A 56,361-nucleotide genomic window follows, 5' to 3' on the forward strand; every position below is an offset into this window, starting at 1 on the left:
CGAGCTGCACGACCACTTCGGCCGCGGCGGCAGCGACGCCCTGCACCGACTGCGGGCGTTGCGCGACACCGCCCGCCACCACACCGACGCCCGGCCTGACGAGAACAGCCTGGAGGACCACGCGTGAGCGACATCGACAGGATCAGGGCGGAGGTCTGCGCCCTGCACGCGGAGCTGCTGCGCTGGGGACTGGTCACCTGGACCAGCGGCAACGTCAGCGCGCGGGTACCGGGTGAGGAGCTGCTGGTGATCAAGCCCAGCGGTGTCTCCTACGACGACCTGACGCCCGAGACGATGATCGTCACGGACCTGGACGGCAAGGTCGTCGCGGGGGACCGCTCCCCCTCCTCCGACACCGCCGCGCACGCCTACGTCTACCGCGCGATGCCCGAGGTGGGCGGGGTGGTGCACACGCACTCCCCCTACGCGACGGCGTGGGCGGCGCGCGGCGAGGCGATCCCGTGCGCGATCACGGCCATGGGCGACGAGTTCGGCGACGACATCCCGGTCGGACCGTTCGCGTTGATCGGCGACGACTCGATCGGGCAGGGCATCGTGGCGACCCTGCGCGGCCACCGCTCCCCCGCGGTGCTGATGCGGCAGCACGGCGTCTTCACCATCGGCGGCAGCGCGAGGGCGGCTGTGAAGGCGGCGGTGATGTGCGAGGACGTGGCGCGCACGATGCACCTGGCCCGACAGCTCGGGCCGGTCGAGCGCCTGCCGCAGCCGGACATCGACCGGCTCCACGACCGCTACCAGAACGTGTACGGCCAGCCGGCCGTCGACGAGAACCCCCAAGGAGTCGAGGCATGACCGCAGCCACCACCCGCGAGGTCTGGTTCCTCACCGGCAGCCAGGACCTGTACGGCGAGGAGACGCTGCGTCAGGTCGCGGACCAGTCCCGGGCCGTCGCGGCCGAGCTGGGCGCGCGGCTCGGCGCGCCGGTCCGGTTGGTGTGGAAGCCGCTGCTGAAGGACGCCACCGCGATCCGCCGGGCGATGCTGGACGCGAACGGCGACGACGCGTGCGTCGGGGTGATCGCCTGGATGCACACCTTCTCCCCGGCCAAGATGTGGATCGCGGGCCTGGACGCGCTGCGCAAGCCGCTGCTGCACCTGCACACCCAGAGCAACGTCCACCTGCCCTGGGACACCATCGACATGGACTTCATGAACCTGAACCAGGCCGCCCACGGCGACCGCGAGTTCGGCTTCGTGCAGACCCGGCTGGGGGTGCCGCGCAAGACCGTGGCCGGACATGTGAGCGCACCCGCGGTGGCGGCCCGCGTCGACAGCTGGGTACGCGCCGCGCTCGGCAGGGCCGAACTGGCCACGCTGAAGGTGGTCCGCTTCGGCGACAACATGCGCGACGTGGCGGTGACCGAGGGCGACAAGGTCGAGGCACAGCTGCGCTTCGGCGTCTCGGTCAACACCCACGGCGTGAACGACCTGGTCGCCGCCGTCGACGCCGCCTCGGACGCCGAGGTCGACGCGCTGGTCAAGGAGTACCAGGAACGCTACGAGGTCGCCGTCGAACTGCGCGAGGGCGGCGAGCGCCACGACTCCTTGCGCTACGGCGCCCGAATCGAGCTGGGCCTGCGCCACTTCCTGCAGGACGGCGACCACGGCGCGTTCACCACCAACTTCGAGGACCTGGGCGGGCTTCGGCAGCTGCCCGGCCTGGCCGTGCAGCGGCTGATGGACGAGGGCTACGGCTTCGCCGGCGAGGGCGACTGGAAGACCGCCGTCCTGGTCCGCACGCTCAAGACGATGGCGGCGGGCCTGCCCGGGGGCACCTCGTTCATGGAGGACTACACCTACGACCTCACGCCCGGAAGCGAGTTGATCCTGGGCGCGCACATGCTGGAGGTCTGCCCCTCCATCGCGGCCGGCACGCCCCGGGTGGAGATCCACCCGCTCGGGATCGGCGGCCGCGAGGACCCGGTGCGTCTGGTCTTCGACGCCGCGCCGGGCGAGGCCGTCGTGCTCGGCATGGTCGATCTGGGCGACCGGTTCCGGCTGGTCGCCAACGAGATCGACACCGTCGTACCGCCGCAGCCGCTGCCCATGCTGCCCGTGGCCCGCGCCGTCTGGCGCCCGCGCCCCGACCTGGCGTCCGCCGCCGAGGCATGGATCACCGCGGGCGGCCCGCACCACACCGTCTACTCCAGCGCGCTCGGCGCGGAGCAGTTGGACGACCTGGCCGAGATGACCCGCACCGAGCTGGTCCTCATCGGCGCCGACACCACACCGCGTCGCCTCGCCCACGAGCTGCGCTGGAACCAGGCCTACCACCGGCTGGCCCAGGGGTTCTGACCGCCATCTCGGCTGTGCGGGGGCGGCGCCCGTCCCGAGGACGGGCTTCTCGTTCTCCCCCGCACAGCCGACGGCGGTCCCGCGGCCGCGCGACCTCGCCGCCCTGACCGGGGAGTTCGACCCCATGAGCAGGTTTCGTCATGACCTGCTCGCCATCTGGCGGTCCGATGCCGTTTCTTGACCGTTCGTCGGCGCTCGATGGCGCGAAGCGGCGTAGGCTGGACGGCGGGGATGCACCACCACCGCCCCCGGCGGTGGTCACGGGGACGGGGGACTCCGACATGCCACGACGACAGGCCACCTGGCCGGCCGACGACGCGAACGCCGCGCCGTCGGCCGCGCTCGATCTCGACCGAGCGCATCCGGCGCGGATCTACAACTACCTCATCGGCGGCAAGGACCACTTCGCCGCCGACCGCGAGGCCGCGCACGCGCTGCAGCGCATCGTCCCGGAGAGCCGGGACGCGATGCGCCTCAACCGGGCCTTCCTGGCGCGCGCCGTCCGCCGCGCCGCCGAGGCGGGAATCTCCCGCTTCCTCGACGTCGGCACGGGCATTCCGGCTCCCGGCCACACCCACGAGGTCGCCGTGCAGATCCGGCCGGACACCCGCGTGGTGTACGTGGACCGCGACCCGCTGGTGGTCACCCATGCCCGCGCGCTCGTCGCGCACCCGGGCGTGCCCGCCACCGCCGTGGTCAAGGCCGACGTGCGCGACCCGGATTCGGTCCTCGACGCGCCCGCGGTCGCCGAACTCCTCGGCGACGGCGCGCCGGTGGCGCTGGTCCTGGGCGCGGTGCTGCACTTCGTCGACGACGCGGACGAGCCGCACGCCGCCGTGCGCCGGCTGCTCGAACCACTGCCGTCCGGCAGCATGCTGATCGTCAGTCATGTCTGCCACGGCTCGCAGTGGGTCGACGCCGCCGACCGGGCCCGCGCGGACCAGGTCGCCGCCCTCTACCGGGAGACGGTGGACCGGCTCACGCCGCGCGACAGCGGGCCCATCGAGGCGTTCTTCGACGGCCTGGAGCTGCTGCCGCCCGGCCTGGTGCCGTGCGCGGCGTGGGACGCCGAGGCCACGGTCAGCGAACTGCGGGCCACTCGGGGCTTCCTGGGCGGGGTCGGCGTCAAGCACTGAGCCACCGACGCAGTCGGGCCGCTCGGAGGGTCCGCTCGGACGGTCGGCTCCGAGGGGCCGCTCGGACGGTCCACTCGGTGGGGCCGTTCGGTGCGGTCGCCGCTCAGGCGCCCGTCGCGGCCATCACCAGCAGCACCACGACCAGCAGCGTCACGTAGGCGATCGAGTGGACCCGGTCCGGGACGCGCCCGGTGACCCGGCGGACCAGCGCGATCGTGGGCAGCGAACCGAGCAGCAGGGCGCACCCGGCCGTCAGGTCGACGTAGCCCAGCTGCCCGGCCTGCCCGAGGTGCGCGGGCGCGCCGGGGGCGAAGGCGTAGACGAGGCTGCCCGCGACGGCGACGGGAACGCTCAGCGGGTTGGCCATGGCGGTCGCCTCCACCATCGGCAGGCCGCGTCGGCGCAGCAGCGGCACGGTCATGACGCTGCCGCCCACGCCCAGTCCGGCCGCCACCAGGCCGATGCCGGTGCCGCCGAAAGTCGTCGTGGCGCGTCCGAGCGGCCGCGGCCGCTGCTCGGCGCCGACGGTCAGGAAGCCCTTGCGCAGCACGCTGTCCGCGATCGTCACCAAGAGGTACACGGCGAACAGCAGCCGCAGCTCCGTCCCGCCGAGCAGCGTGGTCCCGAAGGAGCCGGCCGCGGCGCCGAGCGCGATCCAGCCCGCGAGCGGCCACAGGTAGTCGCGGTGCAGGCGCCCCTGACGCCACTGCCCGACCGCGGCGACCAGCGCGTTCACCGCCATGACCGCCGCCGAGGTGGCCACCGCGACGTGCATCGCGTCCGCGCCGGAGGGCGCGGTGAGGGTCAGATAGGCGTAGAGGACCGGCACCGTCACGAAGCCGCCGCCGAAGCCGAACAGCACGGTCAGCACGCCCGTCAGGCAGCCGAAGAGCAGGAGGGTGAGGGAGGAGGTGAGCACGCCCACGACGCTACGGAGGGCAGGGACTGGCGGGCAATCGAAGCTCGGTCACGCTCCTACGCGCAGACGACAGGCCGAGGGGTCAGGCCCTACCCTCGTCCCGTGCACAACATCCCGATCGCGCAGGTGGAGGACCTCGACCGGGCCGTGGTGGCGATCGGCACCGACTACCCCCACGACCACCTGCTCGCCTGGCACGAGCACCGCCGCGCCCAGGTCCTGTACGCGGCCACCGGCCTGATGCACGTCGAGACCGCCGACGGCAGCTGGACCGTCCCGACGGCCCGTGCCGTCCTGATCCCGCCCGCGGTCCGGCACCAGGTGGCGATGAAGGGCGTCAGCACCCGCAGCCTCTATCTGGAGCCGGCCGCGGTGCCCTGGTTCCCCGCCCGCTGCCAGGTCGTCGACGTCTCCACGTTGCTGCGCTCGCTCATCCTGGCCGCCGTCGAGATGGAGCCGCGCTACCCCGAGCGCGGCCGCGACGCGGCCGTCGCCGACCTGCTCCTGCACGAGCTGCGCAGCCTCACCCCGCTTCCGCTGGACGTGCCGCTGCCGCAGCAGCCGCGGCTGCGCGAGCTGTGCGAGGCGTTCCTGCGGCAGCCCGACGTCCACGACCCGCCGTCGCGCTGGTGCGCGGCGCTGAACATCAGCGAGCGCACCCTCGGCCGGCTCCTGCGCCGCGAGACCGGCCTGTCGTTCGCACAGTGGCGGCAAAGGGCCTGCATCCTGCACTCGCTGCCGCTCCTCGACGCGGGCGTGCCGGTCACCCGCATCGCGTCCGGCCTCGGCTACGACAACCCGGCGGCCTACACCGCGGCCTTCGGCCGCCTCCTCGGCCGCCCGCCCACCGCCTATCGGCGACCCGCCGGTCAGCGGGTCAACCGGACAGCGGGTCAACCGGTCGGCGAGCCCGCCGGAGTGAAGGTGTCCGACGCGGTGTCCAGCATCAGCCCGACGCGGGCCGGGTCGGTGGTGGGGCCGGAGGCCCACAGGGTGTAGGTGGTGCCCGCGTCCGTCCACAGCAGCAGCTCCGAGAGGCGCGGCGGACCGCCCGGGGTGCCCTGCCAGGTGAAGGAACAGGAGGCGGCCGGGTGGCCGTCCCGGACGGTGCGGTGCGGGCCGGTCGACCGGAACTCGGCGTAGCCCCTGGGGTCGGGGCACACCTGCGCCGCGAGCGGTGTGCCGGAGACGCCCGGCTGGACCCTGATACCGATCTTGTACAGCGCCTCCGGGGCGCCCGCCTGCGCCGGGGAGACGTAGTACACCCGGGTGCCGTCCCCCGCGTCCACCTGGCGGTCCCAACCGGTCGGCACGGCCAACCGGAAGCCGTGGGAGTCCTGCTGGACGGCGAACCCGGCAGGCAGCGGACCGGCCCCCGCCAGGGGCGTGGAGCCGATCGGGGCGGAGGGCCCGCCGGTGGGCGTGCCCGGCGCCGCGCCGCCGGAAGGTCCGCCGGACCAGGCGTCGACCGCGAACGAGCCGCCGAGCGCCGCCGCGACGACGACCACCGCGGAGCCGACGAGCGCGGCGGCGCGGCGCCCGCGACGACGTCCGCCCGCGCCGGAAGCCGCCGTGGGCGAGGCCGCCTGCTCGGGGCCCCGCTGCCCGGGGGCGTGCTGCCCCGGGCCGTGTTGCCCGGGGGCCGCACGCACGGTCGCACCCAGGGCGCCGTCGCGGACGAACGTCTCCAACTGTGCGCGGATCCATGTGGGTTGCGGTCGCGACGCCGGGTCCCGCTGCAACAGCGGCTCGATCACCGCGGCCAACGGGCGGGCCCGTTCCGGCAGCGTGATCGCGCCGAAGGCCACCGCGTGCAGCACCGCGGTGACGGCGGTGCGGTGGAACAGCGACCTCCCGTCCAGGGCGGCGACCAGCAGCGCGCCGAGCGACCACAGGTCCGCCGCGGGACCGCCCTCCTCGCCGTGCAACCGCTCCGGCGCGGTGAACTCCGGGGAGCCCAGGAACGCCCCGGCCTCCGTCAGCGTCGCCTCGCCGTCGATCCGGGCGATGCCGAAGTCCGTCAGCACCCAGCGGTCCTTGGCCCGCTCCCAGAGCACGTTGGCGGGCTTGACGTCCCGGTGCAGGACGCCGATGGCGTGCGCCGCGCAGAGCGCGTCGAGCACGGCCAGGCCCATCCGGGCGGCCTCACGGGGCGGCAGCGGGCCCTCGCCCGCGATCCGCGCCGCCAGCGAGGCGCCGTCCACGAGCTCCATCACGATCCACGGGCGGCCGTCCTGCTCGACCACGTCGTGGACACCGACCACGCTGGGGTGCGTGACGCGGGCCACCGCCTGCGCCTCGCGCAGCGTCCGGTTCCTCTGCTCGGCCTCCAACAGGCCGCCCCGCGGATGCACCTCCTTGACGGCGACCGGCCGACCCAGCAGCAGATCGTCCGCGCGCCAGACCGTTCCCATCCCGCCCCGGCCCAGCTGTGCGACAAGGCGGTACCGCCCCGCAACCATCCGTTCCCCGTCGGACACCCCGCCCCGCCCTCGCCATCCCCGCACCGACCGTCGGCAGCCACTGTAGTTGCACCGTCCGACGGCCGGACGACCCGAGGCGTCACGTGCGGCCGGGGTCGGCCGGGACGCGGGTCAGGTGAGGCGCAGGCGGGTCTCGAACTCGTGCTCGCCGGAGACCCAGCCGAGGTCCTGGACGGTGAAGACGTCGGCGAGGAGCCGACGGGCCTGCTGGACCGCGTCGGACGGGCCGAGGATGTCCACGTCGACCGAGTGGGCGAGGTGCGGCGGGGTGAGAGCGGCGGCGGACGGGGTGTCCGGGTCCATCAGGAAGGAACGCGCCCGGCACATCGCCGGACCGATCGCCCCGGCGGGGGCGGTGGCTGCCGGCATCGGGGGGGTGTCACCCGTGGCTCGGAACATCTGCGCCAGAACGGCGAGCACCGTGTCGCCGTCGTGCGCGTCGTTCTCGACGACTTCGACTGTGATCTCTGCGGTGGTGGACATCGAGGCCTCCTCGTCCCGACCGCGCGACCGGGAGGCGCGCCGGGCGGTCGGGCTCACCACCAGTGAACCCCCGTTTCCGGCGCGCCGCACCCCGCTGCGAGACCGCGCAGCGAGCAGCCCGTCAGCTCCCCGGCTGCGCCGGAGGCCGCTGCCCCGGCGGGGGCGCGAACTCGGTGGGACGGTAGGACATCGCCTCCTGCGTCGGCGTCGGCTGCTGACCGGCCTGCGGGCCCGGCTGCGGCTGACCCTGCGGCGGCACGGGCGCCTGCGGCTGCTGCCCCGGGTAGGGCTGACCGGGCTGCTGCCCCGGATAGGGCTGCGACTGCGCCGGGTACGGCTGCGCCGCGGGCTGTCCGGGCGGGGGCGCGAACTCGGTGGGACGGTAGGACATCGCCTCCTGCGTCGGCGTCGGCTGCTGACCGGCCTGCGGGCCCGGCTGCGGCTGACCCTGCGGCGGCACGGGCGCCTGCGGCTGCTGCCCCGGGTAGGGCTGACCGGGCTGCTGCGGGTAGCCGTACCCGAGCTGCTGCGGCTGGACCTGCTGCGGGTAGCCCGGCACCGGCGGCTGGGGCTGCGGCGGGTAGGGCTGGCCCGGCTGGCCGGCGGGCATCGGGCCCACGCCCGGCTGCATCATCGGCGCAGCCATCCCCGCCGGCGCCGGACGGCGGGTCCCGCCGTTGCGAGCGGCTGCCAGGAGCACCGCCACGAACGTGCCGAGGGCGACGAGCACCTCGGCGATGATGACCAGGTAGATCCAGAGGTTGTGCCCCTGCCCGAACCCGGCACGCCCGGCAGCCGTACGCAGGGAGTCCAGCAGCATGGTCGTGTCGGGATAGGCGATCATCGCCATCATGGCCAGGATGACCGGGCGGCCCCAGGTGCGGCCTCCGAAGCTGCCGATCACACCGGCCGCCAACGTCCCGCACATGGCGACGTCCCAGCTGCTGAACGGCGCCCACACGTCGGGCAGGTTGTCGGCCAGCCCGAACAGGGAGGCAAGGTAGGTGCCCACGTTGTGGGAGGAGACCAGGCACACCAGCATCAGCAGCAGCTCGAGCACGAGCGCCGCCGCACCACCCATCGCAGCGACCAGGCTCGCCCCGTCGGCGCGCTTCGGAGCGGCCTGCGGCATCCCACCGGGGGCGGGCATGGCACCTGGGGCGGGCATGCCGCCGGGGACCGGCCCCGGAACGGCTCCCGGCACCGGTCCGGGCCCCTGCCCGGGCACGGGCCCGGGCGGGCCGGCCGGGCCGGTTGGGTTGAACGACATCCGTGACCTCCCCTGTCTCCGCGCACGACGACCTGCGCGCGCCACCGGTCGAGGGTATCGGTGCCCGGCGTGGGCGTCTCACCCCGGCGGTGACGCACCGCCACCGGCTGCCCGCCAGGCCTCGGCGAGCACCTCGCGCAGCATCTGCGGGGTCAACCGCCCGGTGAAGGTGTTCTGCTGGCTCACGTGGTAGCAGCCGAAGAGCGCCAACGGGCTTCCTGCGCCCGTCGGTTCGAGCACCGCCCGGGCACCGTGACCGAAGACCGGGCGTGGGCGCGGGACGGCCCAGCCGGCTGCCGCGACGGCCGGGAGCAGCGCCTGCCAGCCGAAGCCGCCGAGCGCCACGACGGCGCGCACCGTCGGCCGGAGCAGCTCCAGTTCGCGCACCAGCCAGGGGCGGCAGGTGTCCCGCTCGGCCGGTGCGGGTCGGTTGCCTGGCGGGGCGCAGTGCACGGGAGCGGTGAAGCGCACGCCGTGCAGGCGCAGGCCGTCGTCGCGCCGCTCCGAGGTGGGCTGCGAGGCCAGGCCGAGTGAGTGCAGGGCCGTGACGAGGACGTCGCCGGAGCGGTCACCGGTGAACATCCGGCCGGTGCGGTTGCCCCCGTGCGCAGCCGGGGCCAGACCCACCAGCAGAAGTGATGCATCGTCAGGACCGAAGCCCGGCACGGGCCGCGCCCAGTAGTTGTCCTCCGCGAAGGAGCGCCGCCGGACCCGGCCGACCTCTTCGCGCCACTCGACCAGCCGCGGGCAGGCGTAGCAGCGGCTGACGGCAGCGTCGAGCCCCGCGAGGTCCGCCGCGTGCGGCGCCACCTCGCGGGGCTCGGTCACCCGCTCCGGCAGGGGCTGCGACAACGTCAGCCCTCGCCGGAGTCCTGGGCCGTCGCCGAGGCGCTGGCCGGGTCACCGGCCGCCACCTCGGGCTTCTTGATCCGGCAGACCAGCGCGTCGCCCTGCACGTCGGCAACGACGGTGTCGCCCGGCGAGACCTCGCCGCCCAGCAGCAGCGAGGCGATGCGGTTGTCGAGCTCGGTCTGGATGGTGCGGCGCAGCGGACGCGCGCCGAACTCGGGCTGGTGGCCGTGGGCGACGAGGAGGTCGCGGGCCGCCTGGGTGACCTCCAGCTCCAGGCCCTGCGCCCGCACCCGCCGCTCGCTGCCCTTGAGCAGCAGGTCCACGATCTTGTTCAGGTCCTCCCTGGTGAGGGCGTGGAAGATGATGGTGGCGTCGATCCGGTTGAGGAACTCGGGCGGGAAGTGGCCCTGCAGGTCCCCCATCAGCTGGTCGCGGATGCTGTCGGTGTCGCCCTGGTTGGCCAGGATCCGGTGCGCACCGATGTTGCTGGTGAGGATGACGACGGTGTGGCGGAAGTCGACTGTGCGGCCCTGCGCGTCGGTCAGCCGACCGTCGTCGAGCACCTGGAGCAGCGCGTTGAAGACGTCCGGATGGGCCTTCTCGACCTCGTCGAAGAGCAGCACGCTGTAGGGCTTGCGGCGGACCTTCTCGGTCAGCTGGCCGGCCTCCTCGTAGCCGACGTAGCCGGGGGGTGCGCCGACCAGCCGGGAGACCGTGTGCTTCTCCTGGAACTCGCTCATGTCGAACCGGATCAGCCGGTCCTCGTCGCCGAAGAGCAGCTCGGCGAGGGCCTTGGCCAACTCGGTCTTGCCGACGCCCGTCGGGCCGAGGAAGAGGAACGAGCCGACGGGCCGGTTCGGGTCGCCCATGCCCGCGCGGTTGCGGCGCACCGCCTCGGAGATCGCCACCACCGCCTCGTCCTGGCCGACGACGCGCGCGTGCAGGTCCTGCTCCAGCTTGAGCAGCTTGGCCTTCTCGTCCTGGGTCAGCTGCGCGACCGGAATGCCGGTGCGGCGCGAGACGACCTCGGCGATGTCGTCGACCGTCACCGCCATCACGCCCTCGCGGCGCTCGGCGATGCCGCCCAACTCGCCCTCGGCCTCCGCGATCTCGTCCTTGAGCCGCTTGGCCGCCTCGAAGTCCTCGGCGGCGACGGCCTGGTCCTTCTCCCGGTGCAGCTTGGCGAGCCGGTCCTCGCGCTCGGTCGCCTCGGAGGACTTGCCCAGCGACCTGAGCCGCACCCGTGCGCCCGCCTGGTCCATCAGGTCGATCGCCTTGTCCGGCAGGAACCGGTCGGCGATGTAGCGGTCGGACAGCTCGGCGGCGGCCCGCAGCGCCTCGTCGCTGAACCGCACCTGGTGGTGGGCCTCGTAGGCGTCCCGCAGGCCCTCCAGGATCTGCACCGTCTCCTCGACGCTGGGCTCCGGGATCAGCACCGGCTGGAAGCGACGCTCCAAGGCGGCGTCCTTCTCGATGTACTTGCGGTACTCGTCGATGGTCGTGGCACCGATCACGTGCAGCTCGCCGCGCGAGAGCGCGGGCTTGAGCATGTTGCCCGCGTCCATCGCACCCTCGCCGCCGGCGCCCGCGCCGACGACGGTGTGCAGCTCGTCGATGAACAGCAGCAGCGACTCGGTCGACTCCTGCACCTCGGTGATGACGTTCTTCAGCCGCTCCTCGAACTCGCCCCGGTACTTGGCCCCGGCCACCATCCCGGCCAGGTCCAGCGAGACCACGCGCTTGCCGCGCAGCGTCTCGGGCACCTCGTCGGCGACGATGCGCTGCGCGAGCCCCTCCACGATCGCGGTCTTGCCGACGCCGGGCTCGCCGATGAGCACCGGGTTGTTCTTCGAACGGCGCGAGAGGATCTCCACGGTCTGCTCGATCTCCTCCGCGCGCCCGACCACCGGGTCGAGCCTGCCCGCCTTGGCGTCGGCGGTGAGGTCGCGGCCGTACTCGTCCAGGGTGGGCGTGCTGCTCGCCTGCCTCGCCGGACCGCTGCCGCCGTGCTCGCCGCCGGGGCCGCCGGCCCGCTCCGAGTCGCCGCGCAGCCGGTCGACGTCGACTCCCCCGGCCCCCAGCAGCCGACCCGCGCCGGAGTCCGGGTCCTCCAGCAGCGCGCCGAGGATGTGCTCCGGCCCGATGTACGAGCCCCCGCCCGCCTGCGAGCGCGCGTGGGCGGCGATCAGCACGCGCTTGGCGGCGGGCGTCAGGCTCGGCTCCGCGGAGGGCGTGCCCGCGAGGCCAGGCAGCACCTTCTCGATGGCCTGCGCGAGCCCGTCCGGATCGACCCCCGCCTGCGCGATCAGGGACCGCGAGGGGTCCACCTGCGCGGCGGCCCAGAGCAGGTGCTCGGTGTCCAGATCCTCACTGCCGTCCTCGGCGGCCTTCTGCTGCGCCCGCGCGATGAGCTCACGCGCGGACTCGGTCAGCAGCTTGCCGATGGGCACGCGCTGGACGGCGGGCGGCGAGGAGGCCGGGGACATCCCGAAGAAGCGGTTGAGCAGGTCGGAGAAGGGGTCTTGGCCACCGAAGGAACCGAAGGTGGACATCGACATGGGAGAACAGCCTCCTCACCCCCGAGTCGGCATGAACGCTCCCCATTCAACCCCGTGTGCCCAGGGGACACACGTGCAGCTCGGCCACCCGGGGACGCGAGACTGCACCGATCTGCGGCTCCGCCGCGAGGGCGCGAGCCGGGTCAGGCACGCTCCCGCCCGTGGTGGCACAACCCAGGGGCGCGAGACCGTGCCGATCTGCGGCTCCGCCGCGTGGGCGCGAGCCGGGTCAGGCACGCTCCCGCGCATGGTGGCTCAACCCAGGGGCGCGAGGAACTGCGCGAGAAGCCCACTGCGGGCAGATGGCCCTGCCCGCTCGGGGTCTGAGCAGCTACCTGTTGAGCAGGGCGTTCAGCGTCGGCCAGTCCATCTCCGTCGCCAGCGACTCCGCGGTCCCGCGCGTCAGCAGCTCCCGCGCGGCGCGGTCCACCAGGCCGTACGCCGCCTCCGCGATCGACGCGCCCGCGCTGACGCGGGACGCGCCCGCCGCGGCGAGCTCGGCGACCGGGAGGGCGCCGGGGCCCACGGCCACGTTGATCGGGACGGTGATCTCCTTGGCCAGAGCGGCCAGCTCGTCCGCGCCGAGGCGGTCCAGGACGAAGACGCCGCTCGCGCCGGCCGCGGCGTACGCCGCCGCGCGAGTGACCGTCTCGTCGTGGCGGCGGTGGCGCTCCGTCGACGGGAGGCGGTGGGTGTCGATGCGGGCGTTGATGTAGAGCGGGACGCCCGCCGCGTCGGCCGCCTCGCGCGCGGCGGCGATGCGGGCCGCGTTCTCGGCGACGGGGCCGAGCGCGTCCTCCAGGTTGACGCCGACCGCGCCGACGGCGATCACGCCACGGATCGTCTCGGCCACCCCGGCCGCGTCCTCGGCGTAGCCGCGCTCGATGTCGGCCGTGACCGGGACGGAGACCGCGTCGACGATGCGGGCGAGCGCCGCGAGACCGGCCTCGCGGGTCAGGCTGCCGCCGTCGACACAGCCGAGCGACCAGGCGAGGCCCGCGCTGGTGGTCGCGACGGCGCGCGCGCCTGCGGCCTCGACGACGCGCGCGGAGGCGACGTCCCAGGCGTTGGGCAGCACCAGCGGCGCGCCGGGCTGGTGCAGGGAGTGGAAGTACCGGGCCTTGTCGGCGAGTTCGGCAGCAACGGTGTTCATGGACCCCATCCCATCACACGCCACCGACAACACCGGTGGGAACGCGGACACCGCACCGGCCCGGCCGCGAGAACGCGGTCGGGCCGGCAGGCAGGTCACGTGGCCCCCGGACCGATCCGGGGCCGCCGCAGGTCAGTTGTGGCCGAAGCGCTTCTCCTTCTTGCGCGGGGAGCGCATCGCCATCTCGCCGGAGGCGTCCATGGAGTCCGCCTCCGGCCTGTGCTGACCGGCCTTCATCTCCGCGAGCATCGCCTTGTCGTGCGTCTGCGCGCGGCTCGGGGTACGGGCCGCCGACTGCTTCTGCTTGCGGGGCTGGTTCTTGACCTTCGTCATGGTGTTCTCTCCCGAAGGGGGTGAGGCGCCGTGCCCGGGGAACCGGACAAAACCTCTCGGCGCACGACCTCACCCTGACAGCGCCGGTGCACGATCGCATCTCGAACGGTCACGGATCGTGACCGACGCCTTTCGGGCTCAGTGCCCGCTGAGGGCCGAGTGCTGCTCCGCGCCGCGGTGCCGGTGGCCAGGAACCAGGTCGTGGGCGGCGGCCATCCGCGAGCCGGACCACTGGCCGCGCCGGTCGCCGGCGGCGTGGTGGGCGAAGGCCGGGGCCATCGGGCCGGTGGCGGCGCGACCGGCCGTGTCCGACATGGGCATCGCCATCCACTCGGCACCACCGCCGGGCGTGTTGGTCATCCCGGTCCGGCGCAGCAGGTCCTCCGCGCTCCGGCGCAGCTTCTTGGACTGGTGAGCGGCCATCGCGGCGCTCCTCTCCGCGCGCTCGTCCACCGCGCGCTCCTTGCTCGTCCTCGGGCCGCCCCGCAGGGCGGGTGTCTGCCCAAGTGTAGTGAGGTATGCCCCGTTTCGTCCCTGTGAGCTTCGGGATCGCACAGGCCGCCCACCATCTCCTCCCGGGCCGCCATACTCGGCACGGACGCGCCGCCGGGTTCGGCGGGCGCGCACCCACGAGGAGGGGGACACGTGCGGGGGCTACGAGTGGCGGTCGTCGGCGGCAGCATCGCGGGCTGCGCGGCAGCCCGGGCGCTGCACCGGGCCGGGGCCGGGGAGGTCGTCGTCCTGGAACGGGCGACCGGACGACTGCAGGACCGCGGGGTGGGCCTCGGGATCCAGAAGGAGCGGTACGCCGAACTGGAGGCTGCCGGCTACCTGGACGCGGAGATGCCGTGGATCGACCTGGCCCGCCGGCCCTGGGTCGTCCGCGACGGCACGCGGCGCGCGGGCCGGGTGATCGCCACGCTGCCGTTCCCCTACCGGTCCTACAGCTGGGGCTCGCTCTGGCAGGAGCTGCGCCGCCGCGTCCCCGACGCCGTCGACCACCGCACCAGTACCGCGGTCACCGCCGTCGCGGACGGCCCCGACGGCGCGGTGCTGACCCTCGGGAACGGGCGCGAGGAGCGGTTCGACCTGGTCGTGGGCGCGGACGGACACCGCTCGCTGGTCCGCGCCGCGATGCTGCCACCCGGTCGCTCGACGGCGTCCTTCAGCGGGTACCTCGCCTGGCGCGGCACCCTCGCGACCGAGCAACTGCCGGACCCGGCCGAGGCGTTCCCCGAGGACAGCGCCACCACGGTGGCCTTCCCCGGCGGCCACATGATCTCCTACCGGATCCCGGGAACGCCGGATGGTGACGGCGGCGCGCGGGTCAACTGGGTCTTCTACGCGACGCCTCCGACACACCTCGCGGACGCCCTCGCCGATCCGGAGTCGACGCCGTCGACCTCAGTGGCAAAGGAGTTGACGGACTACCAGTTGGACGTGGTGGCGCGACACCTGCCCGGCTACTGGCAGGACGTGGTGCACAACACCCCCGAGGAGCGTCGCCTGCTCCAGCCGATCCACGACGTGGCGGCGCCGAGTTACGCGCGCGGCCGGCTCGTGCTGCTCGGCGACGCCGCGGCGATCGCCCGTCCGCACACCGGCAGCGGCGCGCTCAAGGCCCTGCAGGACGCGACCGTCCTCGGCCGGGCCATGGCCGAGGCGCCGTCCGTCCCGGCCGGGCTCGCCGTGTACGACGCGGAGCGCGCACCGGTCGGGCGGACGATCCTGGAGCTCGGCCGCGCGGTGGGCCGGGCCCACGTGCAGCGGACCCCCGACTGGGCGGCGATGGACCAGCCGGCCTTCGAGGCCTGGTGGCAGGCGAACGGCGGCCCGGGCATCGGCGGCCGGCCCCTGGGCCGGGGCTGAACGCCGCCTCGGGTCGGGGCCCCGCACCGAGGCCCCGACCCGCGGGCCCGCACGGCAGGCCCGCGGCGGGCCCGGTGGGCTCTGGACGCGGCCGCGCGGGCGTGCTCCCCTGGAAGGGTGGCCGTCCGGCCACGAGCACGCACCACACGCACCACACCGCTACACAGCCACACACGACACTGTGAGGGAGGCGGCCATGCAGGCGGTCGTCGGAGACCACGTCGTCGTGGAGGGCACCCGTCCGGGCACCATGCGGCGCGACGGCGAGATCGTCGCCCTGCACCACCCCGACGGCACCCCGCCGTACGACGTGCGCTGGGACCAGACGGACCAGGTGACGATCTTCTTCCCCGGTCCGGACACACACCTCGTCCACCCCCAAGCCGGAGCGGGCCCGCGCTGAGAGGCGCGGCCCGGTCGGGCCCCGGCACTCCCCGCTCGTGCCGGGGCCCGACCGTTTCGTGTTGAATCGGGGCATGATCTACCACGTCGTACCGCTCGCCGAGTGGGCCGCCGCGCCCGCGCTCCCCTACGAGCCGGCCTCCCTCGCCGCCGAGGGCTTCATCCACTGCTCCCCCGACGAGGCGACGACGCTCGCCGTCGTCGAGGCGTTCTACCGGGACGCCCCGCGCCCGCTGCTCGCCCTGGTCGTCGACGAGCGGCGGCTGAGCGCCGAGTGCGTCTTCGAGGAGGCCGTCCCGGCCCCGCCGCCGGGCGTCGCCGACGGCGTCCGGTTCCCGCACGTCTTCGGTCCGCTGAACCGTGACGCGGTCACCGCCGTGCGCGAGGTCGTCTGGGACACCGGCGGCCACCCCACAGGCCTCGCCGACCACAACTGAACAGAACGGACGTGCGGCCGGAGCGCAACTGACCGGGCTCGACCGCCCCGGACCGGGTGGTCACGTGTCGCGACCGATTCGCGCGGGTGCCGTCCGGGACGGTCGATCTGACGGAGTATCGTCTCCGCCATGCCCCAGTTGATCCGCATCGTGACGCGCTCCTCCCCCATGGCCCTCGCCCAGGTGGACCGGGTCCGCGCGCTGCTGGCCGCGACGCACCCCCGGCTGGTCACCGAGGTCGTGCCGGTCACCACCTCCGGCGACCGCTGGCTCGGCGCACTGTCCGCGCTCGGCGGCAAGGGCGCGTTCACCAAGGAGGTCGACGCCGCGCTGCTCGCGGGCGAGGCCGATCTGGCCGTGCACTGCCTCAAGGACATGCCGGGCGACCGCCCCCTGCCGGAGGGCACCGCCGTCGCCGCCTACCTGCCGCGCGACGACATCCGCGACGCGGTCGTGCAGCCGGCCGGTCTCACCCTGGCCGAGCTGCCCGCCGGGAGCCGGATCGGCACCAGCTCGGTCCGCCGGATCGCCCAGATCGCGGCCGCCCACCCGGAGCTGGAGTGCCTACCGATCCGCGGCAACGCCAACTCCCGCCTGGCCAAGCTCGACGCGGGCGAGTACGACGCGCTGCTGCTGGCCGTCTCCGGCCTGGAGCGGATCGGCCAGGCCGAGCGGATCACCCAGGTCCTGGACGCCGACGCGATGTGCCCGCCGATCGGCGCGGGCATCCTGGCGCTGCAGTGCCGCGCGGACGACTCCGCGACCGTCGACGCGGTCAGCGCCCTCAACCACGCCTCGACCTGGCGCGAGGCGGCCGCCGAGCGGATGATGCTGCACGCCCTGCAGGGGCACTGCAACTCCCCGATCGCGGGCTACGCGCAGGCCGAGCCAGACGGGCGCCTCTCACTGCGCGCACGCGTGTTCACCCTGGACGGCAAGCGGGTGCTGGACGCCCATGAGTGGGCCGGTGCGCTCTCCCCGGAGGAGTTGGGCATGGCCACGGCGCTGGCCCTGCTGCGCCAGGGCGCGCGCGAGCTGATCGACGGCATCCCGCACTGACCCTCGTCGGACCGGCGGCCTCAGACGCCGGCCGCCTCCTCGACGGACTCGTGCGAGTGGGGGTGCGGATGCGCGTGCGGGTGCGCACCGCGGACGACGAGGGATTCCAGCAGCTCCTGGGTGGCCTCGGCGATCGCCTCGACGGCGGCGTCGAAGGCCTCCCGGTTGTGCGCCGCGGGGGCGCGGAAGCCGGAGACCTTGCGCACGTACTGGAGGGCGGCCGCACGGATGTCGGCCTCCTGCGGGTCAGGGGTGACCGGGGCCCGGAGCGTCTTGATCGATCGGCACATGCGTCCAGCGTAGGGCGGTGCGGCGCGGTGCGGTGGGGGTGCGCCGGGTCTACAGTGCTGGGAAGAGCCAAAACGTTCATGCAGGGCAGGAGGTACCAATGTCCCAGCCCCAGGGCGACGACGAGCGACCCACGCCGGACCGGCTTCTCCACACCGGAGCCGAACACCCGGTCGACCCGGAGGACCTGGTGCGCGCGAGCGGCCGGGAGCCGACTCCGGCACTGATCGAGAAGGCCCGCAAGGCCCTGGAAGAGCAGGGCGCCGCAGCCGTCGAGCGCCTGCTGCCCTGACGCTGCCCGACCTGCCGGACCCTGTCCGGACCTGTCCTGGCCTGCCGAACCTGTCCTGATCCCGGAAGCCCGATCCGACCACCTGCGCAACACCGGCCGGGTCGGGGTTCCGTGCGCCCCGGAGTCCCCGGGGGTCGACGGCGCGCAGCAGGCCGCGTCGTGGCGGGCACGCGGGGGTGTCTCGCCGAGCGCCGGGGCAGCCACCCCGAGAGAATGAGCCATGGTCAGCGACGCGCCCCAGGAGGGCCCGAGCGGAACACCCGCCGAGCGCGGCGAACCGTGGTGGCCGGTGGCGCTGGCGGTACTGATCGCGGGCGGACTGCACGTGGTGCTACCGGCGAGCTACCGCACCGCACCGCGCTGGCTGCTGCCGGCGATCCTGCTGGTGCTGCTCGCGGCGCTGGTCATCGGCGACCCGGGGCGCATCGACCGGCGCCGCCCCTGGCTGCGCGCCGTCACCAGCGTAGTGATCGCGTTCATCACCGTCGCCAACCTCTACGCCGCCGGACGCCTCGTCGCGGACATCCTGACCAACGACAAGCTCTACGCCAACAACGCCACCGCGCTGCTGGCCACGGGCGGCGTGATCTGGGCGACGAACGTGATCGCGTTCGGCCTGTGGTACTGGGACCTGGACCGCGGCGGCGCCGCCGCCCGCGCCCACCGGCCGTTCGACAACCCGGCGTTCGTCTTCCCCGAGATGCAGCACCGGGACTACGCACCCGCCGACTGGGTGCCGGTCTTCGCCGACTACCTGTCCCTGTCGTTCTGGACCGCGACCGCGTTCAGTCCCACGGACGTCTCCGCGATCAAGCACTGGTCCAAGCTGCTGATGATGGTCCAGGCGGCCGTCTCGCTCCTGCTCGGGGCACTGGTGATCGCCCGGGCGATCAACATCCTGTGAGCCGTGCCGCCGCTCCGGCGACGGTCACGCGCGCCCGGCGCAGTCGGCACACAGGCCGCGGTAGGTCACGTCGACGCCGAGCAGGGTGAAGCCGAAGCGCTCGGACGAGGGAAGCCCGGCGATCAGGTCACCCGACGGGTGGACGTCCCGGATGGCCCCGCACGACTCGCAGACCAGGTGCTGGTGGGCGTCGTGGGTGTTCGGGTCGTAGCGCTTGGCCCGGCCGTCGGTGCTGACCTCCAGCACCTCGCCGAGGCTCACCAGCTCGCCCAGGGTGTTGTAGACGGTGGCGCGGCTGATCTCCGGCAGCAGTGCCACGGCCCGGGCATGGATCTCGTCGGCCGTGTAGTGGACGTGCTCGCCGTCCAGGACCTGGGCGACCACGCGGCGCTGCGCGGTGAGCCGCCAGCCGCGCTCTCTCAGTCGTGCCAGCAGGTCACTCATGAAAGGAGACTAGCAAGAGAACCGGACGGTGTTCCAGATTAGTGGGACTGTTGACTTAGACACTGTCTAATGTAGGGTCGAAAACCGAAGTCGGACTCACTCCCCTAGCCCTCAAGGATGGCCATGTCTGAGAACGTCGACGCGAGCACGCAGGGCGCCGGTGGCTGCCCGGTCGCGCACGGGCGCGCGCCGCACCCGACCCAGGGCGGCGGCAACCGCCAGTGGTGGCCGCAGCAGCTGAACCTGAAGATCCTGGCGAAGAACCCGGCCGTGGCGAACCCGCTGGGCGAGGAGTTCGACTACGCCGCTGCCTTCAGCACCCTGGACCTCGCGGCCGTCAAGGCGGACATCGCCGAGGTGCTCACCGCCTCGCAGGACTGGTGGCCGGCCGACTTCGGGCACTACGGCCCGTTCATGATCCGCATGGCCTGGCACAGCGCGGGCACCTACCGCATCAGCGACGGCCGCGGCGGCGCCGGCGCCGGCCAGCAGCGCTTCGCGCCGCTCAACTCCTGGCCGGACAACGGCAACCTGGACAAGGCGCGTCGTCTGCTGTGGCCGGTGAAGAAGACCTACGGCAAGGCGCTGTCCTGGGCCGACCTGATGATCCTCGCGGGCAACGTCGCGCTGGAGAACATGGGCTTCACGACCTTCGGCTTCGCGGGCGGCCGCGCCGACGTGTGGGAGCCGGACGAGGACGTGTACTGGGGCCCGGAGACCACCTGGCTGGGCGACGAGCGCTACACCGGCGACCGCGAGCTCGAGGACCCGCTCGGCGCGGTCCAGATGGGTCTGATCTACGTCAACCCCGAGGGCCCCAACGGCAACCCGGACCCGATCGCCGCGGCCCGCGACATCCGTGAGACGTTCCGCCGGATGGCGATGAACGACGAGGAGACCGTCGCGCTGATCGCCGGTGGCCACACCTTCGGCAAGACCCACGGCGCGGGCCCCGCCGACCACGTCGGCGCGGACCCCGAGGGTGCCCCGATCGAGGAGCAGGGCTTCGGCTGGAAGAACAGCTTCGGCACCGGCGTCGGCAAGGACGCGATCACCTCCGGGCTGGAGGGCATCTGGACCAACACGCCCACCACCTGGGACAACAGCTTCTTCGAGATCCTCTTCGGCTACGAGTGGGAGCTGTTCCAGAGCCCGGCCGGCGCCAACCAGTGGCGTCCCAAGGACGGCGCGGGCGCCGACACCGTCCCCGACGCCCACATCGCCGGCAAGCGCGTCGCCCCGACGATGCTGACCACCGACCTGTCGCTGCGCTTCGACCCGGCCTACGAGCAGATCTCGCGCCGCTTCCTGGCCGACCCGGCCGCGTTCGCGGACGCCTTCGCCCGGGCCTGGTTCAAGCTGACCCACCGCGACATGGGCCCGATCGCCCGCTACCTCGGCTCCGAGGTGCCCGCCGAGCAGCTGCTGTGGCAGGACCCGATCGCCGCCGACACCCGCTCGCAGATCGACGCCTCCGACGTCACCAAGCTCAAGGCGGCCATCGCCGAGGCGGGCCTCACCGTCTCCCAGCTGGTCTCCACCGCCTGGGCCTCGGCCGCCTCCTTCCGCGGCAGCGACAAGCGCGGCGGCGCCAACGGCGCCCGTCTGCGCCTGCAGCCGCAGGCCGGCTGGGAGGTCAACGAGCCCGACCAGCTCGCCCAGGTGCTGCGCACCCTGGAGGGCGTCGCCGACGCGTTCAACGCGGCCGCGACGGGCGGCAAGAAGGTCTCCGTCGCCGACGTGATCGTCCTCGCGGGCGGCGTGGGCGTGGAGCAGGCCGCGCAGGCGGCCGGCCACAGCGTCGAGGTGCCGTTCACCCCGGGCCGCGGCGACGCGACCCAGGAGCAGACCGACGTCGAGTCCTTCGCGCCGCTGGAGCCGACCGCGGACGGCTTCCGCAACTACCTCGGCAAGGGCAACCGCCTCCCCGCCGAGTACCTCCTGCTGGACAAGGCCAACCTGCTGTCGCTCTCCGCACCGGAGCTGACCGTCCTGGTCGGCGGACTGCGCGTGCTGGGCGCCAACCACCAGCAGTCCACGGTGGGCGTGCTCACCGACCGCCCGGGCACCCTGACGAACGACTTCTTCGTCAACCTGCTGGAGCTCGGCACCACCTGGACCCCGACCTCCGCCGACGCGACCACCTTCGAGGGTCGCGACGCCTCCGGCGCGGTCAAGTGGACCGGCAGCCGCGCGGACCTGGTCTTCGGCTCCAACTCCGAGCTGCGCGCCGTCGCCGAGGTCTACGCGAGCGACGACGCCGAGGAGAAGTTCGTCACCGACTTCGTCGCCGCCTGGGCCAAGGTCATGGACCTCGACCGCTACGACGTCGCCTGATCTCCACCCTGAGCACGTGAGCGGGCCGGCCCTGGAGGGCCGGCCCGCTCACGTTTCCGCGACAGCGCCCGGTCAGCCGACGCGAGCGACGGCGGCCAGCGGCGAACCCAGGCCGCCCACCTCGTTCTCGTCCGCACGCCACTTGAAGTACGTCACGAGGCCCGGCTCGACCAGGCTGTAGGGCGCGAGCCAGTCCGCCACCGACGCGGGCGTGTGCATCACCAGCGGCGAGGACGCGTTGGCGTACACGGCCTCGGCCCGGTCGATCTCCTCCTGCACCATGTCGCCGCTGCTGGCGATGGACATCACCAGGTGGCTGCCGGGCGCCAGGCGCTCGGTGTAGGCGCGGATGACCGCGGCCGGGTCCTCCTCGCGGCGCACGAAGTGCATCACCGAGATCAGCAGCAGGCCCACGGGCTGGGAGAAGTCGATGGCGCCGGTCGCCTCGACCCGGTCGAGCACCTCCTTGGGCCGGCGCAGGTCGCCCTCCAGGGCGGTGACACCGGTCTCGGCGCGCAGCGCACGGGTGTGGGCGAGCACGACCGGGTCGTTGTCGACGTACACGATGCGGGCGTCCGGCTGGTGGCCGCGCACGATCTCGTGGACGTTGGGACTGGTCGGGATGCCCGCACCGACGTCGACGAACTGCCGGATCCCGCTCTCGGCCAGCATGCCGACCGCCCGCACCATGAAACGGCGGTTGGCCTGCGCGATGTCCCGCGCCATCGGCTGCACGGCCAACAGCCCCTCGGCCGCGGCCCGGTCGGCGGCGAAGTTGTCCTTGCCGCCGAGCAGGTAGTCGTAGACCCGTGCGGTGCTCGGCACGCTGGGGTCGAAGCCCATGGTGCCGTCGCCGTCTCTGCCCGCTGAGCCCCGGTCCGCCTCGGACATCCTCGCCCGCCCCTCGCCCTGTCGTCATGCACGCCGTGGTCGACATCATCGTCATGGTCGCCATGACACTCGATCAACTGTGCTGCGCAGTCTAGAGGACTCCGGCTGGACACAGCAGCGGCGCCGAGGTCCATGACAGGAGCCTCGGCGCGGCGGTGGGAATGCTCAGCAGCAGGGACGCTTACCGTGGTTCGCCCCGCCCCTGCGCTGCTTCTTCTTACGACGGCGCCTGGACGACATGGCCACTCCTCTCGCTACGGCGGCCCCTCCTCCACGCTGGCACACAACCTGCCCCGCGGCATCCCGGGAGCGAACGGACACGGAATTCGCCGTTCCGTCCCAGCCACTGCTCGGCGCCTCCAGTTCACTTGCACCGGACACGGACCGACTCAGTCGCCTCATGGCCGACGCCCAGGCGCACGCCACACACGACCAATTCCCGCAAACCTGGACATACGGCGTCAACTTGCTTCCCTGGAGCGACTGTTCTGCACATTCGCGCCCGCTCCCCCTGGCGTTCTCGTTCATGTCGCCTGACCACGCCAGAGTCACCACGGGGCCACCGGGGCGGTGGCCGTCGGTGCGCACAAGGAGCCTGGACATGCCCATACGCACGATGAGCCGTCGCGCGATGGTCCTCACCTCCACCGCTACGGCGCTCGCGCTCGGCGCGGGCGTCACGTTCGCCGCGACCGGCCTCGGCGGCACCACACTGGGCTCGAAGCGTGTGGGCCGGCAGGCGGACGGCTCCTACCTGACCGCGACCAACCAGTTCGTCACCCCCGTCGGCGACGTCATCAAGGAGGACAGCCGCCCGTTCGGCCTGGCCCTGCGTCCCGACGGGAGGACGGCCGCCGCGCTCGACTCCGGCGGCACCTCCCCCAACCTGGTCACCGTCTTCGACCTGGTCCACCACAAGGTGCTGCAGCAGATCGGCCACGGGCTGATCTCCGACGGCGGGATCCTCTACTCCCCCGACGGGAAGCACCTGTGGGCCGCGCAGCCGGGCAACCTGGTCCGCTACAACGTCGCCGCGAGCGGGTGGCTGAGCCACGCCGTCATCGTGCCCCTGCCCGGCTCGGGCGGCCGTCAGGCCGTGCCGACCGGTCTGGCCTGGGCGCCGGACGGCAGCCTGCTGGTCACCCTCAGCGGCAACAACACGCTCGCCGTGGTGAACGCCGGCAACGGCAGGGTGCTGCGCCAGGTCCGCGTCGGCAACGCGCCGAACAGCGTCGTGGTCGTCGGCGGCAAGGCCTACGTGAGCAACCAGGGCGGCCGGCCCGCCCGGGCGGGCGACCAGACCGACCTTTCCTACGGCACCGCGATCGTCACCGACAACGCGGCCCCCAGCACCGGCACCGTCTCCGAGGTCGACCTGCGCACCGGCCGCCAGGTGCGGACGTTCGCCGTCGGCCTGGAGCCGAGCGCGCTGCTCGCGATCGGCGGCGACGTCGTCGTCGCCAACACCGACGACGACAGCGTGACCACCATCGACACCCTGAAGCAGCGGGTCGGCCGCACCTTCAGCGCCGACCCGGCCCCGGGTGCGCCGTTCGGCGCGCAGCCCAACGGCCTGGCCATGCTGGACGCGACGCACCTGGCGGTGAGCCTGGGCCGGGACAACGCCGTCGCCGTCTACTCGTACGGCGGCGCCTACACCCAGCCGACGTTCGAGGGGCTCATCCCGACCGGCTCCTTTCCGACCGGCATCGCCCAGGACCGGCAGCTCAAGCGGCTCGTCGTGGCCAGCGAGCAGGGCCTCGGCTCCGTCGGCCCCGACGAGACGGTCGTCCAGGGCCTCGGCACCAAGCCCGCCACCGGTCACTTCGTCTACAACTACGTCGGGACCGTGCAGAGCATCGCCATGCCGACGGCCCGTCAGATGGCCGCCTACACGGCCCAGGTGTTCAAGAACAACCAGTGGAACGGCCTGCAGCAGCGCAACCTGAGCGGTGACGGCAGCGCCGCGCCGGTCGCCCTGCCGCTGCGGGTGGGCGACCCGTCGACGATCAAGCACGTGTTCTTCATCGTCAAGGAGAACCGCACCTACGACCAGGAGCTCGGCGACCTCGGCCGCGGCAACGGCGACCCGGCCCTGGCCCAGTTCGGCCGACAGGTCACCCCGAACGTCCACGCCCTGGCCACCCGGTTCCCGCTGATCGACAACCTCTACTCGGACGGCACCGACTCCGCCGAGGGCCACCACTGGCTGGACCAGGCATTCGTCAACAACTACCTGCAGCAGATGTACGGCAACTACACCCGCTCCTACCAGACCCTCGACCCGCTCAGCGACGTGAAGACCGGCTGGATCTGGGACGACGCACTGGCCCACGGCAAGTCCGTGGTCAACTGGGGTGAGCAGATGGACAGTTACGTCGACGCCTCGGGCAACCTGACGCCGCCCGGCAGTTGGGCCTCCTGGTACCACGACTCCCGGGTGATGGAGGGCAAGGCCGGCGGCCCGCTGAACCACCCGCTGGGCAGTTACACCGTCAAGACGGACATCCCCTCGCTGGCCCGGATCACCAAGCCGGACTTCCCCAACTTCGACCTCGGCATCCCGGACCAGTACCGGGCCGACCTGTTCCAGCAGGACTTCGCGCAGTACGTGCAGAACGGCAACCTGCCCGACCTCAACATGATGTGGCTGATGAGCGACCACACCGAGGGCACCAACCCGGGCGGCATCACGCCACGCGCCCACGTCGCCGACAACGACCTGGCGCTCGGCCGCATCGTCGACACCATCTCGCACAGCCCCTACTGGAAGGACTCCGCGATCTTCGTGATCGAGGACGACTCCCAGTTCGGCGTGGACCACGTGGACGGCCACCGCAACATCGCGATGGTCATCAGCCCCTACGCGAAGCCCGGCGCGATCGTCGACGACTACTACAGCCAGCTGAACTTCATGCGCACCATCGAGCAGATCCTCGGCCTGCCGCCGATGAACCAGGAGGACCTGGCCGCGGAGCCGATGTTCGACGCGTTCACCGACACGCCCGACTTCGCGCCCTACACCTACCTGCCCAACCGCATCCCGCTCACCGAGACCAACCCGCGTCCCGCGGCGGCGGGCAACGGGGCGGCGCAGGCGTGGGCCGCGTGGTCCGCGAAGCAGGACTACGCCCGCGAGGACATGATCAACATGGCCCAGGAGAACCGGGACATCTGGTACTCCACCAACGGGTTCAGCAGCCCCTACCCGGGTGACTCCTCCGTCCTGTTGCCCGACCAGGTCCCGGGCGGCGCCGCCACCCCGACCGGCGACACCGACGGCTGACCGGGGCGGGGCGGCACGGCCAGGGGCGGCACGGCACGGGGCGCCGCCGCGTGGCACGGGGCGCCGCCGCGTGGCACGGCACGGCGCGGCGCCGTGCCACGCGGCCGGTTCAGCCGGCTGACCCCCGGTAGGTCTCCAGCAGGCGCAGCCACACCTCGCTGATCGTCGGATACGCCGGGACCGCGTGCCAGAGCCGCCCGATCGGGACCTCGCCGACGACGGCGACCGTCGCCGAGTGCAGCAGCTCCGCCACGCCGGGGCCGACGAAGGTGACCCCGACCAGGACCTCCCGGTCCAGGTCGACCACCGCCCTGGCCCGACCCCGGTACCGGTCGACGTAGAGCGACGCGCCCGCGACGTTCCCGAGCTCGTAGTCCACGGCCCGCACCCGCAGTCCGCGCTCACCGGCCTCGTCCAGGGTGAGGCCGACCGAGGCGACCTCGGGGTCGGTGAAGACCACCTGCGGCACGGCGAGCCGGTCGGCGGTGGCCGCGCTGCGGCCCCACGGCTCGGTGTCCAGGCTCCGGCCCGCCGCGCGGTCGGCGATGACCGTCCCGAAGACCCTGCCCTGGTACTTGCCCTGATGGGTGAGCAGGGCGCGGTGGTTGACGTCACCGGCCGCGTACAGCCAGCCGCCCGGCACGTCGACGACCTGTCCGGTGACGTCCACCGGCAGCCAACTGCCCGGCGCCAGCCCGACCGTCTCCAGCCCCAGATCCGCCGTGGCGGGCACGCGGCCGGTCGCGAAGAGGACCTCGTCCATCCTGAGGGTCTCCGCACCGCCGAGCTCCAGCACCACCTCACCCCCGGGCACCCGCGACAGGCCGGCGACCGCGACACCGAAGCGGACGTCGACGCCCGCCTCCTTCAGCCCCTCCGCGACGGCCTCACCCGCGAACGGCTCCGTCCTCGGCAGCAGCGCACCGCCACGCACCAGCAGCGTCACCCGACTGCCCAGCGCGGCCCACGCAGTGGCCATCTCCACCGCCACGACCCCGCCGCCGACGACGGCCAGACGACCGGGCACCTCCTGCGCGCTGGTCGCCTCCCGGCTCGTCCACACTGCCGCCTCGGCAAGCCCCGGCAGGTCGGGCAGGGCAGCACGGGTCCCGGTGCAGACGGCGACGGCATGCCGGGCCTGCAACACCCGCCGCTCCCCGTCCGAGGTGTCGACCACGACCCGCCGCTCGCCGTCGAGACGCCCGTGCCCGCGCACGAGCGCGATACCGGTGGAGTCGAGCCAGGCCACCTGGCCGTCGTCCCGCCAGTGCGAGGCGAACTCGTCCCGCCGCCGCAGCACCGCGGCCGCGTCGAGCCGCCCCGTCACCGCCTCCCTCGTCCCCGCCACCCGCCGCGCCTCGTTCAGCGCGACAGCGGGGCGCAGCAGCGCCTTGCTGGGCATGCAGGCCCAGTAGCTGCACTCGCCGCCGACCAGCTCCCGCTCGACGACCGCCACCTCGAGCCCGCCCGCTCGCGCCCGCTCCGCGAGGTTCTCCCCCGTCGGTCCCCCACCCAGCACCACCACGTCGTAGGTGTCCACCCTGCGCACTCCTCGCTCGTCTCCGGCCCTCGCTCCTGACGGCTGCGCCGCTTTGAGGCCGGGCCCACGTGCCCTAGTCTCCAACTGACAGGGCGACACTTGGGGGACTGATCGCGTTGGCCGACGTTGTGTTCCGCTTCGAACCGCTTCAACCCGGTGACCCGGAGCAGGTCGGGAGCTACCGCTTGCGGGCCCGTATCGGCGTCGGCGGCATGGGGCGGGTCTTCCTCGCGTTCACTCCGGGGGGACAGCCGATCGCGGTCAAGGTCGTCAAGCCGGAGCTGACCCAGGACCCGAGGTTCGCCGACCGCTTCGCGCGCGAGGTGCGGATCGCGCAACGGGTCACCGGCAGCAACGTCGCCCAACTGCTCGACGCGGACCCGCAGGCCCCTGAACCGTGGCTGGCCAGTGTCTACGTGGCCGGGCCGTCGCTCCAGGAACTGGTGGTCTCCACCGGGCCGCTGACGCCGGACCACGTGCTGCTCATCGCGGCGGGCATAGGCCGCGCACTGGGGTCCATCCATCACGCCGAGGCGGTCCACCGCGATCTGAAGCCCGCCAACATCATGCTCGACGAAGCGGGGCCGAAGGTCATCGACTTCGGGATCGTCCGGTCGCTCGCCGCCTCGATGGCGGAACACACCACCGCGACACGCATCGGGACGCCGCCCTACATGTCGCCGGAGCAGGCCATGGGACGGCGGGTGACCCCCGCCTCCGACGTCTTCTCGCTCGGTTCCACGCTCTACTTCCTGGCCACCGGCCGTCTGGTCTTCGACGCGGACAACGCCCTGGGCATGGCCTACCGGGTCGTCCACGACGAACCCGTGCTGGACGGTCTTGACGCCAGGCTGGCGCGGTTGATCGGCACCTGTCTGGCCAAGGAACCGGGTGACCGGCCGACGCCCGCCCACGTGGTCGACCAGTGCACGCGCGCGCTCGGAACGATCGGTCCGGGCGCCTACCTCCAGATCGGTCAGGCCACCGACGCCATCCGCGGGCGGACCAGTGCACTGCGCGCCATCACCGCCGATGCCGTCGACACGACGGAGCTGCCCGCACCGGCCCGGCGCCCGGTGAGGACCAAGGTCGAGCCCGTCGAGCCCGTCAAGCCCGTCGTGCCCGTCGTGGCGCCTGGCCCCCGCCCCGGCGGCCCGGACCTCGGCGTCGGCGTCGGCGTCGGCGGCGCGGACCTCGGTGTGGTGGGCGGGCGACCCGTCCAGGGCAATGCCGGCGGTGACCGCCGAAACGCGCGGGCCGTTCCCGGCGTGATCGGCGCGCTGGCGGGCGCGGCGTGCGTGCTCGGACTCGTCGTCTGGCTTCCGGGCCATCTGCAGGGCAGCCTCAGCGCGGGGCAGACGACGGGCTCGACCACCCCGTCGCCGTCCATGACGATCAGCGCCACCCCGACCGACCCGAACCCGGACCCCTCCTACTCGCCGTCCCCGTCCGACTCCCCGTCCCCGTCCGACTCGCCGTCCCCGTCGGACTCGCCGTCCAGCTCCCCGGCCTTCTCCGCGAGCGACATGAACTCCGCGGACACGGACCCGGCTCCGTTCACCTCGGACGCCCTGCTTCCGCAGAGCTTCATCGACAGCAAGGGCGTCCACTACGCGCTCAGGGCGGCCGGGGTGCACGACTGCGTCGAGAGCGACATGAGCAGCAACGTGCAGGGGATCCTGCGCCGACACGGCTGCACCCAGGAGCTGACCGGCTCCTACACCGTGGACAGCAGCACGGTGACCAGCACCAGCGACGTCCTTGTCTCGGTGCAGATCTTCGCCTTCCCCGACGCGTCGACGGCCGAACAGATCTACACGGACCTGCCCGACACACAGTCGTGGGACTTCGGCATCTGGTGCCCGGAGTCCGGCAACGGCGCGAACCCCTGCTCCGGGAGCCCCAACTACGCGAGCGCGGCGAAGTCGGAGTGGGTCAACCACTTCTACCGGTACGTCATCGCGTCCACGGCGCTCTACACGGACCTGAGCTCGAGCACCGCCAACAAGGACTGGACCGACTCCGCCGCCAAGCAGGCCTTCGACTCGACCGGACCGGCCTACTACATCTCCACGCATTCATAGACGAGTTGTCCCGACCACGTCTGCGCGAGCATGACCCGCGCCCAGGAGGGCGCGATCTCATCAGCAAGAAACCAGACCCGGGCGGTGTTCCTGACCTACCAGGCCCGCGGCTACCTCCAGCGCGGAGAGGTCGAACAAGCCGTCGCCGCGACGAAGGCCTCAATGGATTTGGCGCAGCAAATCGGGGCCGACCGGTGTGTGACCCAGGTTCGAGAGCTGGCCCGGCACTGCGCCGCCCTCGGGACGTCGACGGCGTGACTGCCATCCTGGAGCGTCTGCAAGCAACCTAAGCAGTACATGCCCGATGCGGCTCTCGCCTGACGATTCTCCCGACCGCCCCGCCGTACGGACCGTCAACGGACCAGGCCAGACTTGCGGTCGCGGGTTCCACCCGCAGTCTTTGAGTGCTGATCGGCTCGTCACTGGACTTGGGTCGACTCAGGAGCGGACCGTGCGCCAGCCCAATACGAAGCAGACCAACGCGCCGGCGCACAGCAGGCTGGGGATCACCAGCTCTGCCCTGCGGAGGTTGGCGGACGCGATCGCGTCGGAAGGGTCGGACGGGTTGTAGACCACGCTGATCACATCGCCAACCTCTCCGGCGATGCCGGTCCAGGTGTCCGCTGGAGCATGCGGAGCGCGGCTGAAGTGGATCAGGTAGCTGGACTGGCGCCCGTAGTGCTGGGCATGGACGATGGTCGCGGTGGTACGCACGCCTTGTCTATCGAGGGTCCAGTAGAAGTGGTGCTCCCACTGTGCCACCCAGGCCAGCAGACCGAGCCCCACTGCTGCCAAGAAGACCGCAATGGTCCACCGTTGCGCCCGGCTTCGCGTCACCTGGTCGGCCGTCCCTCTTCGCACGCGATGATCTTCGCACAGCGGGGATCGTCGGGCACCGCATTCTGCCTCTGTACCTGGCCGGCCACGACCGCCGCCCTGACACGAGCGACTGGGTCACCTCCTTCGTCCGCGCCGAGCCCCCCGACGACGACCAGGGCGAGGCCACCATCAAGAGCGCCAACGAAACCGGGGCCCCCGACCACCGCATCACCCACCCCGACCGCATCCCTCATCTGCCCCTCAATGCTCACCAGCGAACTCGCCCGCCTCAACCTGCAAGCCTGGGCCCACACCCTCGGCTACCGGGGCCACTGCCTCACCAAGAGCCACACCTACTCCACCACTTACGGCGAACTACGCGCCGAACGCGCCAGGCATCAAGGTGCCCTCTACAGCCTCGACACCGGCGACGAGACGGTCACGGACTCGGCCTGGGCCCACGTGGGGTCCGGCCATTTGGAGGGCGAGGCCTTGGTCGCCGCTGGCATCCGGTCGGAGCAGGAAGAGGCAAGGGGTTGGGTGGGACTGCTCGATGAGTGATCAGCAGTCGCAGGGGGCTGGCGTGCGGGGGCAAGCACCCACGGAGGCTGAGCGCTGGGCCCAGTTCTGGGCGATCCTGGGCCGGGCAGCGGCAGAGAGGTATCTCCGGGAAGTCGGGAACGGGGACGTGGAAATCGGTGAGAGTGACGCACCCGATGCGGCCTAGAGCGTGTCTCTTTGACCGGTTGGCGAGAGGAAGCGAGTGCGAGTCCAGCTGTGGTTTCGGAAGGGCAAGGGGAGCGTCGCTCGTTCGTGCCTCGGCCTGCGCTGCGCCCTGCAATGATCATTCGGCGGCTTGAGTGGCAGCCGCCTCGTGACCCAGCAGTGGAGGAACCTTGTCGAGCGCTGAGAAGCAGACCTCCCGCAGGCCGTCTTGTAGTAGCAAGAAGCCTCCGGGTCGATCGGGTCGCGTCAGTGTCCGGGCCCCGGAGGCCAAACTCTTGTGATCCAGCCCTTGGACGTGCCCGGTTGCGGGAGGATTCCGTAGTTGCTGCCATCAGATCGGGGCCTTTGATGAATCTGACCAGCCAGATACTTCCCCTCGCCGGCGTCGTAATCGGTGCCGCCACCTCGTTCCTGGTGACGGCCCTCACCGAGCGAACGAGATGGAAGCGCCAACTGTCCGTCCGGTGGGACGAACGGCGCCTCGGCGCCTACGCCGACTACGCCCACATCGTCAAAGAACTCGCCCAGCGCTACCAGCGCATCGCCGTGGCTCGCGGCCTCACCACGGACGGTTCACCCTTGGAGCCCACTGGAGAGGTCCTCGAAGATCTCGCAGCAACGGAAATCCGTCGGTCGGCCCTGTCCGAAACCGTAGTCCTACTCGGAGACACTAGAACGATCACTGCGTCAAGGAAGATGAACCAGTGCCTCTGGCACCTCGAAGGACTCGCCCGTGGCAACCCCACAGCAACGCACCAGATCTGGGGACCCGCGTATGACGCGTACCGGGACGCACGACAGAATTTCATCAAGCAGGCACGGTTGGACCTCGGCGTGATCGGTTCAGCCACTGATCAGGCCACCTGGTTCCCAGACTGGCACTCCGCGAACTGACCGTTGATCGCCGCCCTCGAGCACAGGCAGAATCGGAAGGACGCCGGAGGTACGGGTGCGGTCCGGCGTTCATGGGGACGCCCATGAAGGCGCACTTCACGAAGCTCCTGAGCGCCTGGAAGGGCGAGTTGACCGTCAATGTGGACCGGACCGTCGATCAGATGAAGGATGAGGCGTCCGGTGATCCTGTGGGGCTCGAAAAGTCATCGCTGCAGCTCAAGCCGCGTACTGATACTGGCTGATGACTCCGCCGAGGATGCGGGTGCGCAGGAGCCTGCGCGGCACGCCCAGCGGCCGGACCAGCGGCCGTTCCGGGGCTTCGGGTGGCCGTTGGTCTCGTAACCGCGCGGGTGCCGAGGTTGACGGTGAAGTCGCGGGCCTGCTGGGTCGCCCACTGCGCCGTGGGATGGGCGGTGACACCGGTGATGTAGAGCTTGCGGGTGCCATGTTCCAGGAACGCCAGCGCGTACAGCCGGTACCGGTGACCGTGTCGATGTGGAAGAAGTCCGCCGCGAGAATCCCCTCGGCCTGGGCGGTGAGGAACTCCCGCCAGCTCGGGCCGACCCGCCGCGGGGCCGGGTCGATGCCGGCCGCGTGCAGGATCTGCCAGACCGTGGACGGCGCGATCGAATGCCCCAACCTGGCGAGCTCGCCCTGGATCCGCCGGTGACCCCACCGCGGGTTCTCCTGCGCCAGACGCAGCACCAGCTTCTGGAGCGCCGCCGCCGTCGGAGGGCGGCCGGTGCGCCCACGTCGGTGGGAGAAGTCCCACCGCTTCGCGATCAGCCTGCGGTGCCAGGCCAGCAGCGTCCCCGGGGTGACCGGGAAGACACGGCTCCAGTCGCAGCGCGGTATCAGCGAAGACAGCGCGGCCAACCAGAACCGATCCGCAGGTTCATAACGGACCGGACCATCGAGCTGACGGCGCAACACCGCGTTCTCGTGCCGCAGCACCAGCAGTTCGGCGTCCTTGGCCGTGTCGCGGCGCAGCAGAGCTGCGGGCACAGACAGCAGCGCCCGGGTGGCCCGGTAGAGGATCGAAATGATCACCAGCGCAGCATCCCAGGCATCGTCGAGGGCGTTGCCCCCAGCCCCACCTGCGGCGATGACTTTACCAGCCCCACACGGCCTGCCGCGCCGGACGGTCGGCGTCCGCCGGCTGCTGCTGCAGGACTACGAGAGGGCCGCACACATCAAGAGTCGGGCTCGACACCGAAGCATCCCGATCATCTCCTGGCCTCGCGCTCGCTGGACCAGCCCTTCACCGCGCTAAGCGCCCCACTTGACGAGGGAGACGTCCTCGGGCCGAGGCGAGGGCCAGTTGGTTCGGCTCGATCAGAAGCAGATCGAGGACAGGTGCGCCGAGGCGTAGGTCCCGGGGGGGGCGTCCTCGGCGTCCAGCCGAACGACGCGGACCAGGCCGTCAGCCCAACTGATCGCGAGGGTAATCGGGTTGCCCTCGCTGTCGGGACCGGCCGCCACGGCGACCGAGATTGCCAGAACCGGGCAGGCGCGCTCTTCCAGCGGCTCCGGGAGCGGGTCCTCCCCGGGGCTCCACAGGCGGACCGTTCCGTCCGCACCCCCGCTGAAGACCAGCGGCGCCAGCCCCGGGAGCTGCGCGACAGCCAGCGACGAGACCGGGCCGAAGTGCGAGCGGACCCGCTCCGTGCGACCGGTACCGGCATCGTGCCAGGTGACCTGACCGACGGCGTTCCCCGTCCCGCACATTGCACCGGCGCGGAGCAGCGCGACGACCTCACCCTCCGCCCCGGCAGGGGACGGGACTTCGAAGTTGGGCGTCCCCCACACGTCCAGCCAGGCAAGCGCCGGCTGTGCAGCGTCGGGCACCTCCGCCCACCAGCGCTCCAGCAGACTCACCGACGGCGGAGTCGGGGACGAGGGCGCTTCGCCGAGCGCTACGGCGAGTTGGGCCAGACCCGGGCTGGGGTTTCCTGCGAAGCCGGGACGCTGCGAGCAACGCTACCGTCGCCTTCGGGGAACGTGGCGCCGCCGGAGGAGTCCGCAAGGCCGGCCCACAGGCCGCGTGGATCCACGAACAGGAGCAGGTCAGCGGCCTGCAGCGGCCGCCTCCACGGGCCTTACCGCGGCTTCCGGGGGTAAATACCGCCGCCGAAGGAGTCCAGGAAATCCGTCCAGAAACCGTCCGGGTCGGCGAAGGGCGCCGGGTCGACCGCGCTGATCTCCGCCTCGATCTCCGCCGCAGCCCGCGCGTACAGCGGCAGGGCCTCCGCATACGGAAGATCGGGGTCGGGCGCCTTCGACTCGATCAGCAGCAGCAGCTTCGACAACGACGACACGTCCGAGTGGATCCGCTCGTACCCCTCGTCGGAGTTCTCCGAGGTCGCAAAGACCACGCCGTCGCTGCGCCGCACGTACACCAGGACGTACTGGAGTCCCCCCAGGGATCCGAGTTCTCCGAAGGGCGTGTCGATCACCATCGGCAGGCTGCCCCGCTCCGACACAAGCCGGTCAGGCGTCGACGTCGGCGCGAGCGAGGAACCCAGGTGAAACACGCCGCTGCACCAGGGAACGCCCACCTCGCTGAGGAAGGCGACCGCGTCCGGTGCGGCGATCACCTCGGCGGCCGCCGACCAGTCGGTCCGCACCACCTGCTCGGGCGGAAGCACGGAGGTGAGGTCGTCCGACGTCAAGGGGAAGAGCACGGGTTCTCCTGTTGTGCCGCAAGCTTGCTGGTTCCGGTGGGCATCACAGTGCCGGTGGGCATCACGGTGCCGGTGGGGCGGTGTCGAAGTCCCGGGACCCGGCAGTCCCACCGTACTGGGGCGGCGACGCCCCGTGGTCCGCCCGGAGTTGGCTGATGTAGCGTCCGAACGGCTCGTTGCGTACGACCGGGTCCTTGATGCTGCTGTCGTACTGCACGCCGTGGGGCCGGAGGCCACCGGGCGCCGTTCGGGAGCTGCCCGTGGGCGTTCCGTCAGGACATCGTCGCTGAGCCCGGCTGCGTTGCCGGGATCCGCAGGGTGAACACCGAGCCGGTGCCCGGCTCGGAGGTCACCGAGACCGTGCCACCGTGGGCCGCGGTGAGCTGGCGGACGATGGACAGGCCGAGGCCGCTGCCACCGGTGCGTCTGCTGCGTGACTTCTCGGCCCGCCAGAACCGGTCGAAGACGTGCGGAAGGTCGCGAGGGTCGATGCCGCTGCCCGTGTCGGCCACCTCGAACACAACATGATCGCCGTCGACGTCGGCGGAGAGCGTGATCGTGCCGCCGGCCGGGGTGTGGCGGATCGCGTTGGAGACGAGGTTCCCCAGCGCCTGCCGCATGCGGACCGGGTCGGCGTCCAGCCACGGGCACCCGTCCGATGTGGTCACCAGGCGCACGCCGGCGGTGTCGGCGGCAATGCGGTGCGCTGAGGCGACCTGGGCGAGCAGTTCGTCGGCGCGGACAGGCTCGCAGTGCAGTTGCAGGGTGCCCGCGTCGGCGGCTGCGAGGTCCTGGAGGTCGTCGATGACGCGTTGAAGGACGAGGGCCTCTTCGTGCAGCGAGGCCAGCAGCTCGGGGTCGGGGTCGACGAGGCCGTCGCGGGTCACTTCCAGCCAACCGCGGATGTTGGTCAGCGGCGTGCGCAGTTCGTGGGCGATGTCGCTGACCATCTGCTTGCGCTGCGCCTCCAGGCGTTCGCGGCCCTCGGACAGCGCGTTGAACGCCTCGGCCAGGATGCCGGTCTCGTCACGCGTGGTGACAGGCACCCGGGCATGCCGGTCGGGCGGCTGCTGTGCGGCGTGAGTGAGGGCCCGCAGGGGCCGTACGAGCCGAGTCGCGACCACTGCCGTGACGGCCACGGTGAGCGCGAAGACGAGCGCCGTGACTGCGGCGACCTTGGTCTTGTTCGCGGACGACATGTCGAAACTCGTCGACGTGCTGCTGCCGTTGCCGAGGAACAGCTCCGCCGCGGGGGCGACGAACGGCGCGAGCTGCTCGCGGCGCGCCTCGTTCACGCAGTCGATCGCCGCGTGTCTCTCCGCCGTGGCCGGCCCTGGCGGGGTGAACTGCCCGGGCACCTGGATCGGCTGGACGGACGTAGGGACGAAACCCAGCGAGAAGAGCAGCAGTGACGGTGCCAGGTGCCGGCGGGCGAGGCAGGACCGGGCCAGCGTCTCCAGCCCGTCCAGCGCCTTCCTTTCCGTGGCCGTCGGAGTGCCGAGCGCCGTGCCGGGGCATTCGTCCGCCGCCACGAAGGGGTCGGGTGGTGTGCCGCCCGGCTGGACCAGGAAGGGTCGGCCACTCGGGGCCAGGACGACGCTGGTGTGGATGTTGTCGGCCTGGAAGCACCGCTGCCGCGCCACCACGAGCGTGTGGAGGTGGGCCCGCTCCGCGGGGGAAAGCCGGTACGGTCCCACGGCGCGCGGGTCCACGGCGCTGAGCTGCGCCCCCGGCTCGGAGTAGGTGTCGGTGCGCAGGGGATCCACGGTGGCGACTGACTGGGCGGGCAGGGAGGTGCCGCGCCGCGCGGAGTCAACGACCAGCGCGCCGTCGGGGGTCGTCAGCGCGATCCGTCGGCGCAGGCGGACGGAGAGGTCGCGCACGGCGCCCGTGACCCCGGACCAGTTCGGATGGGTGGCCGCGTAGCCGCTCAGGTCCCGCAGGATCTCGGCGTCGTCGGCGAGCGCCTGTCCCTGTTCCGCTTGGAGGGCGTGGGTGGTGGTCTGCACGGCCAGCCATGCCGTCGCCGCCACCGACAGCATCGCGATCAACACGGAAGTGGCCACCAGCCGGACGAGGAGGCGCTTACGCAGGGGTATGCCGCCGCTCACCCACGGGGTCCGCTCAGCTTGTATCCGGCGCCGAACACCGTCAGCAGTCGCACGGGGCGACGCGGGTCGGGTTCGATCTTCTTTCGCAGGTTCATCATGTGCACGTCGATGGCGCGTTCGGTGGCGGCACGGTCGATGCCGCGGGTGCACTCCAGCAGCTGCCGCCTGGAGAAGACCCGTTCGGGCTCGGTGACCATCGCGAGCAGGATCCCGTACTCGCCGGGCGTGCACTTCACGGGCGAGCCTTCGCAGAGGATCTCGCGTCGTACCGGGTCGACGCTGATACCCGCGGCCCGAACGACCCGATGCCCGCCGGAGCTCTGGCGGTCGGTGCGGCGCAGGACCGTGCGGATGCGGGCCATAAGCTCGCGCGGACTGTACGGCTTGGTCATGTAGTCGTCCGCACCGAGCTCCAGGCCGGCCAGCACGTCGTCCTCGGCGGTGCGAGCGGTGAGCATCAGGACGGGCATGTCGTCGTCGCGGCGCAGCATCCGGCATACGGCGAAGCCGTCGATCACCGGCAGCATCAGGTCCAGGACGACCAGGTCGGGCCGCTGCCGCCGGACGGCGTCCAGGGCGGCCCGGCCGTCGTGGACCACGGTGGCGGTGTGGCCCTCGCTCAGCAGTGAGCGGCGGATCAGCTCGGCCTGCTTCTCGTCGTCCTCGGCGACCAACACATGTGCACACACCGGGCCGATGCTAACTGCGCCGGAACGCGGAACATGAACGGGGCGGGGGCCGGGAGACCCTTCCCACATGCTGACACCTTCCTCACGTCGATGTGCAGCCTCACGTCCGGGTGCCGGCTCCCGGCGTGCCGCGCTGCGGTTCACTCGGCCAGGGACGCCGCATCGCCCATCACGACCACCGGGTGCCGGGCCGGATCCAGGCTCACCAGGAGCGTCTTCATGGCGGACTCCGCCAGGCCGACGCAGCCATGGGTGGGGCCGCCGTGATCGACGTGGATCCAGATGCCCCCGCCGCGGCTCGATCCGAGCGGACGTGCACCGTCAAGGGGCGAGGCGCCAGGGACGCGGTTGTAGTCGATGGCGATCACGAAGTCGAAGGAGCCGGCCAGGGGCTCGCCCTCAAAGCCGGTGCCGACGACCGTGAAATCGCCCGAGTGGTCGTACGGCATCCTGGTGCCGGGGTTGTCCAGCAGTCCTCCCGCATCGGTGAGGGTGTACACGCCGATGGGCGAGTGCAGGTCACCGACCATGTGGTGGTCGGTCCAGCCGTCCAGCGCGTTGTGCGCGGGCCAGTGCCCACCGGCCTGCCAGCCCGAGGCGGTGCGTGTGTACAACGTCACCGTGGAGTCCGGCGAGTTCCTGCCCCGTCCGCTGACGAGGACGACCTGCTCTGCCGTCGCCGGGATCTTGGCCCGGGTCCTCGGACCGAGACCGGGCAGCTGCACCGGCTGCCGCCCTGATGCCGTCTCGGAAGCGGTTGCGGACGGCGACGCCGGGGCGGACGAGACACTGCCCGCCTCGGCGACGACGCCCGCGCGCTCGACCGTCGCGTCGGTGCCCCGCGCGCACCCCGTCAGCAGGAGCGAGGCGACGAGTGCGGCCGCCGGAATACATATGGCCTTGTTCATGTGATCGACCCTGATGGACAGATGTGAGGGACTTGTCAGACCGCGGCGTATTCACCGGGGCGCACGCGACGGCTTCAGCAGATCGGGCGGCTACTGCTGATAGATGGAGGACAGGCGCACTGCGCGGCCCTGGGCGTCGGTGGTGATCTCGAACGGCGTGCGCGGGTGCCGCTTGACGGCTGCGATCAGCTGATCGAGCGTCATGGTCGAGCCGTGGGAGTTGTCCGTGAGGGGCGCAGAGGCCTCGATGGCGACCGCGGAGGTGACCGTCATCGGCCGGGCCGTGGAGTCCGCGACGAACCTGCTGCCGCCGTTGCAGGCCCAGTGGCCCGGAGTGACCACAGCCAGCACTCCCCCGTCCTGGCGGTTGAGCTCGTCGAGGGTGTAGGTGTGCGGGTAGCGGGCGTTCCAGGAACAGGTGCCCGCCCCGGACGTGGAGGTCACCCGCGCTGTCGAGGAGCCCTGCGCGGCCCCCGCCGCGGCCGACGCGGGCAAGGCCGCGGACGAGGGTGCGGAGGACAACGGGGCGGAGGCTGCGATCGGGGCCGCGGTCGCGGCCGACCGGTCGGCAGAGGACGCGGCTTGACCGGAACAGGCAGTCAGCGTGAGAGCGCCGAGGAGGAGAACCGGGACCAACGGTCGCCGGAGCACGCGTGACGTAATGCGGATCATGAAACTCACTGCCTTCATATCGGAGCCCTGCGAACGAGGGCATGACGGTTTCTGCGCTCCGGGCGCAGTGGCGGTCGCGGCCGGCACACCGCCCGCAGGCGAGCGGGGGCACGGCCGGGTCAGGCGCTGTGCGAGACGAGTTCCGACGGAACTGGTACGGCCGCGACCACGGTCCGACCCTGACAGGAACTTGTGAGGAACTTGTCAGGCTTGTGAACGGGAACGGGAACGTGAACCTCCGACCCGCCAGGGATCACGGGCGGGCAACCCGTTCGGTGTTCTGTGCCCGGCGGGCATCGGTGATCCGGGCAGGAACGGTGCCCAGCCACCAGGTGGGGTTGGCGGTGCCGTCCGTGGTGCGGCCGTCGCTGTGGACGTAGTGGCGCACGTCGCGTCCGGGCTCACGCAACTCGCCGTTCAGGGCACGCTCGAGCCATTCGGCGCCGAGGCGGAAGACCTCGGCGGCGGTGCCACCCAGCGGGTGGAACTCGTCCTCGTAGACGCGCATCTCCTTGGGGGCGCGGATGCGCTGGTAGTTGGCCAGGGCCTGCTCCAACTCGGTGAGTTCGTCGAACTCACCGATGCCGTAGAGCACCGGGCAGGTGATCTCGCCGACCAGGTCGCCGAGCGGCATGTGAGCGACCAGGTCGCGGTCGAAGGCGTCCTCGTCGGTGTAGCCGGCCATGAACATGTAGTTGTTCTTGAAGGTGGGTTGGGCGCGCTCGAAGATGGTCCGGAAGTCGCCGGTCACGGCCTCGAAGGCGGCGAGCGCGGCAAGCCGCGGGTCGGTGGCAGCGGCGCGGGAACCCCAGTAGCCGCTCATGGAGATGCCGAACATGCCGATCCGGGCGGGATCGACCTCCGGCAGCGAGGCCAGGTGGTCGATGTAGCGGCTGATGGCGCGCTCGTAGTTGGTGAGGTCGACCGTGAGCCCGCCTGCCCGCGTCTCGCCCTGCCCCGGGCCTTCGATGGACAGGGCGACGATGCCGCGTGGGGTGTAGTACCTCTCGGCCGCGTAGATGTAGTCCTCCTTGATCATGTCCATCCCGGGGCCGAGGATGACGGCGGGGGCGCCGACCACCTCACCGGCCGGCAGGTGTAGCAGGGCGAAGATCTGCCCGCCCTCGACGTCGAGCACCACGCGGCGGACCCGGTTGCCGCGCAGGGCACCCAGGCGCTCGACGCAGTGGTTGGTGTGCTCGCGGAAGGCGAGCTTGCGCGGGTCGGTGGCGTCGAAGATCGAGTACTGGGCGCGGCCCCACATCACGGCGGCGCGCACGTAGAGGTCGGCGGCGGTCTGCACGAAGCCGCCCCGCTCGTGGTGCGCGGCGCGCTCCTCGGCCTGCCCGGCCACTGTGGCCCAGGCCTTGGGCAGCATGGCCCCGCTCTGCACCAGGGCGAAGACCTTGTCGAAGTCGGTGTGGTCGTGGCCGAGCTGCTCGAGGGTGCCCTTGGCCTGCGGGTGCAGGGCATCGAAGCCGCCCTGGGCGAGAGCGATGTCCAGGGCCCAGCTCTGGCCGGTCGAACGGATGGTCATGACGGATGTCCCTTCTGGGTGGGTGCGGTACGTGGCGCTCCCTTGAAGTGCAAGTACCTAAGTACTTATCTATTAAGTACTTAGGCTAAGCTGCCTGTCAATTCGCCCGACGATCCGCCCCAAGGAGATCCGCCGCATGCCGGAGCCGCAGCGCACGCCCATCCGCGATCAGGCCCTGGACCAGCTCGCCCGTGCCGCGTACAGCCTGAGCGCCGCCGACGCCCGACTGCGCGGACGCGCCACCCGCATCGCCGGCGCACTCTCCCTCACGCACGCACGAGCCCTGCGCGTCCTTGCCGAGTCCGGCCCGCTGCCAGTCGGTCAACTGGCCGCCGCCACCGAGACCACCGGCGCCGCCACCACCCAGCTGGTCAACGGCCTCGCCGCTGCTGGGTACGTGACCCGCGAACGCCCCGCGACCGACAAGAGGTCAGTCCTGGTCACCCTCACCGATGCCGGGCGGCGCCGCCACGAGGAGCGGCAGGCCGTCCTGACCCAGTCGCTCGACACTGCACTCACGCACCACGACGACAACGCCCTCGCCATCGCAACCGACGTCCTGCGACACCTGGCCGCCATCTACGACCAACTCTGACCCGACCGCCCGCCGACTCCACTCAGCGTCCAAACGTCCGGACGTGCCCAGACCCCCACAACGGACTCAAAACCACGAGACGCTCTGCACGAAGGAGCAAACCGGAACAGGTGAGCAGCGACAGACCTTCGGGTCTGCAGGCGCCGAAGAACAGCCAGAAGGGAGCAATCCGCTTCCTTCTGCTGGGAGCATCCGCAGAGATCTGCCGAACGTCCGTGGAGACGGGGTGACATGACGGCATTGCTGGGGGTCAAGGGGTCGCAGGTTCAAATCCTGTCGTCCCGACCAGCGTTTTCGCAGGTCGGAGGCCGTTTCCACTGAGAGGTGGGGGCGACCTTTTCGTTGCCTTCGGGCCTGGTGGTCGCAGTGTGGTCGCAGCCCGCACCTGCCGTAGGGACCGGCTATCGCAGATTTGTGGGTGCCGAAATCCCTGTCCATACAGCTCAAGCAGCGTGCCGGTACTCGTGGAGGACTCCGCCGAGTCGGTCGTGTCGGCGTATGTCCAGGCATTCGATCTGGTGCGGTTCGAGCCGTGCGGGGAGGACTCGCAGTGGCGCGGCGCCGGCCCATGCCCGGTGGGGGCGGTGCTGGTTGTAGTGTCGCTCGTAGGTCGGCAGCGTTCGACGTAGGTGGGCTTCGTTCCAGATGTGGGTCCGGTCGAGGAGCTCGGCCCGGAGCGTCCTGCCCCAGCGTTCCATGACCGCGTTCATCCCCGGCACCCGCACGCCCGTCAGAACAGTTGTGACGCCTGCGCTTTGCAGGATCTGGTCCGTCATGGCCGGGCACTTGGTGTCCCGGTCCCGGATCATGAGCCGCATTCTGGCGAGCTGGCCGGAGTCCTCCAGGTCCATCAGGAAGTTCCGCACCGCCTGGGTGACCCAGGCATGGGTCGGGTGGGCGGTGGTGCCGAGGATGCGGATCCTTCGGCTCGCGTGGTGGATGGCGGCGAGGATGTACTGGCGCTGTCCGGTGAGAGTGACGGTCTCAATGAAGTCCATCGCCAAGATCGCCTGCGCCTGGGCGCCTACGAAGTCCGGCCAGATGACGCTTGAGCGCTTCAGCGCGGGGTCGATACCCCCCTGCTTTGAGGAGCTCCCAGACGGTGTGCGGTGCCACCCGGACGCCGAGGGCTGCGAGTTCGCCATGGATGCGGCGGTAGCCCCAGGACGGGTTCTCCCGGGCCAGCCGTAGCACCAGGCGGCGGATCGAGACGACCGTGCGCGGACGCCCCGGCCTGCGGCGGACACTTGCGCGAGCGTGCCGGCGCCTGATCAGGTCGCGATGCCAGCGCAGGACCGTATCCGGGCTTACCAGCAGCCGAAGCTGGCTCAGTGGCTGTTGTCTTTCCGGTCTTGATGGCTGGGTTTCCGCTGGTCAGGCATAGGGTCGGCGGCCCCGTGGCAGTGGTGACGTGTTGCGTCGTCGCTGGGTCGGAGGTCGGGGATGCCGTCGGTCGTGGGGCTGCTGGAACAGCGTGAACTCACCGCTCGCCGCCGTGTGGATGGTCTCCGGGAGGAGGCTGACCGTATCCACGCCGAGCTGGAGGTGGCCGAGCGGGAGTGGAACGAGTGGGTCATCGCCCGCTCGCGCGTGGGCGAGGTGTTGGCCCCGGACGACTATGTCACCGCGTCCGAGGGCCAGCATCAGTCCGCTGTGCAGCGGGTTCGTCCCGAGCCGGCGGAGGCGGCGAAGCCGAAGTCCGTGGTGCCGCTGTGGCGTGCGGGGCTGGCCTGGGCAGCGCTGTCGGTGGACTACCAGCGCATCCTGCAAGCTCTCGCCGACCGGAACCGGCTCGGTCAAGGACCTTTGACGTGCCAGGAGATGGCCGCCTGCTTCGGCCTGGACCCCGTGCCGGGGAAGGTGGAAGCCCTGCGGTCGAAGGCGAAGCGGCTGGTCGCCCGGGGCTGGCTGGTGGAGTCGGCGCCGGGCAAGTTCACGCTCGCGAAGGACGTGGCCGGGCAAGACGGCGGGTCATGAGCAGCGTCATCGACCAGTAGACCATCGCCTCCGCGCTGCTGGTGGAGCGCTCGAAGTCGCGCACCAGGCGGCGGCTTCGCATCAGGTGGGCAAAGAACCGCTCCACGATCCACCTCTTCGGCAGCACGACGAAGCCGCGCATGTCGTCGCTGCGCTTCACGATGGCGAGGACCAGGGCGAGCACGGCGAGGCTGTGCTCGACGAGGCTGCCGGTGTAGCGGCCGTCGGCCCACACCAGCGCCCACCGGTGGTGCGCGGCGGCGACCTGGGCGAGCAGGACCTGGGCGGCGGCGCGGTCGCCGATGTCCGCGGCGGTGACCATCACGGCGAGCAGCAGGCCGAGGGTGTCGACCACGGCGTGCCGTTTGCGGCCGTTGATCAGCTTGCCGCCGTCGAAGCCGCGGCTGTCGGATCCGACGACGGCGTCGGCCTTGACCGACTGGGAGTCGATCACCCCGGCGCTCGGTTCCGGGTCCCGCCCGGCCTGTTCGCGGACCTTGCGGCGGAGCCGGTCGTGGAATTCGCGGATCAGGCCGTGGTCGCGCCAGCGGCGGAAGAACGCGTAGACCCGGTCCCAGGGCGGGAAGTCGGCCGGGATGGCCCGCCACTTGGTGCCGTTGTCGACGAGGTAGCGGATCGCATCCAATATCGCTCGGTGGCAGTAGGCCTCCGGCTGGCCGCCCCGGCCGCGCAGCCAGCCCGGCACCGGCAGTAGCGGCCGCACCGCCGCCCACTCGGCGTCCGACATGTCGGTCGGGTAGGGGCGCTCGCGCACCCCGTGGTCGCCGGCGTTCCCGAACCTGTGAGCCAGGCAGTCACACGCGAGAGTGGCCGAGCTGGACCCGGCCTCCTCGATGCCGTAGAAATGCGACAACAGGGCCTCCTGGAAAGCTCGTTGGCGTAGACACCCACTGAGCTACCAAGAGGCCCTGCTTTCATGCGCGGCAAGTGGTGCAGTCACCCGATCGGGATCTCCCGCCCGACCGAAACCGCTCGGAGAGCGGACCAACGACCGTCACTTGGTTCGAAAGAGCTGCGGGTAGGGACAAACCTCCAGGGGCTCCGCAAGCCGATCCGCCCAGCGCCACCAGAAGTGACCTGCCGAGCACTTCCATGCCTGGCGACACACGCGCTTCTGGTCCTCGTCGCGGAGGGAGAGGACGAGACCCAGGCTCTTCAGTGCTCGCCTGCACTCGGGGCAGCTTGGCTGCTCAGGAGGGTTGTCCACGGCCGACAGGGTAGCTCACCCGATCGAGACGCCCGTTCGACCGACACTCCGCAAGATCGGAACGACAACAGCCACTCAGCGCGTGCCGCGGCAGCCTTGACAACAGCGCTGCCAGGAACGCCCGATCCTTGGGCCGGAACCTCGGACGCTCGTCACCGAGCTGCCGCTGCAAGACCGTCAGCTGGTGACGCAAGGCCAGGATCTCGACATCCTTCTCGTGGTCGCTCACCGGTAGCAGGCGCACGGCCGCGAATGCGTGGGAGACCGCGAGGTACGCGAAGCGCATAAGCACAAGACGCGATCATGCCGGACGGAGAACGCCCGGACACAAGAGCGCCCTGACCTACATGGACGCAACATTCGGCACCCACACCCCGCCCCGCCGGACCCGAACCGGCGGAGCGGGGCTTCCTCTTTTTCGCGTGCGGTAAATCGGCCACGGAATGTCTTATTCCTGGGCTCATATGATCGTGCACCTTCAGTAAGGATCCCATCACTCCCTGTGTTTCGCCTGTGACGTGAGGGCGGCTCAGGGGATGGAGTCGATACCGAAGGGCTTGTATCCGTGCAGATCAGGAAACTGGTGGTCAGCGCAGCAGCGGTGCTGTCTCTCGCCGCGACCGCACTCACCACCACCGCGTCGGCCAACGCCGCACCGGAACCCACCATCACCTACCCGCCTGCCAGCGTGCTCGTGCAGCCCGCGCCGGTCGACGTGACCGCCGTCCTCAACGCGGCACCCAGGAACGCCAAGACCGTCTACGTCGCGACGTGGGGAACCCCTCACACGGAGACGCCGAACGAGAGCGCGTACTGCCACACCACTCCGGTTTCCGGCCGATGGATGGAGTCCCGCTTCGAGGCGTGCTTGAACCTTTCCGGCGTCGCCACCGCCTACAACGCCAACACCAAGGCCGTGATCGGTCAGCTCTTCTACACGGTCCACTGGGACGCGCAGGCGTCCAACGGCTCCAAGAGCTGGGCCTACGCCGTCCACTACACCCGCACCCGAGCGTGGGGTGCCGGACTGGAGGCGGAAATCCAGGGGGCCGGGATCTGCAACGCCGGCTGCAACCTGTCTGGTCGCGGACTGGGAACTCAGCCGCTTGGCGCCACCGGAAAGGCCTCCGCGGAGTGGACGGTGAACGCACGCGTCCCCGCTCGTGGCCGGGTCAACACCACCGCCGAAGCCAAGTGGCGCTTCGTCGCGCCGGGCGTCATCCCCTCCAACACCGTGGGCATCCCCACCCCGACGGTGCGGTGTGACAACGCCGCCCTGGCCAACATGCCGCGCTACGGCTGCGTGCTGCCGAACATCATCCCTGTGCTTACCGTTCCGTACTCCCGGTACCCGCAGTACGCGCAGCACATCGCCGATGCCCAGAAGGCCGGACTCCCGTCCACGCTGTCCCGCCTGTTCAACGGGACGCTGATCAACAAGAACCGCAACACGTCCTGCCCCTCCAGCCTTCCGCGTCCGGCCGGGGACGAGTGCGACGAGTACCCGTTCGCGTCCACCTACCAGGGCGGCTTCATGTCGGGCGGCAAGTTCTCCCGCCGCATGATCAACGGCAAGCAGAACCGCTTGGGCGGCCAAGACCTCCAGGCCCTCTACAACGGCGCTCGACTCCTCGACGCTGATAAGTTCCAGGTGCAGGTCACCCGCTAGAAGGGACGCCATGCCCCAGCCACTGGCCACCCACACCGGCAACGTGGACATGCTCTACGCCGTTCACCACCTCGCCGACTTCGAGACCACCGAGCAGTACGGCTACCAGGACGATCCCGCTGCATTCCCGATCGAAAACAACGGGCTCGTCTACCGCGAAGACGGCGCACTGCTGATCGTCACCAGGGCCGACGCGGGAGCCACTGAGGTCACCGTCGCGTGCTACAGCGAGGAACCCGAACGCGACGCCGGGACCTGGGAGGCCGTGGCTGAGGCATCCGTGACGGCGAAGGGCGGGGAACTGCTCCTCCAGCAACTCACCGTTGGACCCACGGGGGACTTCCCCATCCTGTCCGCCTGCGGACCTGGGGACTACCGGGTACGCATCCACGCGCGCGGCCGGGACGAGGCGAGCCACCTGCGCCCCGACACGGTGACGGAGTTCTACCTGCTCCAGACGTGGCCAGCCCCGTCTTCGCCTCCGAAACTCCTTCGCGACGGCGACCGGTGGGGAGCCTTCCAACGTGAAGAGATCACCGCCGAGGACCTGTAACTATCTGAGGCAGCGAGAAGCCCCCGCCCGGTTCGCCGACGCGGGGGCTTCGTCACTTTCCCCCCGGTCAGACATGTCAGGGGTCGAGGTGCCGAACATCAACCAAGAGCGAGCGAACTGCTCTCCGATGGCTGGGAGCGCCCGCCAAATCCGCCCAACTTCCGAGATACCAGAATGACATGACGGCATTTCTGGGGGTCAAGTGCGCAGCCCATGGTTGCGCCTTCCCGAGTGCCGCGAGGACTCAGGCCGCAGTCCTAGCTTGAAGCTATGCGATGCGGTCGGCCCATAGCGCATCACTTGGTCGACTCCGACCCGATCGGGTGACTCACGTCATCGCAAAGCGGCCAGAGGGCGCAGGGTTCGATCGACTTGCCCTCGGCTGAGCCCAAGCACGCCGACCGCAGCCTTAGAGCTCGTAACACGATCTTGCTGCTGTCCTGCGCTACTCCGCTCTCGCTCACCTGGTCGACAGCGATACTTGGACGGTGGGCAGCTATCAGGGCGGGGCGACACTGGAGTGGTGGGCCAATAGGTCCACATGCCTGGGCGAGTTCGACGTCCTGGTCTCCGTCCGCGTTGCCGACGGCAACTGGGCCTGCGACGCGGAGCTCGGCCCTGGGTGCCTTCCCGACGAGCATCGCGAGGTCTTCGACCTCTTGATGGACCTCGATCCGATCTTCACCCTGCGCTTCGATGAGGGCAGCGAGATCCTGGTCAATGTCTTGAGGGCCGGGGACGGCGAGCATCTGGCTCTCACGGCGTACGAGCCTAGGGAGCAGGTCGATTGAGGCGACGCCAGCAGATGAGGCCGCAGGCGAGTGAGACGAGGGCGTCGTGCAGTTCGAGGCGTCGCTCCCAGCGGACGGCGAGGCGCTTGAATTGGTGGAGCAGGGCGAAGGTCTGCTCCACCAGGTAGCGAAGTCCGCCCAGGCCCTGGATGTCGGGCTGGCCCTTGCGGGAGATGACGGGCAGGATCCCGCGTCGACGCAGCTCGTGGCGATTGGGGTTGCTGTCGTAGCCCTTGTCGCCGAGCACGGCCTCGGGACGCTTGCGAGGGTGACCGACTCGGCCGGCGACCGATGGGACGCCGTCGACCAGGGCGAGAGTCTGGGTAACGTCGTTGACGTTGGCCGCGGTGGTGATCACCTTGAGCGGGATGCCGCCGCCGTCGGTGATCAGGTGGTGTTTGCTGCCGGTCTTGAGCCGATCGACCGGCGACGGGACCGTCGCGGCACCCCCTTTTTCGCGCGCACGTGGGATGCGTCCACGCACGCGCGACTCCAGTCCAGTTCGCCGGCCGCGTTCAGCTCCGCGAGCAGTATCCGGTGCAGTCGGTCGAAGACCCCGGTCTCCTGCCATCGCTCCAGGCGCCTCCAGCAAGTCTGCCCGGAGCCGAAGCCCAGCTCCAACGGCAGCTGCTGCCACGGGATCCCCGTGTAGAGCACGAACAGGATGCCCTGCAGGCACAGCCGATCGGGGACTGGCTTGGGTCCGGGCGAGCGCTCCCGCCAGGTCGGCAGTAACGGCTCGATCATCGCCCACAACTCGTCGTCCACGACCCACGGCTTGACGCTCACGTCCTCACGAACGGTTCAATCGTCCTACCGGTTACGGCCGACCTGCACCGGCCCGCAAGATCGTGTTACGAGCTCTTACACCGGATCTGTGCTGTTCATTCGCCGAGCCGGACTGTGCATAGCGCCCAGGGGACCGCCGCTCGTAATACAGGCACACCCGAGGTGTCCGCAGGCCGATTCCACAGCTACCTCCTGACCGGCGACGGCATCGTGGAGATGCGTCCGACCTGGATGGTCACTACGCGCCTTCCGGCAACAGCGAACGTCATCAGCTCCGCACTAGGCGGCGCAGCGCAGGCCCGACCTGCGGACAGGCCTGGCGTCCTCGTCGCCACCACTGTCGCGAAAGTCGGGATCATCATCGACGCGGTCGACTCGATCCGGTTCGACATGAAGCAGTGGATCGACGGAAGGCTCACCCATCACTGCGACACCCGCGTCTTCCTCTCCCCTGAGGAAAAGGAGGGACTGCCGTGCGGCTGCCCGACAAGCATCGCGGACCTCAAGTCCCGAGCCACAGTCGACCGCGGCCCCAGGCCCGACACTAACATCCGATTCCGGCTTGTACTCGCGCCCGGACTCGGGATCTTCGAGTACAAGACCCGGGGCTGGACGCTACTGACGGATCACGCGTGCAACTTGAGCTGCCTCCTGGAGCGTCTGGCGTGAGGCAACGGCCCGAGCCTGTGCTCACTCGAGATCGAGCCGGCTGAATACACGACGAAACTCGGCCACCGTGTCGGCTTCCAACGCGTGCGCCTACAGGCGCCTACAGGCGGCCGTAGAACCGTCCGAGCCCGGACCCTGCCCCGGTACCGCGCCTCGATTCCCTGCCGGCCGCCGCCAGGACGGGCGCTCCCCGCTGACCCCTCCGGGTGGCCCGTTGACCGTCGCCCGGCTCCGTTCCGATCCCGTGACCGCCGTGACGCCAACCTTTCGCCAACCTTCGGCGGCAAGAGTGGGCGGCAACCCACTCACGCTCGACGAGGAGCGCGCACATGGTCTATGCCCAGCCCGGGACCGAGGGCAGCATCTTCGGATTCAAGCCCCGCTACGACAACTTCATCGGCGGCGACTGGGTCGCCCCCGCCGAGGGCCGCTACTTCGACAACCCCACCCCCATCACCGGCGAGACCTTCACCCAGGTCGCCCGCTCCACCGCGCCCGACATCGAGCGCGCCCTCGACGCCGCCCACGCCGCCGCCGACGCTTGGGGCCGCACCTCCCCCACCCAGCGCGCCACCGTGCTCATGCGCATCGCCGACCGCATCGAGCAGCACCTCGAAGTCCTGGCGCTGACCGAGACCTGGGAGAACGGCAAGCCCGTCCGCGAGACCCTCGCCGCCGACATCCCGCTGGCCGTTGACCACTTCCGCTACTTCGCGAGCATGATCCGCGCCCAGGAGGGCGCGATCTCCCAGATCGACGAGGACACCGTCGCCTACCACTTCCACGAGCCCCTCGGCGTCGTCGGACAGATCATCCCCTGGAACTTCCCCATCCTGATGGCCGCCTGGAAGCTCGCCCCGGCGATCGCCGCAGGCAACTGCGTCGTCATCAAGCCCGCCGAGCAGACCCCCGTCAGCATCCTCGTCGTCATGGAGCTCATCGCCGACCTGCTGCCGCCCGGCGTCGTCAACATCGTCAACGGCTTCGGCGTCGAGGCCGGCAAGCCGCTCGCGTCCAGCTCCCGCGTCGCCAAGGTCGCCTTCACCGGCGAGACCACCACCGGGCGCCTGATCATGCAGTACGCGTCGGAGAACATCATCCCCGTCACGCTGGAGCTCGGCGGCAAGAGCCCCAACATCTTCCTGCCCGACGTCACCGCCCACGACGACGCCTACCTCGACAAGGCCGTCGAGGGCTTCGTGATGTTCGCCCTCAACCAGGGCGAGGTCTGCACCTGCCCCTCCCGCGCCCTGATCCACTCCTCCATCTACGAGGAGTTCAAGGCCCGCTGCATCGAACGCACCCAGGCCATCGTCGGCGGCGACCCCCTCGACCCCGCCACCATGATCGGCGCCCAGGCCAGCAACGACCAGTACGAGAAGATCCTCTCCTACCTCGACATCGGCATCAAGGAAGGCGCCCAGGTCCTCACCGGCGGCGGCCCCCGCAAGGTCGCCGGCCTCGAGGGCGGCTACTACATCGAGCCCACCATCTTCAAGGGCCGCAACGACATGCGGATCTTCCAGGAGGAGATCTTCGGCCCCGTCGTCTCCGTCGCCACCTTCGACACCGAGGACGAGGCCCTGCACCTGGCCAACGACACCCTCTACGGCCTCGGCGCCGGCGTCTGGACCCGCGACGGCAACACCGCCTACCGCTTCGGCCGCGCCATCAAGGCCGGCCGCGTCTGGACCAACTCGTACCACCTCTACCCCGCGCACGCCGCGTTCGGCGGGTACAAGAAGTCCGGCATCGGGCGCGAGAACCACAAGATGATGCTGGACCACTACCAGCAGACCAAGAACCTGCTCGTCAGCTACTCCGACCAGAAGCTCGGCTTCTTCTGATGGCAGATCCGACCCCCGTCCAGCGGGTCGAACTCACCGAGCCGGCCGCCGCACTCCTGCGGCGGCTGGCCGGCCGGCACGGCCCGCTGATGTTCCACCAGTCCGGCGGCTGCTGCGACGGCTCCGCGCCGATGTGCTACCCGCGGGGCGAGTTCCGGGTCGGCGGCAGCGACGTCCTGCTCGGGGTCGTGGACGACGACACGCCGTTCTGGATGAGCGCGGACCAGTTCGCCTACTGGCAGCACACCCACCTCACGGTGGACGTCGTCCCGGGCCGGGGCAGCGGCTTCTCCGTCGAAGCCCCCGAGGGCGTCCGCTTCCTCATCCGCTCACGGCTCCTGACGGACGCGGAACTCGCCCGCCTCGAGGACGGAACGCCGCTCGCGACCGGAGCCGACCTGGAGCTCTGAGGGTGGGCCGAACGGACCCGTCCGCACCGCCGATCGCGGTGCGGACGGGTCCGCCTGCTCTGCCTGGCTCACGCCAGGCGGGAGTCGACCCTCCGGACTCACAAACACGTGCCTGACCGGCGAAAACAGCGAACCGCGCCGGGAGTGCTAGTAGCTCAGGCTGAGCGCGAAGTAGCCGGTGAAGGTCAGCAATAGGTAGAGCGCCGGGGCGACGGGCGACCAGCGGGAAGTCCTCTTCCGCCAGAACCGCCAGCCGGCGAGGGCGGGCAGCACGAGGGGAAGGACCGCCAGTGGCACCAGCGCGGGAGTCGACCGCGCCCCGGTGACCAGGAGCACGGTGGAGAGAAGCGGCGCGACCAGGGCGATGCCGATCGTGCCGGAGAGGCCGAAGACGTCGACATAGCTGCGTTCTCCGGGTTCGCGGCGCCGAGTGATCTTCTTCGCCAGCTCCAGGTGGACCGAGGCAAGCACGACGATCACGACCGCCAGCACTCCGTGCCGACCCGGGTTGAGCGAGGTGGTGTTCAGGTAGCGGGCGTAGAGGTAGAGGTGCAGCAGCAACTGCGCCGGGAAGCCGACGGCCAGATTGAGCAGGAGCTTGTCCCCGGAGGGCCAGCGCCACCAGTGGTGGGCGGCGAGCACGAGCGCGCAGTAGGCGAGCTGCCCGCCGATCGCGACCAGGGCGACAGGGTTGCCCACGTTGAGTGCCAGGACCACCACGGACCCCACCGCGCACAGCGTGAGGACGTCGCGGATGCTCACCGCACCGCTCGCCAACGGCCGTCTCGGGCTGTGCCGTCGGTCGTAGTCGAGGTCCCGGATGTCGTCCACGGCGCGCATCATCAGCAGCGTGACCGTGAGCGTCAGCGCGGCGTCGGCGGTGCCGAGACCGGGTCGCCACGGCGGGCTGTGCGGCTGGACCGCGGCGAACAGCCCGGTGACGCCGAAGGCCCAGGCCAAGGCGAAGAGGACGGAAGGCAGCGGGGGGTAACTGCCGGCCACGAAGCGGGCCCAACGGCGCATCATGTCGCGTCCTCTCGTGCCCGCCAGCGCACCGGCAGGGCCCACACCCCGCGCATGAACATCTGGCGCCGCCAGTCGAGTTCCGTCTCGTCCACTGCGAGCTCGAGGCGGTCGAGGCGGCGCAGGATCGCGGCCAGGCCTTCCTGGAGCTCCACCCGGGCATGGGCGGCACCGAGACACATGTGCCGACCGGACCCGAGGCCCAGGTGGGGATTGGGCGTGCGGTCGGGGCGGAACTCGTCGGGATCGTCGAACACCCGCACGTCCCGGTTCGCCGCGTCGGTGAGCGGAATGACGACCTGTCCGGCATCGATGACCGTTCCGGCCAGCTCCACCGGCTCGAGCGTCACGTGCGGCTGGCCGCCGGTGCCGGCGAACCACACCCAGCGCAGCAACTCCTCGACCACGGTGGGGATCGCCGACGGGTCACGGCGGAGCGAGTCGGCCAGCCCCGGTGTGCGCAGCACCTGCAGCACGCACAACGCGAGGTGGGAGGCGGTGGTCTCGCCGCCCGCCATCATGATGCCGAAGCCGAAGACGACGATCTCCTCGTCGCTGAGCCGGCTCTCCTCGGGAGCGGTCAACAGCGAGGTCAGCAGGTCGTCGCCGGGCGCGCCGGCCTCGATCGCCTGCCGCCTCCGCGCCACCTGCTCGAAGAAGTAGGCGTACATCGTCTCGTGGGCGGAGTTGACCTCCTCGCCCGAGAAGCGGCCGGCGGACATCATGACGGTCACCCACGGCAGCAGTCGATCGAGGTCGGCGATCGGGACGCCGAGCATGTCGCAGATCACCCGATAGGGAAAAGGGGTGGTGAACTCGGCGATCAGGTCGGCCGTCCGACCGGCGGCCTCGAGTCGGTCGAGCAGTTCCTCGGCGATCTCGGCGATGCGGGGCCGGTCCTGCTCGGCCCGGCGGTGGGTGAACCGGAACTGGACCTCGCTGCGACGCCGCGAGTGCGTGGGTGCGTCGCTGGTGACCAGGGCGAGCGATGTCGACTTCCGGGCGAACAAGGTGCCGTTGACCCAGGCCTCGCGACTGAAGCGCGAGTCGGCCAGCACCGTCCTGACATCGGCGTGCCGGGTGACGAGCAGCGCTTTGCGACCACCGGCCATCTGCACCGGAACCAATGGCTCGTCGCGAAAGAGGTCCAGGTACTCGCGGTGCAGGCCGACGCCCGGCCGGTCGGCGAGTGGGAAGTGCGGGCACTCGGCCGCGGGGGCTTCGGCGACCGCGGATCCGGCGGGGCAGAGCTCGGTCTTGTCGGTCACGCGAACCATCCTTCGGCGGGCTCGCGCGCGGTGTCCGGAGCGCTGTGCCAGTACTCGTGGAAGCTCGTGCAGCGTCCGTCCTCGGCGAAGCGGAGCGCGAGGCAGCCCGCGGCGGTCCGGGGGGTGCCGGTGGCGGGGTCGTGCAGGATGCACCACCACTCGACGAAGGCGCGGTCACCGGAGGCGATCGGGGTGCCGAACCAGACGATCGGGTCCTTCTGGTTCGACAACGTCGTCGTCCAGTGCCCGGCGATCGCCTGTCGCCCGACATGGGGCGCGCCGTAGGGGCCTTGGTGGTACGAGGCCTCCTCGGTGAACAGCTCGGCGATCGCCTGTGGATCGCGGCCCTTCCACCGCTCCTCGAGCAGGTCGATCCACGTGTGGACGTTCACTTCGTCTCCTCGTACGGTTGCGGACTCCCGGTGGCCCAGGAGGGGAGGCAGGTGATCTCGATGACCGCGGCGGAGACGGACACGCCGACGCCGTTGTTGATCATCAGAATGTGGTCGCCCTCGGCGACCTGGCGCGTCTCCACCAGGTGGGTGAGCGCGGCGAGGTGGTCGTTGACCGACATATGGCCCACGTCGCGGCCGAATTCCAGCATCCCGCGGCCAGGATCGATGCCCATCGGCCCCAGCACGCTGCGGATGTACTCCTCTCCTCCGGACAGCACATGGGTGACTCGGACGATGTCGGCCGGGGTGAGTCCGGCCTCGGCGATCGTGCGCAGGCCGAGTTCGGTGCGGGTGTTGTGCAGGGCCTGCTTCGCCGCGGCGGCGGCGTCGGGGAACCGGCGGGTGAACTCCCTCAGCCGGCCGCTCAGGTCGATCGGTCCGTCGAGTGTGACGGCGGGCGGGAAGAGCGGGCCCGCGGGGCGGTTCATCTCCTCGAACTCGGGCAGGGACGTCGAGTTCATCGCCTTCACCCGGGCGAAGCCCTCCCGGCTGGACATGACCACCGCCGTGCCGGCGTCACCGAAGATCGAGCCCCGGTTGGTGTTCACTCCCGACTGGTAGCGCCAGCGATCCATCCGCGAGGTCCCGAAGTTGTCCGCCGCGGTGACCAGGGCCGCGACGCGGTCCGGCCCGGCGCTGAGGTAGCCGTGGGCGAGTTCCATGCCAGCCAGGGCACCGTTGCAGCCCTGACGGACCTCCATGGCCGGAACCGCGGTGCCCAGGGCGTGCCGCAGCACGTAGTGCTGCGGCGACCAGAGGTCCGGGCCCTGGTCGAAGGCGGAGGCGTGCAGCAGCAGCGCGACCTCGTCGGCGCGGTGGCCGGAGCGGGCCAGCGCCCGGCGGGCGGCGCCGACTGCCATCTCCGGCGCCGAGATGGCGCCGGCCACCGCCGCGCCGGTCCAGCCACTGTTCTTCCACTCGGTCTCGTCGTAGAGACCCATGGCGACCGCGCGATCCGCGGGAAACGGCTCGGGCAGATAGCTGGCGATCCCGGCCATGTACAGCTTGGCCACGCGCATGACTACTCCTTGGCTGTTTCGAGTTCGGCCTCGGACAGCAGCCGCACCGTTCCGGTGTCGCCGTCCATCTCCACCCACGCGCCGTCCGGGATGACCGTGAGGGCCCGGGGAACGGCGACCACCGTCGGGATGCCGAGCAGCCGACCGCTGATCGCCGTGTGCGAGATGAGGCTGCCGCGCTCGACAACAATGCCCTTGGCCGCCATCATCAGGGCCAGCCAGCCCGGATCGGTCTCCTTGGCGACGAGGATGCGGTCCGTGCAGGACTGCGGCGGGACGGAGGCGTCCCGCACGATCTTGGCGCGGGCGCGCACCCGGCCGCTGCTGGACGCCAGACCGCGCAGCGCGCCGTCTTCGGCCACATCCGGTGCGCGGTCGGGGTCATGACGTGACCTCAGCGCCTCGGGGACGGGAACGTCGGCAGGGACGGTGAAGTACGCGGGCGGCTCGGCCTTCTCCGCGCACCGGTCCAGCTCCGCCTTGCGTCGGGCCGCGACGGCGCGAAGGTCGGTCTCGGTCAGGGTCCCGTCGAACGCGCCCAGGACCTCCTCCACGTGCAGGTGCACCAGGTCCGCCGCCTCGTCGAGCATCCCCGCCGCGACCAGTCGGTCGCCCAACCGCCACAGCACCTCCCGGGAGATCCCGTACAGCTGGCTGCGGCAGAACCGGGTGTCCTCGCGCGCCTTGACCGAGAACCGCAACGACGCCAGCACGGCGCCCAGCACCGCCCGGGGCAGCGGGTTGGGGCATGCCTCGCGCAGCGCCTGCCGCGCCTCGGCCCTGGTGCGGGCCTCATCGGCCAGGTTGGCCTCGACCGTCAGGCCCTGGGTGATGAACGGCCGCAGCGTGGGCAGGATCATCCACGGTTCCTGGCGAGGTGTGAGCACTTCCAGCTTCAGATCGTGCAGGGCACGGTCGCCGTAGGTCGCCAGATGCTGCCCGAAGGCGGCGGCGACGTCCGCGCCGTACCGGCCGTCCGTGATCTCGGCCCAGACCTCGCGTTCCGGCCGCTCCAACACGGCGTCCCGCAACTCGGGCCGAGCGCCCACCAGTTCGGCCAAGGCGACGGCCGAGCGGACCGACGCGAGCGTGCGGTTGGGCTTGCCGCCGGCCAGCAGCCGCGGCAGCAGCGCGGCACCCCCCGGGACCCAGCGGTTCAGCAGCGCGTCGGTGCACGCGAGGGCGACGAGCGCGAAGTAGCTCGTCACCATCGTGACGCCCCACCGCTGCTCGGCCTCGGCCCACATGTGCCGGTAACGGGCGATCAGTTCGTCGGCCGAGCAGTGCTCCAGCGAGGCGCAGTCGGCTGCCAGGGCGTCCCACCAGCGCAGGAAGAGGCGCAGTTGCCGGGGCTGCCGGGCGTACATCCAGGCCAGCCGCGGGAGGGCGGGAAGTACGGTCGCCCACGGCCTGCGGTGCACCGGGCGGGGCACACCGGTCCGCTCGGTGAGCCCGAGCGAGCGTTCCCACACGGGTCGCATCATCGCGAAGCCGGGGATCTGGCCGTGCAGCGTGAACCACGCGTCCAACCGGTAGAACACCCTGCCGTCCAGGTAGCCGATCATGCGACTGAGGTGGTGCTGGTTCCGACGCAGGGAGCGCCCACTCACGCCGAGGCGCCGGTAGAAGTCGGTGAACCCCATCCGGTAGAAGACGCGGGCCTGGGAGTACGTCAGGGCGCTGGTCAGGCCGG

Annotated in this window: 55 protein-coding genes and 2 pseudogenes (2 of these 57 running past the window's edge); 27 read left to right on the forward strand and 30 right to left on the reverse strand. The window is 71.2% G+C overall.

The genetic code is table 11. From position 1 onward, the window contains the following. The 4 genes from araB to BMY61_RS05260 form a co-directional block, all read left to right on the forward strand. Positions 1-127 carry the final stretch of a ribulokinase gene (gene araB, locus BMY61_RS05245; RefSeq protein ID WP_042443647.1) on the forward strand. The gene continues 1,583 nt to the left of window position 1, outside the view, so only the last 127 of its 1,710 coding nucleotides appear in the window; the start codon falls outside the window, past its left edge; the stop codon is at positions 125-127. Further along, complete coding sequence (locus tag BMY61_RS05250; RefSeq protein ID WP_042443649.1) at positions 124-813, forward strand: L-ribulose-5-phosphate 4-epimerase; 690 nt, start codon at positions 124-126, stop codon at positions 811-813. The genes araB and BMY61_RS05250 overlap by 4 nt, the downstream gene beginning before the upstream one ends. Next, positions 810-2,315 (forward strand): L-arabinose isomerase, encoded by a 1,506-nt coding sequence (araA, locus tag BMY61_RS05255; RefSeq protein WP_042443651.1) that lies wholly within the window; start codon positions 810-812, stop codon positions 2,313-2,315. The genes BMY61_RS05250 and araA overlap by 4 nt, the downstream gene beginning before the upstream one ends. 281 nt (positions 2,316-2,596) lie before the next feature. Beyond that, positions 2,597-3,451 (forward strand): SAM-dependent methyltransferase, encoded by an 855-nt coding sequence (locus tag BMY61_RS05260; protein ID WP_042443958.1) that lies wholly within the window; start codon positions 2,597-2,599, stop codon positions 3,449-3,451. Positions 3,452-3,554: 103 nt separating this feature from the next. Here BMY61_RS05260 and BMY61_RS05265 read toward each other — a convergent pair whose 3' ends face one another. Beyond that, on the reverse strand, positions 3,555-4,370 hold the full coding sequence (locus BMY61_RS05265; protein WP_042443959.1) for a sulfite exporter TauE/SafE family protein: 816 nt from the start codon (positions 4,368-4,370) through the stop codon (positions 3,555-3,557). 102 nt (positions 4,371-4,472) lie between these two features. On the opposite strand from BMY61_RS05265, the gene BMY61_RS05270 reads away from it, so the two are divergent. Further along, positions 4,473-5,369, forward strand: a complete 897-nt coding sequence (locus tag BMY61_RS05270; RefSeq protein WP_082014786.1) for an AraC family transcriptional regulator — start codon at positions 4,473-4,475, stop codon at positions 5,367-5,369. On the opposite strand, the gene BMY61_RS05275 is transcribed toward BMY61_RS05270, so the two are convergent. The 8 genes from BMY61_RS05275 to BMY61_RS05310 form a co-directional block, all read right to left on the reverse strand. After that, positions 5,264-6,832: a serine/threonine-protein kinase gene (locus BMY61_RS05275; RefSeq protein ID WP_075003759.1), complete on the reverse strand. Its 1,569-nt coding sequence runs from the start codon at positions 6,830-6,832 to the stop codon at positions 5,264-5,266. The genes BMY61_RS05270 and BMY61_RS05275 overlap by 106 nt on opposite strands. Before the next feature lie 132 nt (positions 6,833-6,964). Beyond that, positions 6,965-7,336 (reverse strand): hypothetical protein, encoded by a 372-nt coding sequence (locus BMY61_RS05280; protein WP_075003760.1) that lies wholly within the window; start codon positions 7,334-7,336, stop codon positions 6,965-6,967. 121 nt (positions 7,337-7,457) lie between these two features. Beyond that, the gene (locus BMY61_RS45945) at positions 7,458-8,606 is read right to left on the reverse strand and encodes a hypothetical protein (RefSeq protein ID WP_177240375.1); all 1,149 of its coding nucleotides are present in this window, start codon (positions 8,604-8,606) and stop codon (positions 7,458-7,460) included. A gap of 78 nt (positions 8,607-8,684) precedes the next feature. Next, positions 8,685-9,434 carry a uracil-DNA glycosylase gene (locus BMY61_RS05290; protein WP_042443963.1) on the reverse strand — a complete coding sequence of 250 codons (750 nt, stop codon included), beginning with the start codon at positions 9,432-9,434 and terminating at the stop codon, positions 8,685-8,687. A 26-nt stretch (positions 9,435-9,460) separates the two neighbouring features. Next, entirely contained in the window at positions 9,461-12,016 is a 2,556-nt protein-coding gene (locus BMY61_RS05295; RefSeq protein WP_042443657.1) for an ATP-dependent Clp protease ATP-binding subunit, read from the reverse strand. A gap of 331 nt (positions 12,017-12,347) precedes the next feature. After that, positions 12,348-13,169 (reverse strand): isocitrate lyase/PEP mutase family protein, encoded by an 822-nt coding sequence (locus tag BMY61_RS05300; protein ID WP_082014787.1) that lies wholly within the window; start codon positions 13,167-13,169, stop codon positions 12,348-12,350. 132 nt (positions 13,170-13,301) lie between these two features. After that, positions 13,302-13,502 carry a hypothetical protein gene (locus BMY61_RS05305; RefSeq protein WP_042443660.1) on the reverse strand — a complete coding sequence of 67 codons (201 nt, stop codon included), beginning with the start codon at positions 13,500-13,502 and terminating at the stop codon, positions 13,302-13,304. A 138-nt stretch (positions 13,503-13,640) separates the two neighbouring features. Then, a complete protein-coding gene (locus BMY61_RS05310; RefSeq protein WP_042443662.1) occupies positions 13,641-13,955 on the reverse strand; it encodes a hypothetical protein in 315 nt (104 codons plus the stop codon). 192 nt (positions 13,956-14,147) lie between these two features. On the opposite strand from BMY61_RS05310, the gene BMY61_RS05315 reads away from it, so the two are divergent. The 4 genes and pseudogenes from BMY61_RS05315 (at position 14,148) to hemC (ending at position 17,269) form a co-directional block, all read left to right on the forward strand. Continuing rightward, complete coding sequence (locus tag BMY61_RS05315; protein WP_042443664.1) at positions 14,148-15,371, forward strand: FAD-dependent monooxygenase; 1,224 nt, start codon at positions 14,148-14,150, stop codon at positions 15,369-15,371. A gap of 196 nt (positions 15,372-15,567) precedes the next feature. Beyond that, positions 15,568-15,747, forward strand: a pseudogene (locus BMY61_RS05320) (DUF1918 domain-containing protein); the annotation flags it as partial. 100 nt (positions 15,748-15,847) lie between these two features. Beyond that, positions 15,848-16,210: a DUF952 domain-containing protein gene (locus BMY61_RS05325; RefSeq protein WP_042443668.1), complete on the forward strand. Its 363-nt coding sequence runs from the start codon at positions 15,848-15,850 to the stop codon at positions 16,208-16,210. A 129-nt stretch (positions 16,211-16,339) separates the two neighbouring features. Further along, entirely contained in the window at positions 16,340-17,269 is a 930-nt protein-coding gene (hemC, locus tag BMY61_RS05330) for a hydroxymethylbilane synthase (protein WP_042443674.1), read from the forward strand. Positions 17,270-17,289: 20 nt separating this feature from the next. Here the strand turns inward: hemC and BMY61_RS05335 are convergent, their stop codons facing one another. Then, positions 17,290-17,559 (reverse strand): DUF2277 domain-containing protein, encoded by a 270-nt coding sequence (locus tag BMY61_RS05335; protein WP_042443676.1) that lies wholly within the window; start codon positions 17,557-17,559, stop codon positions 17,290-17,292. Between the two features lie 98 nt (positions 17,560-17,657). On the opposite strand from BMY61_RS05335, the gene BMY61_RS05340 reads away from it, so the two are divergent. Together BMY61_RS05340 and BMY61_RS05345 are read left to right on the forward strand one after the other, a co-directional pair. Continuing rightward, on the forward strand, positions 17,658-17,849 hold the full coding sequence (locus tag BMY61_RS05340) for a hypothetical protein (RefSeq protein ID WP_042443678.1): 192 nt from the start codon (positions 17,658-17,660) through the stop codon (positions 17,847-17,849). 220 nt (positions 17,850-18,069) lie between these two features. Beyond that, positions 18,070-18,753, forward strand: coding sequence for a hypothetical protein (locus tag BMY61_RS05345; RefSeq protein WP_042443680.1), 684 nt, complete (start codon positions 18,070-18,072; stop codon positions 18,751-18,753). A 24-nt stretch (positions 18,754-18,777) separates the two neighbouring features. Here BMY61_RS05345 and BMY61_RS05350 read toward each other — a convergent pair whose 3' ends face one another. Continuing rightward, a complete protein-coding gene (locus BMY61_RS05350) occupies positions 18,778-19,197 on the reverse strand; it encodes a Fur family transcriptional regulator (protein ID WP_042443682.1) in 420 nt (139 codons plus the stop codon). Positions 19,198-19,320: 123 nt separating this feature from the next. Between BMY61_RS05350 and katG the strand changes: the two genes are divergently transcribed. Next, entirely contained in the window at positions 19,321-21,534 is a 2,214-nt protein-coding gene (katG, locus tag BMY61_RS05355) for a catalase/peroxidase HPI (protein ID WP_042443684.1), read from the forward strand. Between the two features lie 72 nt (positions 21,535-21,606). On the opposite strand, the gene BMY61_RS05360 is transcribed toward katG, so the two are convergent. Next, positions 21,607-22,425, reverse strand: a complete 819-nt coding sequence (locus BMY61_RS05360; protein WP_201777528.1) for an SAM-dependent methyltransferase — start codon at positions 22,423-22,425, stop codon at positions 21,607-21,609. 601 nt (positions 22,426-23,026) lie between these two features. Here BMY61_RS05360 and BMY61_RS05365 point away from each other — a divergent pair. Beyond that, the gene (locus BMY61_RS05365) at positions 23,027-25,711 is read left to right on the forward strand and encodes a bifunctional YncE family protein/alkaline phosphatase family protein (RefSeq protein ID WP_042443687.1); all 2,685 of its coding nucleotides are present in this window, start codon (positions 23,027-23,029) and stop codon (positions 25,709-25,711) included. 109 nt (positions 25,712-25,820) lie between these two features. Here the strand turns inward: BMY61_RS05365 and BMY61_RS05370 are convergent, their stop codons facing one another. After that, positions 25,821-27,251 (reverse strand): dihydrolipoyl dehydrogenase family protein, encoded by a 1,431-nt coding sequence (locus BMY61_RS05370; protein WP_236655889.1) that lies wholly within the window; start codon positions 27,249-27,251, stop codon positions 25,821-25,823. 185 nt (positions 27,252-27,436) lie between these two features. Between BMY61_RS05370 and BMY61_RS05375 the strand changes: the two genes are divergently transcribed. Beyond that, positions 27,437-29,335: a serine/threonine protein kinase gene (locus BMY61_RS05375; protein ID WP_143094173.1), complete on the forward strand. Its 1,899-nt coding sequence runs from the start codon at positions 27,437-27,439 to the stop codon at positions 29,333-29,335. 30 nt (positions 29,336-29,365) lie between these two features. Then, positions 29,366-29,593, forward strand: a complete 228-nt coding sequence (locus tag BMY61_RS05380; RefSeq protein ID WP_042443689.1) for a hypothetical protein — start codon at positions 29,366-29,368, stop codon at positions 29,591-29,593. A gap of 180 nt (positions 29,594-29,773) precedes the next feature. On the opposite strand, the gene BMY61_RS05385 is transcribed toward BMY61_RS05380, so the two are convergent. Continuing rightward, positions 29,774-30,130 (reverse strand): DUF3592 domain-containing protein, encoded by a 357-nt coding sequence (locus tag BMY61_RS05385; protein WP_143094174.1) that lies wholly within the window; start codon positions 30,128-30,130, stop codon positions 29,774-29,776. A gap of 288 nt (positions 30,131-30,418) precedes the next feature. On the opposite strand from BMY61_RS05385, the gene BMY61_RS05395 reads away from it, so the two are divergent. From BMY61_RS05395 to BMY61_RS45950, 3 genes are all read left to right on the forward strand, one after another. After that, positions 30,419-30,715 carry a replication initiator gene (locus BMY61_RS05395; protein WP_042443694.1) on the forward strand — a complete coding sequence of 99 codons (297 nt, stop codon included), beginning with the start codon at positions 30,419-30,421 and terminating at the stop codon, positions 30,713-30,715. A gap of 513 nt (positions 30,716-31,228) precedes the next feature. Then, on the forward strand, positions 31,229-31,774 hold the full coding sequence (locus tag BMY61_RS05400; RefSeq protein WP_042443696.1) for a hypothetical protein: 546 nt from the start codon (positions 31,229-31,231) through the stop codon (positions 31,772-31,774). Positions 31,775-31,857: 83 nt separating this feature from the next. Then, a complete protein-coding gene (locus tag BMY61_RS45950) occupies positions 31,858-32,016 on the forward strand; it encodes a TraR/DksA C4-type zinc finger protein (RefSeq protein ID WP_161791208.1) in 159 nt (52 codons plus the stop codon). Positions 32,017-32,120: 104 nt separating this feature from the next. On the opposite strand, the pseudogene BMY61_RS05405 reads toward BMY61_RS45950, so the two are convergent. The 7 genes and pseudogenes from BMY61_RS05405 to BMY61_RS05435 all read right to left on the reverse strand — a co-directional run. Then, a pseudogene (locus tag BMY61_RS05405) lies at positions 32,121-32,824 on the reverse strand (helix-turn-helix domain-containing protein); the annotation flags it as partial. A gap of 285 nt (positions 32,825-33,109) precedes the next feature. Then, positions 33,110-33,652, reverse strand: a complete 543-nt coding sequence (locus BMY61_RS05410) for a WD40 repeat domain-containing protein (protein ID WP_042443698.1) — start codon at positions 33,650-33,652, stop codon at positions 33,110-33,112. Positions 33,653-33,873: 221 nt separating this feature from the next. After that, a complete protein-coding gene (locus tag BMY61_RS45955) occupies positions 33,874-34,458 on the reverse strand; it encodes an SUKH-4 family immunity protein (protein WP_052438408.1) in 585 nt (194 codons plus the stop codon). A 272-nt stretch (positions 34,459-34,730) separates the two neighbouring features. Beyond that, entirely contained in the window at positions 34,731-36,569 is a 1,839-nt protein-coding gene (locus BMY61_RS05420; protein ID WP_042443704.1) for a sensor histidine kinase, read from the reverse strand. Beyond that, positions 36,566-37,258 carry a response regulator transcription factor gene (locus tag BMY61_RS05425; RefSeq protein WP_042443706.1) on the reverse strand — a complete coding sequence of 231 codons (693 nt, stop codon included), beginning with the start codon at positions 37,256-37,258 and terminating at the stop codon, positions 36,566-36,568. The genes BMY61_RS05420 and BMY61_RS05425 overlap by 4 nt, the downstream gene beginning before the upstream one ends. Before the next feature lie 140 nt (positions 37,259-37,398). Next, the gene (locus tag BMY61_RS05430) at positions 37,399-38,166 is read right to left on the reverse strand and encodes a L,D-transpeptidase family protein (protein ID WP_042443709.1); all 768 of its coding nucleotides are present in this window, start codon (positions 38,164-38,166) and stop codon (positions 37,399-37,401) included. Between the two features lie 90 nt (positions 38,167-38,256). Then, positions 38,257-38,610 (reverse strand): hypothetical protein, encoded by a 354-nt coding sequence (locus BMY61_RS05435; RefSeq protein ID WP_042443710.1) that lies wholly within the window; start codon positions 38,608-38,610, stop codon positions 38,257-38,259. On the opposite strand from BMY61_RS05435, the gene BMY61_RS45960 reads away from it, so the two are divergent. Next, a complete protein-coding gene (locus tag BMY61_RS45960) occupies positions 38,600-38,752 on the forward strand; it encodes a hypothetical protein (RefSeq protein WP_161791209.1) in 153 nt (50 codons plus the stop codon). The two genes, BMY61_RS05435 and BMY61_RS45960, sit on opposite strands and share 11 nt — an antisense overlap. A 339-nt stretch (positions 38,753-39,091) precedes the next feature. Here the strand turns inward: BMY61_RS45960 and BMY61_RS05440 are convergent, their stop codons facing one another. Beyond that, positions 39,092-40,375, reverse strand: a complete 1,284-nt coding sequence (locus BMY61_RS05440; RefSeq protein WP_042443712.1) for an alpha/beta hydrolase — start codon at positions 40,373-40,375, stop codon at positions 39,092-39,094. A 136-nt stretch (positions 40,376-40,511) separates the two neighbouring features. Here BMY61_RS05440 and BMY61_RS05445 point away from each other — a divergent pair, with 136 nt between their 5' ends. Next, positions 40,512-40,970 (forward strand): MarR family winged helix-turn-helix transcriptional regulator, encoded by a 459-nt coding sequence (locus BMY61_RS05445; protein ID WP_042443714.1) that lies wholly within the window; start codon positions 40,512-40,514, stop codon positions 40,968-40,970. 443 nt (positions 40,971-41,413) lie between these two features. On the opposite strand, the gene BMY61_RS48575 is transcribed toward BMY61_RS05445, so the two are convergent. After that, positions 41,414-41,968, reverse strand: a complete 555-nt coding sequence (locus BMY61_RS48575; protein ID WP_342342512.1) for an integrase core domain-containing protein — start codon at positions 41,966-41,968, stop codon at positions 41,414-41,416. Positions 41,969-42,413: 445 nt separating this feature from the next. Between BMY61_RS48575 and BMY61_RS05455 the strand changes: the two genes are divergently transcribed. Next, positions 42,414-42,947, forward strand: a complete 534-nt coding sequence (locus tag BMY61_RS05455; RefSeq protein ID WP_042443716.1) for a hypothetical protein — start codon at positions 42,414-42,416, stop codon at positions 42,945-42,947. On the opposite strand, the gene BMY61_RS05460 is transcribed toward BMY61_RS05455, so the two are convergent. Beyond that, the gene (locus tag BMY61_RS05460; protein ID WP_236655890.1) at positions 42,904-43,821 is read right to left on the reverse strand and encodes an IS5 family transposase; all 918 of its coding nucleotides are present in this window, start codon (positions 43,819-43,821) and stop codon (positions 42,904-42,906) included. The two genes, BMY61_RS05455 and BMY61_RS05460, sit on opposite strands and share 44 nt — an antisense overlap. A gap of 919 nt (positions 43,822-44,740) precedes the next feature. On the opposite strand from BMY61_RS05460, the gene BMY61_RS44765 reads away from it, so the two are divergent. The 3 genes from BMY61_RS44765 to BMY61_RS05485 all read left to right on the forward strand — a co-directional run bounded on the left by BMY61_RS44765 (position 44,741) and on the right by BMY61_RS05485 (position 47,188). Next, positions 44,741-45,844: a NucA/NucB deoxyribonuclease domain-containing protein gene (locus BMY61_RS44765; RefSeq protein ID WP_143094176.1), complete on the forward strand. Its 1,104-nt coding sequence runs from the start codon at positions 44,741-44,743 to the stop codon at positions 45,842-45,844. A gap of 10 nt (positions 45,845-45,854) precedes the next feature. Beyond that, entirely contained in the window at positions 45,855-46,397 is a 543-nt protein-coding gene (locus BMY61_RS05480) for a hypothetical protein (RefSeq protein ID WP_042443720.1), read from the forward strand. Positions 46,398-46,885: 488 nt separating this feature from the next. After that, complete coding sequence (locus BMY61_RS05485; RefSeq protein ID WP_042443723.1) at positions 46,886-47,188, forward strand: hypothetical protein; 303 nt, start codon at positions 46,886-46,888, stop codon at positions 47,186-47,188. Here the strand turns inward: BMY61_RS05485 and BMY61_RS05490 are convergent. Continuing rightward, positions 47,169-47,935 (reverse strand): IS5 family transposase gene (locus BMY61_RS05490; protein ID WP_201777536.1). Its coding sequence is split into 2 segments (ribosomal slippage): positions 47,169-47,644 and positions 47,644-47,935, totalling 768 coding nucleotides; the frame shifts between segments, so codons are not numbered across the junction. The genes BMY61_RS05485 and BMY61_RS05490 overlap by 20 nt on opposite strands. A gap of 204 nt (positions 47,936-48,139) precedes the next feature. Between BMY61_RS05490 and BMY61_RS05500 the strand changes: the two genes are divergently transcribed. The 3 genes from BMY61_RS05500 to BMY61_RS05510 all read left to right on the forward strand — a co-directional run bounded on the left by BMY61_RS05500 (position 48,140) and on the right by BMY61_RS05510 (position 50,903). Then, positions 48,140-48,646, forward strand: a complete 507-nt coding sequence (locus BMY61_RS05500) for a hypothetical protein (RefSeq protein WP_052438409.1) — start codon at positions 48,140-48,142, stop codon at positions 48,644-48,646. A gap of 329 nt (positions 48,647-48,975) precedes the next feature. Continuing rightward, entirely contained in the window at positions 48,976-50,493 is a 1,518-nt protein-coding gene (gene adh / locus BMY61_RS05505) for an aldehyde dehydrogenase (protein ID WP_042443727.1), read from the forward strand. Further along, positions 50,493-50,903, forward strand: coding sequence for a DUF779 domain-containing protein (locus BMY61_RS05510; protein WP_042443730.1), 411 nt, complete (start codon positions 50,493-50,495; stop codon positions 50,901-50,903). Before adh ends, BMY61_RS05510 begins: the two co-directional genes overlap by 1 nt. 147 nt (positions 50,904-51,050) lie before the next feature. On the opposite strand, the gene BMY61_RS05515 is transcribed toward BMY61_RS05510, so the two are convergent. The 5 genes in view from BMY61_RS05515 to BMY61_RS05535 are tightly spaced (at most 2 nt apart) and all read right to left on the reverse strand, a layout consistent with a single transcriptional unit that may run on beyond the window. After that, on the reverse strand, positions 51,051-51,929 hold the full coding sequence (locus BMY61_RS05515; RefSeq protein ID WP_042443733.1) for a UbiA family prenyltransferase: 879 nt from the start codon (positions 51,927-51,929) through the stop codon (positions 51,051-51,053). Next, the gene (locus tag BMY61_RS05520; protein ID WP_052438410.1) at positions 51,926-53,194 is read right to left on the reverse strand and encodes a cytochrome P450; all 1,269 of its coding nucleotides are present in this window, start codon (positions 53,192-53,194) and stop codon (positions 51,926-51,928) included. The genes BMY61_RS05515 and BMY61_RS05520 overlap by 4 nt, the downstream gene beginning before the upstream one ends. After that, entirely contained in the window at positions 53,191-53,586 is a 396-nt protein-coding gene (locus tag BMY61_RS05525; RefSeq protein WP_042443736.1) for a nuclear transport factor 2 family protein, read from the reverse strand. Before BMY61_RS05525 ends, BMY61_RS05520 begins: the two co-directional genes overlap by 4 nt. After that, positions 53,583-54,668: a ketoacyl-ACP synthase III family protein gene (locus tag BMY61_RS05530; protein WP_042443738.1), complete on the reverse strand. Its 1,086-nt coding sequence runs from the start codon at positions 54,666-54,668 to the stop codon at positions 53,583-53,585. Before BMY61_RS05530 ends, BMY61_RS05525 begins: the two co-directional genes overlap by 4 nt. Positions 54,669-54,670: 2 nt before the next feature. Further along, a protein-coding gene (locus BMY61_RS05535) for a PEP/pyruvate-binding domain-containing protein (RefSeq protein WP_042443741.1) crosses the window boundary here: on the reverse strand, positions 54,671-56,361 show its 3' portion. It continues 1,045 nt past the right edge of the window; only the last 1,691 of its 2,736 coding nucleotides appear in the window; its start codon lies off the right edge, out of view; its stop codon occupies positions 54,671-54,673.

Origin of the sequence: Streptacidiphilus jiangxiensis (genome assembly GCF_900109465.1) — a bacterium.
In the GTDB taxonomy this organism is placed as follows: domain Bacteria; phylum Actinomycetota; class Actinomycetes; order Streptomycetales; family Streptomycetaceae; genus Streptacidiphilus; species Streptacidiphilus jiangxiensis.

Coding starts and splice junctions, on each gene's coding strand:
- araA (WP_042443651.1), top strand. CDS start 810: ATGACCGCAGCCACCACCCGCGAGGTCTGGTTCCTCACCGGCAGCCAG.
- BMY61_RS05260 (WP_042443958.1), top strand. CDS start 2,597: ATGCCACGACGACAGGCCACCTGGCCGGCCGACGACGCGAACGCCGCG.
- BMY61_RS05275 (WP_075003759.1), bottom strand. CDS start 6,832: ATGGTTGCGGGGCGGTACCGCCTTGTCGCACAGCTGGGCCGGGGCGGG.
- BMY61_RS05280 (WP_075003760.1), bottom strand. CDS start 7,336: ATGTCCACCACCGCAGAGATCACAGTCGAAGTCGTCGAGAACGACGCG.
- BMY61_RS45945 (WP_177240375.1), bottom strand. CDS start 8,606: ATGTCGTTCAACCCAACCGGCCCGGCCGGCCCGCCCGGGCCCGTGCCC.
- BMY61_RS05295 (WP_042443657.1), bottom strand. CDS start 12,016: ATGTCGATGTCCACCTTCGGTTCCTTCGGTGGCCAAGACCCCTTCTCC.
- BMY61_RS05300 (WP_082014787.1), bottom strand. CDS start 13,169: ATGAACACCGTTGCTGCCGAACTCGCCGACAAGGCCCGGTACTTCCAC.
- BMY61_RS05305 (WP_042443660.1), bottom strand. CDS start 13,502: ATGACGAAGGTCAAGAACCAGCCCCGCAAGCAGAAGCAGTCGGCGGCC.
- BMY61_RS05325 (WP_042443668.1), top strand. CDS start 15,848: ATGATCTACCACGTCGTACCGCTCGCCGAGTGGGCCGCCGCGCCCGCG.
- hemC (WP_042443674.1), top strand. CDS start 16,340: ATGCCCCAGTTGATCCGCATCGTGACGCGCTCCTCCCCCATGGCCCTC.
- BMY61_RS05335 (WP_042443676.1), bottom strand. CDS start 17,559: ATGTGCCGATCGATCAAGACGCTCCGGGCCCCGGTCACCCCTGACCCG.
- BMY61_RS05340 (WP_042443678.1), top strand. CDS start 17,658: ATGTCCCAGCCCCAGGGCGACGACGAGCGACCCACGCCGGACCGGCTT.
- BMY61_RS05345 (WP_042443680.1), top strand. CDS start 18,070: ATGGTCAGCGACGCGCCCCAGGAGGGCCCGAGCGGAACACCCGCCGAG.
- BMY61_RS05350 (WP_042443682.1), bottom strand. CDS start 19,197: ATGAGTGACCTGCTGGCACGACTGAGAGAGCGCGGCTGGCGGCTCACC.
- katG (WP_042443684.1), top strand. CDS start 19,321: ATGTCTGAGAACGTCGACGCGAGCACGCAGGGCGCCGGTGGCTGCCCG.
- BMY61_RS05360 (WP_201777528.1), bottom strand. CDS start 22,425: ATGTCCGAGGCGGACCGGGGCTCAGCGGGCAGAGACGGCGACGGCACC.
- BMY61_RS05365 (WP_042443687.1), top strand. CDS start 23,027: ATGCCCATACGCACGATGAGCCGTCGCGCGATGGTCCTCACCTCCACC.
- BMY61_RS05380 (WP_042443689.1), top strand. CDS start 29,366: ATGACCCGCGCCCAGGAGGGCGCGATCTCATCAGCAAGAAACCAGACC.
- BMY61_RS05395 (WP_042443694.1), top strand. CDS start 30,419: ATGCTCACCAGCGAACTCGCCCGCCTCAACCTGCAAGCCTGGGCCCAC.
- BMY61_RS05400 (WP_042443696.1), top strand. CDS start 31,229: ATGAATCTGACCAGCCAGATACTTCCCCTCGCCGGCGTCGTAATCGGT.
- BMY61_RS45950 (WP_161791208.1), top strand. CDS start 31,858: ATGAAGGCGCACTTCACGAAGCTCCTGAGCGCCTGGAAGGGCGAGTTG.
- BMY61_RS05430 (WP_042443709.1), bottom strand. CDS start 38,166: ATGAACAAGGCCATATGTATTCCGGCGGCCGCACTCGTCGCCTCGCTC.
- BMY61_RS05440 (WP_042443712.1), bottom strand. CDS start 40,375: ATGACCATCCGTTCGACCGGCCAGAGCTGGGCCCTGGACATCGCTCTC.
- BMY61_RS05445 (WP_042443714.1), top strand. CDS start 40,512: ATGCCGGAGCCGCAGCGCACGCCCATCCGCGATCAGGCCCTGGACCAG.
- BMY61_RS48575 (WP_342342512.1), bottom strand. CDS start 41,968: ATGGACTTCATTGAGACCGTCACTCTCACCGGACAGCGCCAGTACATC.
- BMY61_RS05455 (WP_042443716.1), top strand. CDS start 42,414: ATGCCGTCGGTCGTGGGGCTGCTGGAACAGCGTGAACTCACCGCTCGC.
- BMY61_RS05480 (WP_042443720.1), top strand. CDS start 45,855: ATGCCCCAGCCACTGGCCACCCACACCGGCAACGTGGACATGCTCTAC.
- adh (WP_042443727.1), top strand. CDS start 48,976: ATGGTCTATGCCCAGCCCGGGACCGAGGGCAGCATCTTCGGATTCAAG.
- BMY61_RS05510 (WP_042443730.1), top strand. CDS start 50,493: ATGGCAGATCCGACCCCCGTCCAGCGGGTCGAACTCACCGAGCCGGCC.
- BMY61_RS05515 (WP_042443733.1), bottom strand. CDS start 51,929: ATGATGCGCCGTTGGGCCCGCTTCGTGGCCGGCAGTTACCCCCCGCTG.
- BMY61_RS05530 (WP_042443738.1), bottom strand. CDS start 54,668: ATGCGCGTGGCCAAGCTGTACATGGCCGGGATCGCCAGCTATCTGCCC.